This window comes from Mycolicibacterium sichuanense (assembly GCF_033741125.1).
Taxonomy (GTDB): Bacteria; Actinomycetota; Actinomycetes; order Mycobacteriales; family Mycobacteriaceae; genus Mycobacterium.
In genome coordinates this window covers 393803-451065 of record NZ_JAWQPU010000003.1, presented here as the reverse complement: position 1 = coordinate 451065, position 57263 = coordinate 393803, and the positions used below count along the sequence as shown (strand labels likewise).

At 69.1% G+C, this 57263-nt stretch carries 53 protein-coding genes and 1 tRNA gene (2 of these 54 running past the window's edge); 28 read left to right on the top strand and 26 right to left on the bottom strand.

Features of this window, described 5'->3' with window-relative positions; genetic code table 11:
- Together SBI80_RS12590 and SBI80_RS12585 are read right to left on the bottom strand one after the other, a co-directional pair.
- On the bottom strand, positions 1–393 hold the 5' portion of the coding sequence (locus SBI80_RS12590) for a TetR/AcrR family transcriptional regulator (protein ID WP_318974995.1). The gene continues 162 nt to the left of window position 1, outside the view; the window shows 393 of its 555 coding nt (coding positions 1–393); it begins with the start codon at positions 391–393; its stop codon lies beyond the left edge, outside the window.
- Positions 394–623: 230 nt separating this feature from the next.
- Positions 624–1457, bottom strand: a complete 834-nt coding sequence (locus SBI80_RS12585; RefSeq protein WP_318974994.1) for a class I SAM-dependent methyltransferase — start codon at positions 1455–1457, stop codon at positions 624–626.
- 134 nt (positions 1458–1591) lie between these two features.
- Between SBI80_RS12585 and SBI80_RS12580 the strand changes: the two genes are divergently transcribed.
- Complete coding sequence (locus SBI80_RS12580; RefSeq protein ID WP_318974993.1) at positions 1592–4396, top strand: aminotransferase class I/II-fold pyridoxal phosphate-dependent enzyme; 2805 nt, start codon at positions 1592–1594, stop codon at positions 4394–4396.
- A 2-nt stretch (positions 4397–4398) separates the two neighbouring features.
- On the opposite strand, the gene SBI80_RS12575 is transcribed toward SBI80_RS12580, so the two are convergent.
- Together SBI80_RS12575 and SBI80_RS12570 are read right to left on the bottom strand one after the other, a co-directional pair.
- Positions 4399–5772, bottom strand: a complete 1374-nt coding sequence (locus SBI80_RS12575; protein WP_318974992.1) for an HNH endonuclease signature motif containing protein — start codon at positions 5770–5772, stop codon at positions 4399–4401.
- Between the two features lie 92 nt (positions 5773–5864).
- Positions 5865–6737, bottom strand: coding sequence for an alpha/beta fold hydrolase (locus tag SBI80_RS12570; RefSeq protein WP_318974991.1), 873 nt, complete (start codon positions 6735–6737; stop codon positions 5865–5867).
- Positions 6738–6780: 43 nt separating this feature from the next.
- Here SBI80_RS12570 and SBI80_RS12565 point away from each other — a divergent pair, with 43 nt between their 5' ends.
- Entirely contained in the window at positions 6781–8652 is a 1872-nt protein-coding gene (locus tag SBI80_RS12565) for a propionyl-CoA synthetase (RefSeq protein WP_318974990.1), read from the top strand.
- Between the two features lie 199 nt (positions 8653–8851).
- On the opposite strand, the gene SBI80_RS12560 is transcribed toward SBI80_RS12565, so the two are convergent.
- From SBI80_RS12560 to SBI80_RS12535, 6 genes are all read right to left on the bottom strand, one after another.
- The gene (locus tag SBI80_RS12560) at positions 8852–9145 is read right to left on the bottom strand and encodes a hypothetical protein (RefSeq protein WP_318974989.1); all 294 of its coding nucleotides are present in this window, start codon (positions 9143–9145) and stop codon (positions 8852–8854) included.
- Between the two features lie 83 nt (positions 9146–9228).
- On the bottom strand, positions 9229–10197 hold the full coding sequence (locus tag SBI80_RS12555; protein ID WP_318974987.1) for a Ppx/GppA phosphatase family protein: 969 nt from the start codon (positions 10195–10197) through the stop codon (positions 9229–9231).
- On the bottom strand, positions 10194–10688 hold the full coding sequence (locus SBI80_RS12550; protein WP_318974985.1) for a DUF501 domain-containing protein: 495 nt from the start codon (positions 10686–10688) through the stop codon (positions 10194–10196). Before SBI80_RS12550 ends, SBI80_RS12555 begins: the two co-directional genes overlap by 4 nt.
- The gene (locus SBI80_RS12545) at positions 10681–11367 is read right to left on the bottom strand and encodes an FtsB family cell division protein (RefSeq protein WP_318974984.1); all 687 of its coding nucleotides are present in this window, start codon (positions 11365–11367) and stop codon (positions 10681–10683) included. Before SBI80_RS12545 ends, SBI80_RS12550 begins: the two co-directional genes overlap by 8 nt.
- Positions 11368–11386: 19 nt before the next feature.
- Positions 11387–12676 carry a phosphopyruvate hydratase gene (gene eno / locus SBI80_RS12540; protein WP_318974982.1) on the bottom strand — a complete coding sequence of 430 codons (1290 nt, stop codon included), beginning with the start codon at positions 12674–12676 and terminating at the stop codon, positions 11387–11389.
- Between the two features lie 104 nt (positions 12677–12780).
- Positions 12781–13512 (bottom strand): lytic transglycosylase domain-containing protein, encoded by a 732-nt coding sequence (locus SBI80_RS12535; protein ID WP_318974981.1) that lies wholly within the window; start codon positions 13510–13512, stop codon positions 12781–12783.
- A gap of 196 nt (positions 13513–13708) precedes the next feature.
- Between SBI80_RS12535 and efeU the strand changes: the two genes are divergently transcribed.
- From efeU to efeB, 3 genes are read left to right on the top strand one after another with little or no spacing between them, the layout of a single operon-like run.
- Positions 13709–14671 carry an iron uptake transporter permease EfeU gene (efeU, locus tag SBI80_RS12530; RefSeq protein WP_318974979.1) on the top strand — a complete coding sequence of 321 codons (963 nt, stop codon included), beginning with the start codon at positions 13709–13711 and terminating at the stop codon, positions 14669–14671.
- An 8-nt stretch (positions 14672–14679) separates the two neighbouring features.
- On the top strand, positions 14680–15861 hold the full coding sequence (gene efeO, locus SBI80_RS12525) for an iron uptake system protein EfeO (protein WP_413232717.1): 1182 nt from the start codon (positions 14680–14682) through the stop codon (positions 15859–15861).
- Complete coding sequence (gene efeB / locus SBI80_RS12520; protein WP_413232716.1) at positions 15848–17191, top strand: iron uptake transporter deferrochelatase/peroxidase subunit; 1344 nt, start codon at positions 15848–15850, stop codon at positions 17189–17191. The genes efeO and efeB overlap by 14 nt, the downstream gene beginning before the upstream one ends.
- Here the strand turns inward: efeB and SBI80_RS12515 are convergent.
- The 3 genes from SBI80_RS12515 to SBI80_RS12505 all read right to left on the bottom strand — a co-directional run bounded on the left by SBI80_RS12515 (position 17164) and on the right by SBI80_RS12505 (position 22598).
- Complete coding sequence (locus SBI80_RS12515) at positions 17164–18189, bottom strand: nucleoside triphosphate pyrophosphohydrolase (RefSeq protein ID WP_318974976.1); 1026 nt, start codon at positions 18187–18189, stop codon at positions 17164–17166. The two genes, efeB and SBI80_RS12515, sit on opposite strands and share 28 nt — an antisense overlap.
- Before the next feature lie 19 nt (positions 18190–18208).
- Positions 18209–21922 carry a transcription-repair coupling factor gene (gene mfd / locus SBI80_RS12510; protein WP_318974975.1) on the bottom strand — a complete coding sequence of 1238 codons (3714 nt, stop codon included), beginning with the start codon at positions 21920–21922 and terminating at the stop codon, positions 18209–18211.
- A 79-nt stretch (positions 21923–22001) separates the two neighbouring features.
- Complete coding sequence (locus tag SBI80_RS12505; RefSeq protein ID WP_318975254.1) at positions 22002–22598, bottom strand: TetR/AcrR family transcriptional regulator; 597 nt, start codon at positions 22596–22598, stop codon at positions 22002–22004.
- A gap of 84 nt (positions 22599–22682) precedes the next feature.
- Between SBI80_RS12505 and SBI80_RS12500 the strand changes: the two genes are divergently transcribed.
- The 9 genes from SBI80_RS12500 to pth all read left to right on the top strand — a co-directional run bounded on the left by SBI80_RS12500 (position 22683) and on the right by pth (position 29384).
- Positions 22683–22754, top strand: a tRNA-Gln gene (locus SBI80_RS12500).
- Between the two features lie 122 nt (positions 22755–22876).
- Positions 22877–24346: a bifunctional UDP-N-acetylglucosamine diphosphorylase/glucosamine-1-phosphate N-acetyltransferase GlmU gene (glmU, locus tag SBI80_RS12495; RefSeq protein WP_318974973.1), complete on the top strand. Its 1470-nt coding sequence runs from the start codon at positions 22877–22879 to the stop codon at positions 24344–24346.
- A 90-nt stretch (positions 24347–24436) separates the two neighbouring features.
- Entirely contained in the window at positions 24437–25417 is a 981-nt protein-coding gene (locus SBI80_RS12490; protein ID WP_318974972.1) for a ribose-phosphate diphosphokinase, read from the top strand.
- Position 25418: 1 nt separating this feature from the next.
- Entirely contained in the window at positions 25419–25766 is a 348-nt protein-coding gene (gene arsC / locus SBI80_RS12485; RefSeq protein WP_413232704.1) for an arsenate reductase (glutaredoxin), read from the top strand.
- Positions 25767–25768: 2 nt separating this feature from the next.
- On the top strand, positions 25769–26440 hold the full coding sequence (locus SBI80_RS12480) for an LpqN/LpqT family lipoprotein (protein WP_318974969.1): 672 nt from the start codon (positions 25769–25771) through the stop codon (positions 26438–26440).
- Entirely contained in the window at positions 26437–27093 is a 657-nt protein-coding gene (locus tag SBI80_RS12475) for an LpqN/LpqT family lipoprotein (protein WP_318974967.1), read from the top strand. Before SBI80_RS12480 ends, SBI80_RS12475 begins: the two co-directional genes overlap by 4 nt.
- A 21-nt stretch (positions 27094–27114) precedes the next feature.
- On the top strand, positions 27115–27981 hold the full coding sequence (locus SBI80_RS12470; RefSeq protein WP_318974965.1) for an oxidoreductase: 867 nt from the start codon (positions 27115–27117) through the stop codon (positions 27979–27981).
- Between the two features lie 158 nt (positions 27982–28139).
- Positions 28140–28796, top strand: coding sequence for a 50S ribosomal protein L25/general stress protein Ctc (locus SBI80_RS12465; protein ID WP_318974964.1), 657 nt, complete (start codon positions 28140–28142; stop codon positions 28794–28796).
- 12 nt (positions 28797–28808) lie between these two features.
- Complete coding sequence (gene pth, locus SBI80_RS12460) at positions 28809–29384, top strand: aminoacyl-tRNA hydrolase (RefSeq protein WP_318974963.1); 576 nt, start codon at positions 28809–28811, stop codon at positions 29382–29384.
- A 26-nt stretch (positions 29385–29410) separates the two neighbouring features.
- Here the strand turns inward: pth and SBI80_RS12455 are convergent, their stop codons facing one another.
- Positions 29411–30448, bottom strand: coding sequence for an epoxyqueuosine reductase (locus tag SBI80_RS12455; RefSeq protein ID WP_318974962.1), 1038 nt, complete (start codon positions 30446–30448; stop codon positions 29411–29413).
- A 108-nt stretch (positions 30449–30556) separates the two neighbouring features.
- Here SBI80_RS12455 and SBI80_RS12450 point away from each other — a divergent pair, with 108 nt between their 5' ends.
- A complete protein-coding gene (locus tag SBI80_RS12450) occupies positions 30557–31102 on the top strand; it encodes a DUF6611 family protein (protein ID WP_318974961.1) in 546 nt (181 codons plus the stop codon).
- A 42-nt stretch (positions 31103–31144) separates the two neighbouring features.
- Positions 31145–32623, top strand: a complete 1479-nt coding sequence (locus tag SBI80_RS12445) for a sensor domain-containing diguanylate cyclase (RefSeq protein ID WP_318974960.1) — start codon at positions 31145–31147, stop codon at positions 32621–32623.
- A gap of 4 nt (positions 32624–32627) precedes the next feature.
- Here the strand turns inward: SBI80_RS12445 and SBI80_RS12440 are convergent, their stop codons facing one another.
- The 4 genes from SBI80_RS12440 to SBI80_RS12425 all read right to left on the bottom strand — a co-directional run bounded on the left by SBI80_RS12440 (position 32628) and on the right by SBI80_RS12425 (position 37475).
- The gene (locus tag SBI80_RS12440) at positions 32628–33467 is read right to left on the bottom strand and encodes an ABC transporter permease (RefSeq protein WP_413232715.1); all 840 of its coding nucleotides are present in this window, start codon (positions 33465–33467) and stop codon (positions 32628–32630) included.
- An 8-nt stretch (positions 33468–33475) separates the two neighbouring features.
- Positions 33476–34441, bottom strand: a complete 966-nt coding sequence (locus SBI80_RS12435) for an efflux ABC transporter ATPase subunit, DrrA-related (protein ID WP_318974958.1) — start codon at positions 34439–34441, stop codon at positions 33476–33478.
- 132 nt (positions 34442–34573) lie between these two features.
- Entirely contained in the window at positions 34574–36208 is a 1635-nt protein-coding gene (locus SBI80_RS12430) for a fatty acyl-AMP ligase (protein ID WP_318974957.1), read from the bottom strand.
- Between the two features lie 292 nt (positions 36209–36500).
- Positions 36501–37475, bottom strand: a complete 975-nt coding sequence (locus SBI80_RS12425) for a 4-(cytidine 5'-diphospho)-2-C-methyl-D-erythritol kinase (RefSeq protein WP_318974956.1) — start codon at positions 37473–37475, stop codon at positions 36501–36503.
- A 194-nt stretch (positions 37476–37669) separates the two neighbouring features.
- Between SBI80_RS12425 and SBI80_RS12420 the strand changes: the two genes are divergently transcribed.
- Both SBI80_RS12420 and SBI80_RS12415 read left to right on the top strand, forming a co-directional pair.
- Positions 37670–38467: a serine/threonine-protein kinase gene (locus SBI80_RS12420; protein ID WP_318974955.1), complete on the top strand. Its 798-nt coding sequence runs from the start codon at positions 37670–37672 to the stop codon at positions 38465–38467.
- Positions 38468–38546: 79 nt separating this feature from the next.
- Positions 38547–40082 carry an amino acid permease gene (locus SBI80_RS12415; protein ID WP_318974954.1) on the top strand — a complete coding sequence of 512 codons (1536 nt, stop codon included), beginning with the start codon at positions 38547–38549 and terminating at the stop codon, positions 40080–40082.
- Between the two features lie 40 nt (positions 40083–40122).
- On the opposite strand, the gene rsmA is transcribed toward SBI80_RS12415, so the two are convergent.
- The 3 genes from rsmA to SBI80_RS12400 form a co-directional block, all read right to left on the bottom strand.
- The gene (gene rsmA, locus SBI80_RS12410) at positions 40123–41019 is read right to left on the bottom strand and encodes a 16S rRNA (adenine(1518)-N(6)/adenine(1519)-N(6))-dimethyltransferase RsmA (RefSeq protein ID WP_318975252.1); all 897 of its coding nucleotides are present in this window, start codon (positions 41017–41019) and stop codon (positions 40123–40125) included.
- A complete protein-coding gene (locus SBI80_RS12405; protein ID WP_413232703.1) occupies positions 41016–42101 on the bottom strand; it encodes a resuscitation-promoting factor in 1086 nt (361 codons plus the stop codon). Before SBI80_RS12405 ends, rsmA begins: the two co-directional genes overlap by 4 nt.
- 145 nt (positions 42102–42246) lie before the next feature.
- Positions 42247–43089 carry a TatD family hydrolase gene (locus tag SBI80_RS12400; protein WP_318974950.1) on the bottom strand — a complete coding sequence of 281 codons (843 nt, stop codon included), beginning with the start codon at positions 43087–43089 and terminating at the stop codon, positions 42247–42249.
- Positions 43090–43114: 25 nt separating this feature from the next.
- On the opposite strand from SBI80_RS12400, the gene metG reads away from it, so the two are divergent.
- From metG to SBI80_RS12380, 4 genes are all read left to right on the top strand, one after another.
- The gene (gene metG / locus SBI80_RS12395) at positions 43115–44662 is read left to right on the top strand and encodes a methionine--tRNA ligase (RefSeq protein WP_318974948.1); all 1548 of its coding nucleotides are present in this window, start codon (positions 43115–43117) and stop codon (positions 44660–44662) included.
- Between the two features lie 61 nt (positions 44663–44723).
- Positions 44724–45941, top strand: a complete 1218-nt coding sequence (locus tag SBI80_RS12390) for an NAD(P)/FAD-dependent oxidoreductase (protein WP_318974946.1) — start codon at positions 44724–44726, stop codon at positions 45939–45941.
- Positions 45938–46828: an RNA polymerase sigma-70 factor gene (locus SBI80_RS12385; protein ID WP_318974945.1), complete on the top strand. Its 891-nt coding sequence runs from the start codon at positions 45938–45940 to the stop codon at positions 46826–46828. Before SBI80_RS12390 ends, SBI80_RS12385 begins: the two co-directional genes overlap by 4 nt.
- Positions 46829–46853: 25 nt before the next feature.
- A complete protein-coding gene (locus SBI80_RS12380) occupies positions 46854–48104 on the top strand; it encodes an aminodeoxychorismate synthase component I (RefSeq protein ID WP_318974944.1) in 1251 nt (416 codons plus the stop codon).
- Here SBI80_RS12380 and rsmI read toward each other — a convergent pair.
- Positions 48060–48896, bottom strand: a complete 837-nt coding sequence (rsmI, locus tag SBI80_RS12375) for a 16S rRNA (cytidine(1402)-2'-O)-methyltransferase (RefSeq protein WP_318974942.1) — start codon at positions 48894–48896, stop codon at positions 48060–48062. The two genes, SBI80_RS12380 and rsmI, sit on opposite strands and share 45 nt — an antisense overlap.
- Before the next feature lie 129 nt (positions 48897–49025).
- Here rsmI and SBI80_RS12370 point away from each other — a divergent pair, with 129 nt between their 5' ends.
- Complete coding sequence (locus SBI80_RS12370; RefSeq protein WP_318975251.1) at positions 49026–50477, top strand: dolichyl-phosphate-mannose--protein mannosyltransferase; 1452 nt, start codon at positions 49026–49028, stop codon at positions 50475–50477.
- Positions 50478–50872: 395 nt separating this feature from the next.
- On the top strand, positions 50873–51715 hold the full coding sequence (locus SBI80_RS12365; protein ID WP_318974941.1) for a hypothetical protein: 843 nt from the start codon (positions 50873–50875) through the stop codon (positions 51713–51715).
- Here SBI80_RS12365 and arcA read toward each other — a convergent pair.
- Positions 51712–52920 (bottom strand): arginine deiminase, encoded by a 1209-nt coding sequence (gene arcA / locus SBI80_RS12360; protein WP_318974939.1) that lies wholly within the window; start codon positions 52918–52920, stop codon positions 51712–51714. The genes SBI80_RS12365 and arcA overlap by 4 nt on opposite strands.
- Positions 52921–52966: 46 nt before the next feature.
- On the opposite strand from arcA, the gene soxR reads away from it, so the two are divergent.
- Positions 52967–53398 carry a redox-sensitive transcriptional activator SoxR gene (gene soxR, locus SBI80_RS12355; RefSeq protein ID WP_318974937.1) on the top strand — a complete coding sequence of 144 codons (432 nt, stop codon included), beginning with the start codon at positions 52967–52969 and terminating at the stop codon, positions 53396–53398.
- A gap of 30 nt (positions 53399–53428) precedes the next feature.
- Complete coding sequence (locus SBI80_RS12350; protein WP_318974936.1) at positions 53429–54043, top strand: alpha-ketoglutarate-dependent dioxygenase AlkB; 615 nt, start codon at positions 53429–53431, stop codon at positions 54041–54043.
- On the opposite strand, the gene SBI80_RS12345 is transcribed toward SBI80_RS12350, so the two are convergent.
- Together SBI80_RS12345 and SBI80_RS12340 are read right to left on the bottom strand one after the other, a co-directional pair.
- Positions 54040–54714, bottom strand: a complete 675-nt coding sequence (locus SBI80_RS12345; protein WP_318974935.1) for a DUF5642 family protein — start codon at positions 54712–54714, stop codon at positions 54040–54042. The two genes, SBI80_RS12350 and SBI80_RS12345, sit on opposite strands and share 4 nt — an antisense overlap.
- 28 nt (positions 54715–54742) lie before the next feature.
- Positions 54743–55399, bottom strand: coding sequence for a DUF5642 family protein (locus SBI80_RS12340; protein WP_318974933.1), 657 nt, complete (start codon positions 55397–55399; stop codon positions 54743–54745).
- Between the two features lie 98 nt (positions 55400–55497).
- Here SBI80_RS12340 and lpqN point away from each other — a divergent pair, with 98 nt between their 5' ends.
- Entirely contained in the window at positions 55498–56220 is a 723-nt protein-coding gene (lpqN, locus tag SBI80_RS12335; protein WP_318974931.1) for an envelope biogenesis lipoprotein LpqN, read from the top strand.
- 25 nt (positions 56221–56245) lie between these two features.
- Positions 56246–57100 (top strand): hypothetical protein, encoded by an 855-nt coding sequence (locus tag SBI80_RS12330; RefSeq protein WP_318974930.1) that lies wholly within the window; start codon positions 56246–56248, stop codon positions 57098–57100.
- 3 nt (positions 57101–57103) lie between these two features.
- On the opposite strand, the gene SBI80_RS12325 is transcribed toward SBI80_RS12330, so the two are convergent.
- A protein-coding gene (locus tag SBI80_RS12325) for a shikimate 5-dehydrogenase (protein WP_318974928.1) crosses the window boundary here: on the bottom strand, positions 57104–57263 show its final stretch. It continues 659 nt past the right edge of the window; the window shows 160 of its 819 coding nt (coding positions 660–819); the start codon falls outside the window, past its right edge — the gene reads right to left on this strand; the stop codon is at positions 57104–57106.

Genomic DNA, 57263 nt, shown 5'->3' with positions numbered 1-57263 from the left:
CACCGCGACGATGCCATCCACGAACTGCTGCTGCATCTCCAGCCGCTTGGCGAGCGCCTCCTCACCTGCGGTATAGACCCCGATCAAGTACAGCCGCGCCAGCGGCGGGTCGGCGGCCATCACGGCAAGATAGCTCTGCAGCAGCGCAGCGAACCGGTCCATCGCGGTGGTTCCGCCGGGCGGCACCTCGAGGATCGTCTCGACGACGGCACCCTGACGGCGCCCGTAGCTGGCCAGGAAGCAGTCCTGCTTCGAGGTGAACAGCTCGTAGAACGTCTGTCGCGAGACTCCTGCCTCCTTGATCAAGTCGGCGACGCTCGTATCGGCGTAACCCTTTGCCGACATGATGGATTCCAGCGCGAGGAAGATGCGCTCACGCTGGTTGGCCTGCACGGCAGCGCGGCTTAGCTGGTGCCGACCCGGCCTGAGTTGCTTGCTGATCTGGCTACCTCGAATACCATTGGGCTGTCGCTGTTCAAGATCGACAAATTAGCCGTCGTGGCGGCCATGCGCTAGCGATTGCGATCGATGTACGAACGTGTTTATATTTGCTCGCGAGGGCGGGTCCAGATGGGGGGACTGGATCCGCCCCGTCATCTGCCCCATTGTGCCCCGTCGCCGCGTCACGTGCGGTCGAACCTGGCCTGCAGGGTGTACGTCAGCGGAATCCGTTCGGCGCCGTCGGTCAGCACGAACTCACCGCCGAACTCCGGGCTGGGCGACATCGCGTCCTCGAAGAAACTCCACGGCAATTCGCGGTGCTCCTCGAACGCCGTCACCGTGAAGCCTGCGTCGAGCAAGGCCGTCAGGATCTCGCCAAGACCGTGGTTGAAGCACACGGACTCCGGCGAGGCGACGGTGCCGGTGCCGGCGTAGCTCTCGTCCTCGACGAAGTGCGTCCCGGACGTCTCGAAGTACGGGTACTCGATCACCAGCAGACCGTCGGGGCGCGGATCACTCATCGCCCACAGCACCGGATGTCCCTCCCGGATGAACAGCCGGCCACCGGGGCGCAGCAGCCCGCCGACGACGCTCGCCCACCGGCGGATGTCGGGTAGCCAGCACAGCGCGCCGATGCCCGTGTAGACCAGGTCGAACTGGCCCGCGCCAAGCGCCTCGACCGCGTCGTGCACGTCGGCCTCGACGAAGGCGACGTTCGCTCCCGCACGGACCGACAGTGCTCGTGCCGCCGCGATCGCCGACGGCGAGAAGTCCAGACCCGTCACCGAGCGGGCACCCAACCGCGCCAACGACACCGTGTCGGTGCCGATGTGGCATTGCAGGTGCACCACGTCCAGACCGTCGAGGCGCCCCAGCCGAGGCAGGTCGTAGCGCACGACGTCCGAGAGGTGCTCGGGATCGTCGAAGGCGGCGAGGTCGTATCCGTCGGGACCGGTGTGAATGGGCACCCGGGACTCCCAGTTGGCCAGGTTGAGGTCGCGCCAGGTTTCGGTCACCACGCAATTCTCACAGATTGCCGTTGGTTCGTCGTCACGCGATGGACCGCCATCGTTCGTCTGCCGATCGCCTGTCCGTCGGCCACCCGGTGCCACGCTTGTCCGGCACGCACTTCCCCGCGAAAGGGCATACGGTGGCTGACGATTCGCACGCGTACAACAGTGTCTGGCAGCTGCGCGGGGACTCGTGGTGTCGCCTCGAGGAGGCCGCCGACCGGCTTACCAGAACCTCCACCACCAGCGAGCTCAAGGAGCAGTACGCCGCGCTGTGTGGCGATCTGCTCGCCACCCTGGCGCCGCTGGAACCGTATTGGGCCTACCCGGGGTCACCACAGTTCGCCAAGGTGCAGCGGCTGTTCAGCGCGGGCCACTACGACAAGTTCGCGCACGCCGTCACCCGGATCAACCGGGCGCTGACCTCCGAGTCGTACCGCAGCGGCAACGTCGACACCGCGGGCCTCGACGAGACGGACGTGTTCCCCACGGACCCGCGCACGTTGGAGCAGCATCCCGCCAACGCCAAGGAGCAGCTGTACTTCGAGGTGCTCGTCGTCGAGAAGATGACCGAGACCCAGGAACGCGCGCTGCGCAAGGAGGTTCGCAGCTGGCGCCGCCCCGACGACGAGTTCGTCTACGAACTGGTGGTGGTGTCCAGCGGTGACGAAGCGCTGATCGCGGCCCGCCTCAACGTCAACCTGCAAGCGGTCGTCATCCGGCGGCGGTTCAGCCACCAGTCGACCCGCGATCTGTCCACGCTGGCCGAATTCGTCGATACCCGAGTCTCGGAGGAACTCGACGATCACAAGTCGCCGGACGAGCGCGCGCAGATCCTCGCCGCGTCGCTCAGCGAGTTGCGGCCCGAACTCGACCTCTATCTCATGACCGAGATCGAGGTGGAACAGATCGCCGGCCGGCTCGGCCCGTACTTCCGCCGCGTGTTCCACGCCAGGGAGGGGCTGCTCGAGCTTCACCTCTCGATCCTCTACGGGGTGGCGGCGCGTTACCGGACGCCGTTCTTCAGTGCGCTCAAGCAGTACAGCCATCGCCCGACGGGGGTGTTCCACGCGCTGCCGATCAGCCAGGGCAAGTCGATCGTCAACTCGCACTGGATCAAGGACATGGTCGGCTTCTACGGCCTCGACGTCTTCATGGCCGAAACCTCGGCCACCTGCGGCGGATTGGATTCCTTGCTGGAGCCAACCGGACCGCTGCGCGAAGCGCAGCAGCTGGCCGCGGAGGCGTACGGATCGCGGCACACCTACTTCGTCACCAATGGCACGTCGACGGCCAACAAGATCGTCACGCAGTCGCTCGTCGCACCCGGTGACATCGTCCTGCTGGACCGCAACTGCCACCAGAGCCACCACTACGGAATGATGATGGCCGGCGCCAACGTCGTCTATCTCGAGGCCTACCCCCTGCCCGAGTACACCATGTACGGCGCGGTGCCGCTGCGGGAGATCAAGTCGAAGTTGTTGGCGCTCAAGCGTGCCGGCAAACTCGACCGGGTCAAGATGATGTCGCTGACCAACTGCACGTTCGACGGGATCGTCTACGACGTCCAGCGTGTGATGGAGGAGTGCCTGGCGATCAAGCCCGACCTGGTGTTCCTCTGGGACGAGGCCTGGTTCGCCTTTGCCCGGTTCCACCCGGTGTACCGCGGGCGCACCGCGATGGCGGCGGCGCGCACGCTACGAGAACGACTCAAGGACAAGGCATACCGGGCCGAGTACGAGGAAGCCTTGCGGGTCGACGCGGCGAACCCCCCGAGTGACGACGAGCTACTCGATCGACGGTTGATCCCCGATCCGGCCAAGGCCCGCGTCCGGGTGTACGCCACGCAATCCACGCACAAGACGCTGACGTCGCTGCGGCAGGGATCGATGATCCACGTCTTGGACCAGGACTTCGACCAGAAGGTGTCCGAGGCGTTTCACGAGGCCTACATGGCCCACACGTCGACCTCGCCGAACTACCAGATCCTCGCCTCGTTGGACCTGGGCCGGCGCCAGGTCGCCCTCGAGGGCGTCGAACTGGTGCAGCGCCAGATCGAGAACGCGATGCAACTGCGGGACGCGATCGACGGCCATCCCCTGCTCAGCAAGTACATGTCCTGCTTGCGCACCTCGGACCTCATTCCCGACGACTTCCGGCCGTCGGGCATCGCGCAGCCGCTGCGCTCGGGCTTGCGCAACATGATGGCCGCCTGGGACGCAGACGAATTCGTGCTCGACCCGTCGCGCATCACCCTCGCCCTCGGTCGCACCGGGTACGACGGTGACACGTTCAAGCGGGAACAGCTGATGGATCGCCACGGTGTTCAGATCAACAAGACCTCGCGCAACACGGTGCTGTTCATGACGAACATCGGCACGACGCGCAGTTCGGTCGCCTTCTTGGTCGAGGTCCTCGTCAAGATCGCCGGAGAGCTGGACGAGCAGATCGCCGAGATGGGGCTCAGCGAACGGAGCCGTTTCGAGCAGCGGGTGCGGCGGTTGACCACCAACGCGGCCGTGCTTCCGGACTTCAGCGGGTTTCACCCGGTGTTCCGCGATGCGACGGGTGCCGAGGCGACACCCGAGGGCGACGTCCGACGGGCGTTCTACCTGTCCTACGACGACACCAACTGCGAGTACCTCACCGCCGAGGAGATCTTCGAGAAGCTCGACGCCGGCCTGGACGTCGTATCGGCCACCTTCGTGACGCCGTATCCTCCCGGGTTCCCGGTGTTGGTGCCCGGCCAGGTGTTCAGCCGCGAGATCCTGACGTTCATCCGCGATCTGGACACCCCCGAGATCCATGGCTACAAGCCTGAATTCGGCTACCGCGTCTACACTGCGAAGGCCATCGAGATGTGTGCGCCCGCGCCGGCGGTGCACACCAACGGACATCATCCGGCTCCGATGGGGCCCGACGAGCACGCCTCGATCCTGAGCTGAAGTCAGGGGTCGTCGCCGGCGCCGTCGTCCCGAAGGAGGGCGTCGGGTCGGTGGTAGTGGTTGACCCTTGCCTGGCCGCGGTCGAGGTCCGCCGGGGGGATCCATTCGGTGTCGCCGTGCCGAGTGATGACCGTGGCGTAACCACGGTCGTGCACCATCCGGTTGTCGGCTCCGCACGCCAGGGTGAGGTCGTTGACGTTGGTGTTGCCGCCGAGACTCCAGTCCAGGGTGGCGTGATGCACTTGGCAGCCGTACACGCCGACGGTGCAGCAGGGCTTGGTGCAGCCGCCGTACTTGGCGGCCAGCACGATGCGCTGGGCCGGGCTTGCGGTGCGCCTGCCCCGGAACAGGTCCAGGGCGGCACCGGAGGCGCCGTCGAACACGGCCAGGTAATGGTGGGCGTGCCCGGCCATCCGAATGACCTCCGAGATCGGCACCAGGGTGCCGCCGCCGGTGTGGCCGACCCCGGCGCGTGATTCCAGGTCGTGCAGGGTGGTCCGGATGATGACCGTCACGGGCAACCCGTTGAGCTGACCGAGCGTCCCGCTCATCAGAGCCATGCGCCCGATCGCGAGCAGCGCGTCGTGCCGGCGTTGAGCCAGGGTGCGGTGGTCCGCGTCGATCTGCGCTTGACTGGGGGTGCCCGAGGTGCAGGGTTCGGGATCGTCCGGGTTGCACATGCCCGGGGCGGCGAACTTGGCGAAGATCGCCTCCCAGGTCGCCCACGCCTCGGGCGTCAGGTCCCCGCTGACCGGCACGTTGCCGTCGGGCCGCTGCCTGCCTCTGACCAGCCCGCGGCGGCGGTGGCGCTCGGCATCGTCGGGGATGGGCCCGTCCTGGTCGAGGACGAACAGCCTTCGCTCGGCAGCCTCCTTGAGTTCCCTGGGGCCGATGCCGACCGCGAGACGGACCAGATCGACCTCGAAGCGTTCCCGCTCGGTGACGTCGAGACCGCCGGGCAACCGGCCCATCGCGTCGCGTAGCTCTCTGACGTGTTCGGCGGTGAGCAACCCCAGCGCCTGCGCGGCGACCACCGCAGGCAGCACCGGCGCCAGCCGCTCGCCGGTCAGCGCGCGACGGGGGCCGAGGGCCTCGGCGTCGGCCAACCGGCGGCTTGCCGTGCCAGGCGAGAGCCGCCACCGGATCGCCAACACCTCGCGCCACGACTTGGCGCCCAATGCCTTCGGCGTGGTCTCGGCCTGCAGCCGGGAGAGCAGCCGGTGGCCCTGCGTCGGCAACTGACACGACAGGGTTTCCAGCTCGTCGAGCGCCGCCAGGATCTTGTGACGGTCCAACGAATCCACGTCGGCGCGGGCCAAGGCGTCGTGCGCGGCCCGCAGTGCGGCGAGCGCTTCTTGGACGACCGTGCCGGACATGCTTCGAACACTAGTGCGACCCACCGACAGGACGGACTCGCTCGTGACTCCTGAAACCCGTGGGGCGCAGGAGATTCGAGTGACGCCCCGAGCTAGCCGGTCTCCTCGGCGAACGCGATCAGCTTGGCGCGCACCAGATCCGGGCGCTCGTCGATGACGAAGTGCCCGGACTCGACGGGCTCGAAGGTGTAGTCGTCGGCGTTGGCCGTCTCGGCGGCGGCCAGCGAATGGTGCACGGCGAAGTCGGCCATGCCGAACAGCGCGCGGATGGGCACCGTGGCGCGCCGCAACTCGGGCTCCCTTGCGCCAGCGGGCAACTCGCGCAGCAGGAACGTCCGATAGGTGTCGGTCGCCGTCCGCGCGACCATCGGGTCACGGAAGCGCTCGGCGTAGATGCGCGCGGCCGCGGGGTCGACGCGGTGCGCCTTCGGGCCGAACGCGAAGATGACGCGTTCGAGGTACGGCGTGCGCTGCTGCAGGAACTTCCCGATCGATGCGACGAACGGCTGATAGGCCAGGAACCGCCAGAAGTGCGGCAGGATGGTCCGCGGCGTCTGCCATGGGTGCGCCATGTTCATCACCAGGTAGCCGTCGAAGCGCTCGGGCGCGGCCAGCACCATCCGGTATCCGACGAAGCCGCCCCAGTCGTGCCCGACCAGCAGCAACCGGTCGAGCGCAAGAGCGTCCATCAGCGCGAGCACGTCGGCGGCGACGTCGTCCTTGGCCCACCGGTGCGGCGCGGGTCCCGACCAGCCGTAACCGGGCAGGTCCGGCGCGATGATGCGCAGCCCGGGCGGTGGGTCGGCGAGCAGATCCCGGTACACCCAGTGGTGCTGCGGCCACCCGTGCAGTGCGAGCACCGGCCTTCCGTCGGCCGGGCCCGACTCGGTCACGTGGAACCGCACCCCGCGCGCCTCGACATAGCTGCGGCGGACGCCTTCGATCGGAGGAGCAAGACTAGTCATAAGTCCAGGTTATGGGACCGCCCAAACCAGTACGCTCCCCGGTATGTCCGGGTACCGCGAGTTGTTCGACGCCAGCATCGACGATGCCGGCGCCTTCTGGGCGCAGGCGGCCAAGGCGGTGACCTGGACCAGGGAACCGCAGACCGTGCTCGACGACTCCAATCCCCCGTTCTACCGCTGGTTTCCCGACGGGGAGCTCAACACCTGCGCCAACGCCCTCGACCGGCACGTGCAGGGCGGCCGCGGCGACCAGGCCGCGCTGATCTACGACTCCCCCGTCACCGGCGCCAAGCGCACCTACACCTACCGCGAACTGCTCGACGAGACCGCCAAGTTCGCGGGTGTCCTGCGCGGGCTGGGCGTCGAGAAGGGCGACCGCGTCGTCATCTACATGCCGATGGTGCCCGAGGCGGTCATCGCGATGCTGGCCACCGCCCGCCTCGGCGCCGTCCACTCGGTGGTGTTCGGCGGGTTCGCCGCCCACGAACTGGCGGCGCGCATCGACGACGCCCGCCCCGCCGCGATCGTCTCGGCGTCCTGTGGCATCGAACCGACCCGCATCGTCGACTACAAGATGATCGTCGACGCCGCTCTGCATCTCGCCGAGCACCCCACCCCGGCGTGCGTGATCCTGCAGCGCGAGCAGCACCCCGGCCATCTGGTTCCCGGCCGCGACGTGTCGTGGGCCGAGGCGATGGCCGACGCCCAACCCGTCGACCCCGTTCCCGTCGCCGCCACCGACCCGCTGTACGTGCTGTACACCTCGGGCACCACCGGCAAGCCCAAGGGCATCGTCCGCGACAGCGGCGGCCACGCCGTCGCGTTGCTGTGGACCATGACCCACATCTACGACGTCGCGCCCGGCGACGTGTTCTGGGCCGCCTCCGACGTCGGCTGGGTCGTCGGCCACTCCTACATCGTCTACGGGCCGCTGCTGCTGGGCGCGACGACCGTGCTGTACGAGGGCAAGCCCGTCGGCACCCCCGACGCCGGCGCGTTCTGGCGGGTGGTCTCCGAGCACGGCGTCAAGGCGCTGTTCTCCGCTCCGACGGCGATCCGCGCGATCAAGAAGGACGATCCCGACGCCACCCACCTGGGACGCTACGACCTGTCCGGGCTGCGCTACCTGTTCCAGGCCGGCGAAAGGCTCGATCCCAGCACCTACCACTGGGCCGCCGAGAAGCTGGGCATTCCCGTCGTCGACCACTGGTGGCAGACCGAGACCGGCTGGTCGATCGCGGCCGCGCCGATGGGCGTGGAGGCGATGCCGATCAAGCCCGGTTCGGCGACGGTGCCGATGCCCGGTTACGACGTCCGCGTCCTGCGGCCCGACGGTACGGAATGCGATGCGGGAGAGGAGGGTTCGATCTGCATCAAGCTCCCGCTCCCGCCCGGCACGCTGCCGACGCTGTGGGGTGACGACGAGCGCTACGTCAAGTCCTACCTCTCGGCGTTTCCCGGCTACTACCTGTCCGGTGACGGCGGCTACGTCGACGAGGACGGCTATCTGTTCGTCATGGGTCGTACCGACGACGTCATCAACGTCGCGGGCCACCGGTTGTCGACGGGTTCCATCGAGGCCGTCCTCGCCACCCATCCGGCGGTCGCGGAGTGCGCGGTGATCGGCGCGGCCGACGAGCTCAAGGGTCAGGTGCCCCGCGGCTTCGTCGTCCTCAAGTCGGGTGCGTCAGCCGACGGGCTGGTCGAGGAGCTGGTCCTGGCGGTGCGCGAGAACATCGGTGCCGTCGCCGCGCTCAAGAGGGTCGACGTCGTTGCGGCCCTACCGAAGACCCGCTCGGGAAAGATCCTGCGCAAGACCATGCGCGGCATCGCCGACGGCCGGGACGAACCGGTGCCGTCGACTATCGAGGATGCCGGGGTGCTCGAGACTCTGACGCCGATCCTGCGATCCTGACGGGTTCGTCCAGATCCCCACCACCGCAGGGTGTCCGGCGTTATCGTCGGATCGTCGGAAGGAACCCTCTACCGGACACCGGAGGTGGATTGCCATGAGAGTCTCCAAGGCCAGCGGCTGTACCTGTCACTGCAATGCCTGCGACAACGGACATCACTGCGGGAACGCCCCCAACTGCCACGTCAAGCGCTGAGCTGCGTTAGCTAAGCGCCGGCTCCGCGGCGGGAGTCTCGGGCTCGGTACGCAACCAGCTCGGGAAGGGCAGCGGCGTGCCGTCGGAGCGGTTGCTGTCGGCGGCGAAGCACAGCAGGCTGGCCAGGAACCCGAGCAGCGCGACCACGCCGAGGATGCCCCCGGTGGTCACGTTGCCGTTGCCCAGTTCGACGACGGCGATCACGGCAGCGACGACGGAGCCCAGCATCGCGACCAGTCCGATGGTCGCCAGGAACTCTGCGGTCGGATCATCGGTGCGTCGGCTCGTCTGCTCAGCCATGGTGTCTCCCCTTCTCGCGCCCGTGCCACGTCACCTCGGGCAACCGGTTCTTACCCCTGGCCAACGGGCTCGAAACCCGACTGTCAGGCAATCGACAGGGCAATTCCGTCGAGGATGTCGTGCTCGCTGACCACCAGCTGGTCGATGCCGGCGCGGGCGCGCAGCTCGCGGGCCAGCTCCTCGACGACGATGGCGCCACCGCCGATCACGTCGACCCGGCCCTCGTGCATCGGCCCCAGCGCCGCCCGCTGCCTGCGGGTCATGACGAGCAGGCCGTCGCATACCTTCAACAGGTCGTCGAAGGCCACCCGCGACAGGTGGATCACCGCGGAGTCGTAGGCGGGGAGGTTCATCGCCAGCGCCGCCAGCGTGGTCATGGTGCCCGCGACCCCGACCCAGGTCTTCGCGCGCTCGACGGGCATCGCGGCCAACGCCGCCGCCAGCCCCTCGCGGACGACGGCGCGGGCGTCGGCGATCTCGGTCGCCGTCGGCGGGTCGGACTTCAGGCACCGCTCGGTCAGACGCACGCAGCCGATGTTGGCGGAGTAGCTCGCCTCGACCCCGGCGGGCGTGCCGAGCACCACCTCGGTGGACCCGCCGCCGAGGTCGACCACCACGAATGGTCCTGCGGCAGAATCGAGTTCGCCGACGGCACCGTTGAACGACAGCTCGGCCTCCTCGGTTCCCGTGATCACCTCCGCGACGGCACCGGGGACCACCGCCCCGAGCACCTCGGCGGTCATCGCGAAGAACTCGTCGCGGTTGGCCGCGTCGCGGGTCGCCGACGTCGCCACCATCCGCACGGTGTGCACCCCGTGCTCGGCCAGCAGCGCGGCGTAGTCGACGAGCGCGCCGCGGGTACGGGCCAGCGCGCCCTCGGTGAAGCTGCCCGTCGCGTCGACGCCCTCCCCGAGCCGCACGATGCGCATCTCGCGGTGCACGTCGTGCAGCCGCCCATCGGCCACGTCGGCGATCAGCAGCCGGATGGAGTTGGTCCCGCAGTCGATGGCTCCAACCCTGCGCACGCGAGGATCGAGATCCGCCTCACTCATGGCGTCCACACCTCTCGATCGAGAATGCCCGCCATCGCGGGCTCGGCCGCCAGCACGGCGAGCGCCTCGTCACCGAACGGGTTCAACCCCGGCCCCTTTGCCAGTGAGTGCGCGATCACGACGTGCAGGCACTTGACCCGGTCGGGCATGCCGCCGCCGGAGAACGTGGTGCCCAGCGACTCCACCGCGTCACGCTCGGCGAGGAACGACTCGTGGGCGCGGCGGTAGGCCTGGGCCAGTTCCTCGTCGTGTGCCAGGCGCTCGGTCATCTCGCGCATCATGCCCGAGGACTCCAGCCGGCTGGCCGCCGCGGTGAGGGCCGGGTGGGTCAGGTAGTACAGCGTCGGGAAGGGCGTGCCGTCGGGCAGCCGCGGCGCCGTCTTCACCACGGCGGGTTCGCCATTGGGGCATCGGTAGGCGATCTCCAGGACACCGCGCGGCTCCCTGCCCAACTGGGCGGCGACGGCGTCGAGATCCGCTTGCTCAACCACCGGGCGGCGGGGCTGGAGGCGGTGGGGGCGGCGGCAGGTCCGGCACCGTCGGGATGGTCGAAACACCGTGCGGCGCATCGGCAATGGTATGCCACAGCGTCGTGTACCAGGGCTGACCGCTTGGCGGCTTGGCCGGATCCACGCCCCCCGGCTGCACCGCGGGCGCCGCAGTGGGCGGCAACTGCACCTGGTACGGAATGTCGCCCGGCATGACGAAGCCCAGTCGCTCGCGGGCCTGGGCCGCGATGTACACCGGGTCACCGAGCTTGATCTTCTGCTGCTGGAGATCGGCGATCTGCGAACGCAATTGGGCCTGGGCCTCGGTCAGCTGCTTCATCTCGGTGCGCTGCGCGAAGTAGGTCCGCACCGGACCGGCGATGGTCAGCGTCAGCACGCACACCACCGCGGCCAGGATCGCCGCCCGCCGGGCCGCCGACCCGAGCCGTTGCTCGGACTGCTGTTCGGCGGCCTCGGCGATCGCCGACCTGATCGGTTCGAGGACGCTGGTCGGCTCCTCGTCGGGATCGCCCTCGGCAGCTGCGGCCTCGGGAGCGGGCCGCGGCTCGATGGCCCGCGGTTCGCGCCGGATCGGAGAAGCCCCGCGCGGACGCCCGCCGCCCTTGCCGGGGCGAGACGCAGGGGCGCGTCGCCTCGGGTCGGGCCGCTTCGCGTCGGGCATGGGCTGGGCCTGGGCCCGACTACCTGGTCTCGACGGCGAAACGCGGGAACGCCAAGTCGCCCGCGTACCTCGCGGCATCGCCCAACTCCTCCTCGATGCGCAGCAGCTGGTTGTACTTGGCGACGCGCTCGCTGCGAGCGGGCGCGCCGGTCTTGATCTGGCCGCTGCCCACGGCGACGGCGAGGTCGGCGATGGTGGTGTCCTCGGTCTCGCCCGAGCGGTGGCTCATCATCGTGCGGTAGCCGCTGTTGTGCGCCAGCGCGACGGCATCCAGGGTCTCGGTCAGCGTGCCGATCTGGTTGACCTTGACCAGCAGCGCGTTCGCCGCCCCCTTGTCGATGCCCTCCTCGAGCCGCTCCGGGTTGGTGACGAACAGGTCGTCACCGACGATCTGGATGCGGTCGCCGATGGCCGACGTCAGCGCCACCCAGCCGTCCCAGTCGTCCTCGGACAGCGGGTCCTCGATCGACACCAGCGGGTAGGCGCCGAGCAGACCGGTGTAGAACTCGGTCATCTGCTCGGCGGTGCGGGTCTGCTTCTCGAACGCGTATCCGGTTCCGGCGGTGTAGAACTCGGTGGCCGCGACGTCGAGCGCCAACGCCACGTCGGAGCCGAGCTTCAGGCCGGTCGCCTCGATGGCGGAGCTGATCAGGTCCAGCGCCGCGGTGGTGCCGGCGATGTCGGGGGCGAAGCCGCCCTCGTCACCGAGACCGGTGGCCAGACCCTGCTTCTTGAGCACCGACTTCAGCGAGTGGTAGACCTCGGCACCCCAGCGCAGCGCCTCCTTGAACGACGGTGCGCCGATCGGGGCGACCATGAACTCCTGGACGTCGACACCGGTGTCGGCGTGCGCGCCGCCGTTGACGATGTTCATCATCGGGACGGGCAGGATGTGGGCATTGGGACCGCCGAGGTAGCGGAACAGCGGCAGGCCCGCCGCGTCGGCGGCGGCCTTGGCCACGGCCAGCGAGACGCCGAGGATGGCATTGGCGCCCAGCCGCGACTTGTCGGCCGTGCCGTCGCAATCGAGCAGCGCCTGGTCGACCAGTCGCTGGTCGTCGGCGTTGAGTCCGATCACGGCCGGGGCGAGCTCCTCGAGAACGCCCTTGACCGCGTTCTCGACGCCCTTGCCCAGGTAGCGGCTGCCACCGTCGCGCAGTTCGACGGCCTCGTGCTCACCGGTCGACGCGCCGGACGGAACGGCGGCGCGGGCGGCGGACCCGTCGTCGAGAGCCACCTCGACCTCGACGGTCGGGTTGCCCCGGGAGTCGAGAATCTCTCGCGCTGCGATCTGCTCGATGACGGGCACTGACGTCTCCCTCGCTTCGGGGGGTGATACGGACATGTCTTGCTGAGACTGCAGTGAGACAGCCTAGAGGCTCGGCATCGGCACCGCCGAAACAACCACCGCGCTCACAGCGAGTGTCCGGCGGCGTAGGCGGTCGCCCAGTCCCGCACCGTGCGGGCGTACTGGTCGGAGAGGTTGTAGGCGCGCAGTGCGTCCATCCAGCCCCGGGGCTTGGCCAGGTCCTTGCCGCGGAAGCAGAGATACCCGGCCGCCGACAGCGCGGCGTCGTCGATGTTGTCGGGGCTGACGACGCCGTCGTTGTTGGCGTCGACGCCGTAGAGCTTCCAGGTCTGCGGGATGAACTGCATCGGCCCCATCGCCCGGTCCATCAGCGGGTCGCCGTCCAGCTTGCCGCCGTCGGTGTCGGGGATGGCCATGTTGCCCAGCGAGCCGTCGAGCCGGACGCCGCGGATCGGTGGCCTGACGTCGCCGTTGGGCGCGATCGTCGCACCGCGGTAGGTGCCGTGGTGGCTCTCCACCATCCCGATGCCGGCCAGCGTCGTCCACGCCAGGTGGCACTTCGGGTTCTCCACCTCGGCCACCCGGGCGGCGTAGGCGTAGGCCTCCAGCGCGGTGGCCGGGATGCCGAGGGCGGGCGCCCGCTCGGCAGCCCACGCACGGAGCTGGTCGGCCGGGCGGCCCTTGGCGTGGGTGTCCACTGGCGGTACGGGATCGCCGGGCGGCGGCGGCACGCCCTCGGGGATCGGCACGCCCATCTGCCACGAGCAGGAGGAGGCCATCAGCAGAACCGTGGCGACGACGACCGCGACGGCCCTCAGCCAACGCACTGCCGACACCGGACTCCTCAACACCTGGATCCTGCGTACGCATCGAGCAAGACCGCTTTGCAGCCATCGTCCCATGCGCCCGAACCACTCCCGGGTAGCCGGCGGTTGGACATACCGTTCCCCGGGTTGCCTTGCTAAGGTGAGCCACACCTAGCCTTGGATAGGCAATGCTTGGTTATGGTCTACTCGTAGCAAGGACGAAAGCATGATCGCGGTCGAGGACCTCGCGAACGCCTCGGTAGCCCTGGTCGCAGCGGGCCCCAGCGTCTCGTCGCAGCTCTTCGGCAGCGCCCTGATCGGCGTCAGGGAGGGCCTCGAGGCCGCGATCGTGGTCACCATCCTGGTGGCGTTCCTGGTCAAGTCCGAGCGGCGCGACGCCCTCAAGTGGGTCTGGCTGGGCGTCGGCGCGGCGGTCGCGATGACCATCGGCGTGTTCCTGGCAATCCAGTTGGGCCGCAACACCATCTCCGGCCTCGGCGCCGAGGCCATCGCCGGCGTCGCCTCCCTGATCGCCGTCGCCATCGTCACCACGATGGTGCTGTGGATGCGCCGCGCCGCGGCCAGCTTGTCCGGTCAGCTGCGCGGCGACATGGCCCGCGCCCTGGAGGCCGGCGGGGTCGCCGTGGCAGCGCTGTCGTTCCTGGCCGTCGGCCGCGAAGGCGTCGAGACCGCCCTGTTCATGGTCGGCTTCGCCGAGGCCAAGACCCTCTGGCCACTGACCGGCCTCATCGTCGGCGTCGTCATCGCCATCGCACTGGCCTACGCGATGTATCGGGGTGCGCTGCGGATCGACCTGGCCAAGTTCTTCACCTACACCGGCGCCTTCCTGGTCGTCGTCGCCGCCGGGATCCTGTCCTACGGCATCGGCGCACTGCAGACCGTGGGCTGGCTGCCCGGGCTGTCCAGCCACGCATTCGACGTCAGCGGCTGGTTCGACTGGTCGTCGTGGTACGGCCAGGTCATCCAGGGTGTCTTCAACGTCACCCCGACGCCCACGTGGCTGCAGTTCCTGGCCTGGGTGCTCTACCTCGTCATCGTCCTCACCATCTTCCTGCGCCCGAGCAAGGCGCCCGCGAAGCCGACGGACACCCCTCCGCCGGGCACTCCCCCCGCAACCTCCGATCCCACGCCGGTGCCGGAGCCCGCATCCGAAAGGTCCACCACGTGAAGTTCTCGGTGAAAGTTCCCCCTCGCGCCGCGAGTGTCGGCGTCGCCGCCACCGCCGCGGTGCTGACGGGCGTCTCCCTGGCGGGCTGCCAGGCCAAGGAGTCGCAGACCCCGGCCGCCGCTGAGTCGAGCGGCAGCGCCGCGCCGGCACAGGTCACCGTGAACGCCTCCGACACCGCGTGCGAGTTGTCCAGCACCTCGGGGGCCACCGGACCGAGCACGTTCGTGATCACCAACAACGGCACCAAGGTCACCGAGTTCTACGTCTACGGCGAAGGCGACCGGGTGATGGGCGAGGTCGAGAACATCTCCCCCGGACTCGAGCGCAAGCTCGTCGTCCAGCTGAGCGACCCCGGCAAGTACCAGACCGCCTGCAAGCCCGGCATGATCGGCGACGGCCTGCGCGGCGACTTCACCGTGACCGGTGACGCCGTCCAGATCGACACCGAGGGCAAGTTCAAGGAAGCGGCGGACAGCTACAAGCGCTACGTGAACAGCCAGACCGAGGCGCTGGTGCCCGCGGTCGACGCGTTCGTCGCCGCGATCAAGGCCAAGGACGTCGCCAAGGCCAAGGCGCTCTACCCGACCACGCGCACCTACTACGAGCGCATCGAGCCCGTCGCCGAGTCGTTCCCCAACGACCTCGACCCGCGCATCGACCTCCGCGAGGCCGATCTCGAACCGGGTCAGAAGTGGACCGGCTTCCACCGCCTCGAGAAGGACCTGTGGGTCACCGGTCTGCAGCCCGACACCGACGCCATCGCCGACCAGCTGGTGGCCGACGTCAAGGAACTCGACTCCCGTGTCAAGGCGCCCGACTTCACCGTCGACTCCACCCGGATCGCCGGTGGCGCACAGGGTCTGCTCGACGAGATCGCCTCGAGCAAGATCAGCGGCGAAGAGGACATCTTCAGCCACACCGACCTGTGGGACTTCAATGCCAACCTGGAGGGCTCGCAGACCGCGGTGGCCTCGGTGCGGCCGATCCTCGACGAGCGCAACCCCGACCTCGCCAAGAAGGTCGACCAGCGGTTCGCCGAGTCCGAGGCCCTGCTGCAGAAGTACCGCCAGGGTGACGGCTTCGTCCTCTACGACACCGTGACCGAGCCGCAGCGCCAAGAGCTTTCGCGGTCGATCGACGCGCTGTCCAAGGAAGTCAGCCAGGTGCAGGGTGTCATTGCCCCCCAGTAGTCCTGGGCCCCCCAGTAGTCCCAGCCAGGACGGCCCGCCCACCGCCGAACCCGAACCCACCCGCGGAGCGCTCTCGCGCCGCAGGCTGTTCGGGGCGGCGGGGGTCACCGCGGCCGTCGTCGGCGCGGCCGGCGCCGGCGCGCTGGCCGGCCGTGCCTCGGCCGCCAACCCCGCAGGCACCGAACTACAGGGCGCGGTGCCCTTCCGCGGCGAGCGGCAGGCGGGCATCGTCACCGCGGCTCAGGACCGCATGCACTTCTGCTCGTTCGACGTCACCACCGACGACCGCGACGACGTCATCGCGATGCTCAAGCAGTGGACCGAGATGGCCGAGCGGATGACGCAGGGCCACGAGGCCGTCACCGACGGCGCCGTCGGCCTCAACCCCTACGCGCCGCCCGCGGATACCGGTGAGGCCCTTGGCCTTCCGCCCTCCCAGCTGACCCTGACGATCGGCTTCGGCCCGTCGTTCTTCACCAAGGACGGCAAGGACCGGTTCGGCATCGCCGACAAGCGACCGGCGGCGCTGATCGACATGCCCAAGTTCCCCAACGAGACCATGGATCCGGCCCGCAGCCATGGGGACATCTGCGTGCAGGCCTGCGCCAACGACCCGCAGGTCGCCGTGCACGCGATCCGCAACCTGGCCCGCGTCGCCTTCGGCACGGCGGCGGTGCGGTACTCCCAGCTGGGCTTCGGCCGGACGTCGTCGACCACCCGCGACCAGTCGACACCACGAAACCTGTTCGGCTTCAAGGACGGGACGGCCAACCTCAAGGCGGAGGACCGGGCTGCGCTCGATGAGCACGTCTGGGCCGCCGACGGTGACGGCCCGGCCTGGATGACGGGCGGCACCTACCTGGTGACCCGCCGCATCCGGATGCGCATCGAGAACTGGGACCGCACCACCCTGCTGGAGCAGGAGCGGGTGATCGGCCGTCTGAAGGGCACCGGCGCTCCGATCGGCTACGCGAACGAGTTCGACGCCCTCGACCTGAAGACGACGAGCTCCAAGGGCACCCCGCTGATCGACGAGCACGCCCACGTGCGCCTGGCGTCGGCGGACAACCTCGGCGGCATCCAAATCCTGCGCCGCGGATACAACTTCACCGACGGCACGGACGGCTTCGGCCACCTCGACGCAGGCCTGTTCTTCATCGCGTTCGTGCGCGACCCGCGGACGTCGTTCGTGCCCATGCAGACGGCACTGTCGCGCAGCGACGCCCTCAACGAGTACATCACCCACACCGGGACGGCGCTGTTCGCCTGCCCACCGGGACTGCGCGACGGCGATACGTCGGCCTACTGGGGTTCGACGCTGCTGTCCTGATGGTCGGCGTCGGGCTCGGAATCCCGTTCCGCGTCGGCCGAACTCGCCCCGCCGGCGGGCCAGTGCGCCCGCCACTCCTGCTCGGAGACCACGCCGAGCTGCACCTCGGTGAGATCCTCGAGGGCGTCCGAACCGTCCGCACCGCGGCGGCTGGCGAGCACGCCCCGCTCGACCTTGCGGACGGTGTCCATGAACTCCAGGACGCGCGTGCGCAAGGCATTCTCGGCGTCCCCGCCGAGTCCCACCTCGATCGAGGTCAACCCCGGCGGAATCAGATCGCTCGGCAGACCCGCGGCGGCCAGCCGTTCGAGCACCTTCTGGGTCAACGCCAGCGCGGGCTGACCGGTGGGCACGTCGTCCACCGACGATCGGCGCGCCTTCACCGAGCTCTCGCTGGCCTTGCGCTCCTCCCACTGAGCCAACTGATCCTCGAGTGAGATCGCTTCTCCGGCAAGCACTGCCGGCACCCGATTACCGAGCTTGCGCACCAGCGCGTCGGCGACGTCGTCGATGCCGAACGGCGTCTCGAGGGCATCCTCGGCGATGCGGGCGTGAAAGAGCACCTGCAGCAGCACGTCGCCGAGTTCCTCGCGGAGTTCGTCGGCGTTGCCACCGCGGACCGCGTCGAACAGCTCGTAGGTCTCCTCGAGCAGGTAGCGGCGCAGCGAGTCGTGGGTCTGCTCGCTCTCCCACGGCCCGGCGGTGCGCAGCTTGTCCATGATCGCCACCGCGTCGAGCAGGCGTTCCCCAGACTGCGGCGCCGGCACCGAGATCAGCTTCGCCCCAGCGGCCAAGCGCGCCTTGACCATCGGGTGGTTCGGATCCGAGGACAGCAGCACCGGAGCGTCCTCCCCGGTGTAGGCGGGTCGCGACGCCGGCAGCGACCACGGCACCCTGATCGGCATCTCCTCGGTGTACTGCACGTCACCGGCGAGCAGGGTGATGGCCTCCACGGGCACCAGCGACGGCCGGCGCGGATCCACCAGAACGACGGTCATGGCGCCTGCCGCTGCCGATTCACGAGCTACCTCCGAGGTCGGTCACATCGACTTCAGTCTGCGGTCTGCCATCCAACGCGAGCAACAGACCCGCCACGACGCGCAACAATTCGGCATCCCGGACCCGCGGCGCGCCGATCCCGTCGCCGGCCCGCGGAATCGGCACGGTGATGGTCGAGGTGGTCGCGCGGTAGGTCGCCGACGGATACATCCTCTTGAGCCGCAGCTGCTGGGAGTCCATCAGCGTCAGCGGCGTCAGCCGGATGGTAGAGGCCGACGGGGCACCGACCTCGGTCACGCCGTACTGCTTGCAGAGCAATCGCAGGCGTGCCACGGCCACCAGCAGCTCGGCGGGCTCGGGCAGCGGGCCGTACCGGTCGACGAGCTCATCGACGACTCCGGCGATGGCCGAATCATCCTGTGCGGCAGCCAATCTGCGGTAGGCTTCCAGGCGCAGGCGGTCGCTGCCGATGTACTCCGGTGGCAGGTGTGCGTCGACGGGAAGGTCGATGCGAACGTCCTTGGGCTCCTCGACCGCGGCGACGGTATTGCCGTCCACCACCGCCCGGTAGGCCTCGACCGCCTCACCGACCAGCCGCACGTACAGGTCGAAGCCCACCCCTGCCACGTGCCCGGATTGCTCTGCACCCAAGACGTTTCCGGCACCTCGGATCTCCAGGTCCTTCATCGCCACGGCCATGCCAGCGCCGAGTTCGTTGTTCTGCGCGATGGTGGCCAGCCGGTCGTAGGCCGTCTCGGTCAGCGGCACCTCTGGTGGGTAGAGGAAGTAGGCGTAACCGCGTTCCCGGCTGCGGCCGACGCGCCCGCGCAGCTGGTGTAGCTGGGACAGGCCGAACGTGTCGGCCCGCTCGACGATCAGCGTGTTGGCGTTCGAGATGTCCAGCCCCGTCTCGACGATCGTGGTGCACACCAGGATGTCGAACTCGCGGTTCCAGAAACCCTCGACGGTGCGCTCGAGCTGCTCCTCGGCCATCTGGCCGTGTGCCACGACGACCCTGGCCTCGGGCACCAGCTCCCGCACCCTGGCCGCGGTGGCGTCGATCGTGCGCACGCGGTTGTGGATGTAGAACGCCTGGCCGTCGCGGAGCAGCTCGCGCCGCAGCGCCGCGGCGACCTGCTTGTCGTCGTGCGGCCCGACGTAGGTCAGCACCGGGAACCGCTCCTCCGGCGGGGTGAGGATGGTCGACATCTCGCGGATGCCCGCCAGGCTCATCTCCAAGGTTCGCGGGATCGGCGTCGCGCTCATGGTCAGCACGTCGACGTGGGTGCGCATCGACTTGATGTGCTCCTTGTGCTCGACGCCGAAGCGCTGCTCCTCGTCGACGATGACCAGTCCGAGATCCTTCCACGTGACACCGGTCTGCAGCAGGCGGTGGGTGCCGATGACGATGTCGACCGAACCGTCCTTCATGCCCTCGAGTGCCGCGCGGGACTCCAGGGTGTCGGTGAACCGCGACAGCCCCTTCACGGTCACCGGGAAACCAGCCATCCGCTGGGTGAACGTCTGCAGGTGCTGGTCGGCCAGCAGCGTGGTGGGCACCAGCACGGCGACCTGCTTGCCGGCCTGTACCGCCTTGAACGCCGCCCGCACCGCGATCTCGGTCTTGCCGTAGCCGACGTCACCGCAGATGACGCGGTCCATCGGCACCGGCTTCTCCATGTCGGCCTTGACCTCGGTGATGGCGGTCAGCTGGTCGACGGTCTCGGTGAACCCGAACGCGTCCTCCATCTCGGCCTGCCACGGGGTGTCCGGGCCGAACGCGAAGCCCGGCGCCGCCTGCCGCTTGGCGTACAGCGCCACCAGTTCGCCGGCGATCTCACGAACCGCCTTGCGCGCCTTGGTCTTCGTGTTGGTCCAGTCGCTGCCGCCGAGCTTGCTCAGCGTCGGTTCCGTGCCACCGACGTAGCGGGACAGCTGATCCAGGGAGTCCATCGGCACGAAGAGCTTGTCCGACCCGCCACCCCGCTTGGCCGAGGCGTACTCCAGCACCAGGTACTCGCGGCGGGCGCCGCCGATGGTGCGCTCCACCATCTCCACGAACCGGCCGATGCCGTGCTGGTCGTGCACGACGAGGTCACCGGCGGTCAGCGCCAACGGGTCGACGACGTTGCGGCGCTTGGCCGCCAGCCGCTTGCCCTCGGTGGCGGCGGCGCGGTTGCCGGTCAGATCGGTCTCGGTGATGACGACGAGGTTCGCCCCCGGCAGCACCGCACCGTCGCGCAGCGGCCCCTTGAGCACGCCGACGACACCGGGCTTGGGCACGTCACCGGGCTCCAGAAGCGAAGCGGCGGTGTCGTGTTCGCCGAGCTGCTCGACGACCCGGTGCGCCGTGCCGGTGCCGGGGGTGACCACGGCGGCCAACCCGCCGGTGGTGACGTGGGCCCGCAGCATCGCGAACATCTCGTCGAGGTTGTTCTGCTGACCCCGCGCCGATGGGGCCGCCTTGATGTCGAGCTCGAGGGCGCCGGGGTCGCCCAACTGGCTCAGCGTCCACCACGGATGCCCGCCCACCTCGGCACCCGCGTGCACGTCGGCGAGGTCGCGGAACCCGGACCCGCCGAGCTGCTCGACGTCGATGGGGGCATCGGCGCCCATCGCCGCGACCGACCATGACGCCTCGAGGAATTCCTGTCCCGTCTTGATCAGGTCCGCCGCGCGGGTTCGCACCTTCTCCGGATCGCACACCAGCACCGGCGCCCCCGCCGACAGGTGATCGGTCAGCAGCACGAGGTCGGTGGGCCGCAACACCGGCAGCAGCGCCTCCATCCCGTCGACCGGAATGCCCTGGGCGAGCTTGGCGAGCATGTCGCCGACGGTTCCGGTGACGCGGTCGACGTCGCGCGGCTGGTCGGCGGAGAACGCAGCCGCCCGCTGGCGGACCTCGTCGGTGAGCATCAGTTCCCGGCACGGCACCGCGACGAGGTGCTCGACGGTGAGCTCGGGCAACGAACGCTGATCGGCCACGGAGAACATCCGCATCTCCGAGACCTCGTCGCCCCAGAACTCGATGCGGACCGGATGCTCGGCCGTCGGCGCGAAGACGTCGAGAATGCCGCCGCGCACCGCGAACTCACCGCGCTTGCCGACCATGTCCACCCGGGTGTAGGCCAGCTCGACGAGCCGCTGCAGCACGCCGTCGAACTCGGCCTCCATGCCGACCGCGAGCGTGACCGGCTCGACGTCGGCCAAATCGGGGGCCATCGGCTGCAGCAGGGAACGGGCGGTGGTGACCACGACGCGCAGCGGCGGGCCGAGGTGCTCCTCGTCCGGGTGGGCCAGCCGGCGCAGCACCATCATCCTGGCGCCGACGGTCTCGACACCCGGCGACAACCGCTCGTGCGGCAGCGTCTCCCACGACGGGAACAGGGCGACGGCGTCGCCGTACACGGCGCGCAGCTCGGCGGTCAGGTCGTCGGCCTCCCTGCCGGTGGCGGTGACGACCAGCAGCGGACCCGTCCACGTCGAATCAACGGCACTACCGGCGTCGGTCGAATCAACGGCACCGCCGGCGTCGTTCGAATCAACGGCACCGCCGGCGTCGGCGAGGGCCGCCGCGACGAACAGCCGCGCACAGGCGGGGCCGACGAGAGCGGTCTGCGTGGTGGGCGCGCCGGCGCGCCGGGTGAGGTCCGCCAGCTGCGGATCGGACAGCGCGAGACCGACCAGGCCCGCCATCGGGGTCTGGACATGAGGGTGCCCCGATTTCGTCATCGTGGGTCCATCCTAACCACCGACCGAAGGCGTTGCGGCAGTGGCCAAATCACCGAAGGGCCCCTCGGGGAGACGCCGGTCACTGCTGGTCGTGCAGCTCCGGGTCTGCCTCCAAGTGGGTCAACCCGTTCCACATCAGGTTCACCAGATGCGCCGCGACCACTTCCTTCTTCGGTTCCCTGGTGTCGAGCCACCACTGCGCGGTCATCGAAACCGACCCGACCAGCGCCTGGGCGTACAACGGCGCGAGATCGGGATCCAGGCCGCGGCGCGCGAAGTCACCGGCCAGGATCGACGCCACCTGGCTCACGGCGTCGTTGAGCAGGCTGGAGTACGTCCCCGAGGCGATGCTGGCCGGCGAATCCCTGATCAGGATGCGAAAGCCGTCGGTGCGCTCCTCGACGTAGGTGAGCAGCGCCAGCGCCACCCGCTCGACCCGCACCCGGGAGCGGTTGTTGGTCAGCGACGAGGTGATGCCGTCGAGCAGCGCCGACATCTCCCGGTCGACCACGACGGCGTAGAGGCCCTCCTTGCCGCCGAAGTGCTCGTAGACCACCGGCTTGGACACCCCGGCCCGCTGCGCGATCTCCTCGATGGAGGTGGCGTCGTAACCGCGCTCGGCGAACAGCGACTTGGCGATCTCGACGAGCTGCTGGCGGCGCTCGGTACCCGTCATGCGCGCACGGGGTACACGCACCTCCTTGTCCTGCGAAGCCACGGCCCTCAGGGTAATCGCCGTCGACTAAAGTTCTAGCCGCAGTCCGTCGTGGTGTAATCGGCAGCACCTCTGATTTTGGTTCAGATAGTTCAGGTTCGAGTCCTGGCGACGGAGCGAGGCTTGCCCGAGCGACCTCCTGCACGGAGCATTCCGTTCGCCGCGAGCGTGCGTGTCGGCACTGCGACACGCCGCTCGAACCGGCACGACGCGCACGCTCGCGCGGGAGTGAGGTATCGATGACGACACGAGGCGAGACTGCGGTCATCGTCCTGGCGGCCGGGGCAGGCACCAGGATGCAGTCCGACATCCCCAAGATGCTGCACACGCTGGCCGGCCGCAGCATGCTGTCGCACACCCTGCACGCCATCGCCAAGGTGGCGCCACGGCACCTGGTGGTGGTGGTCGGCATGGCCCGCGACCACGTCATCCCCGCGGTCAACGGGCTCGCCGACGACCTCGACCGCCCCATCGACATCGCCGTCCAGGAACAGCAGCTGGGCACCGGTCATGCCGTCGCCTGCGGGCTCGCGGCCATCCCGGCCGAGTTCACCGGCACGGTGGTGGTGACGGCGAGCGACGTGCCGCTCCTGGACTCCGACACCCTCGCCGGCCTGATCGACGAGCACGTCGCCCAGTCGACCGCCGCGACGCTGCTGACCACCACGCTGCCCGACCCCACCGGCTACGGCCGCATCCTGCGGACCCAGGACGGCGAGGTGACGAGCATCGTCGAGCAGGCCGACGCGACCGAGTCCCAGCGGGCGATCCGCGAGGTCAACGCCGCCGTCTACGCCTTCGACGCCGCCGCACTGCGCTGGGCGCTGACCCAGCTGCGCTCGGACAACGCCCAAAGCGAGCTCTACCTCACCGACGCCATCGAGATCCTGCGCCGCAACCACCAGAGCGTCCGCGGGCGCCACGTCGACGACAGCGCCCTGGTCGCCGGGGTCAACGACCGCGTCCAGCTGGCCGAACTGCACGCCGAGCTCAACCGGCGCCTCGTCGCCGCCATCCAGCGCTCCGGCGTCTCCGTGGTCGATCCGGCCACGACGTGGATCGACGTCGACGTCACCGTGGGCCGCGACACCGTCATCCACCCCGGCACCCAACTGCTCGGCACCACCCGGATCGGGGCGCGCTGTCAGATCGGGCCGGACACCACCCTGACCGGTGTCGTCGTCGGCGACGGCGCCACCGTCATCCGGACCCACGGCTCCTCCTCGGTGATCGGCGACGCCGCCGTCGTCGGCCCGTTCGCCTACCTGCGCCCCGGCACCGAACTCGGCGCCGAGGGCAAGATCGGCACGTTCGTCGAGACCAAGAACGCCACCATCGGCGCGGGCACCAAGGTGCCCCACCTGACTTACGTCGGGGACGCCGACATCGGCGAGCACAGCAACATCGGCGCCTCAAGCGTCTTCGTCAACTACGACGGAGAAACCAAGCGGCGCACCACGATTGGCTCGCACGTCCGCACCGGATCGGACACCATGTTCGTCGCTCCGGTCACCGTCGGCGACGGCGCGTACACCGGTGCGGGCACCGTCGTCCGGGAGGACGTGCCGCCCGGCGCGCTCGCGGTGTCGGCCGGCCCGCAGCGCAACATCGAGGGCTGGGTGACCCGCAAACGGCCCGGTAGCGCCGCGGCGGAGGCCGCCCGCAATGCCACCCGCGCCGACGTGCCGGAAGACCATTCGGACACCTGACGTTGGGATTCCGGCAACCCGGCCGACGGGTGCCACAATCGCTACGTACGATCAACCCGTATCGATCCCCGACGGCAAAGGCAGTCCCACGTGGCCACGGAATGGACCGACAATCGCAAGAACCTGATGCTGTTCTCGGGGCGCGCACACCCCGAGCTGGCAGAGCAGGTCGCCAAGGAGCTGGACGTCAGCGTCACCGCGCAGACGGCCCGCGACTTCGCCAACGGCGAGATCTTCGTCCGCTTCGACGAATCCGTCCGTGGCTGCGATGCCTTCGTCCTGCAGTCCCATCCAGCTCCGCTGAACAAGTGGCTGATGGAACAGCTGCTGATGATCGACGCCCTCAAGCGGGGTAGCGCCAAGCGCATCACCGCGATCCTGCCGTTCTATCCCTACGCCCGGCAGGACAAGAAGCACCGCGGTCGCGAGCCCATCTCGGCGCGCCTGGTCGCCGACCTGCTCAAGACCGCGGGCGCCGACCGCATCGTCTCGGTCGACCTGCACACCGACCAGATCCAGGGCTTCTTCGACGGCCCCGTCGACCACATGCGCGGCCAGGCCCTGCTGTGCGGTTACATCGGCGAGAACTACGCCAGCCACGACATGGTCGTCGTCTCCCCCGACTCCGGCCGCGTGCGCGTCGCCGAGAAGTGGGCCGACTCACTCGGCGGCGTACCGCTGGCGTTCATCCACAAGACCCGTGACCCGCTGGTGCCCAACCAGGTCAAGTCCAACCGCGTCGTCGGCGACGTCCGCGGCAAGACGTGCATCCTCACCGACGACATGATCGACACCGGCGGCACCATCGCCGGCGCGGTCAAGCTCCTCAAGGAGGACGGCGCCGCGGACGTCATCATCGCCGCCACCCACGGCGTGCTGTCGGATCCCGCCCGCGAACGCCTGGCCGCCAGCGGCGCGCGCGAGGTCGTGGTCACCAACACGCTGCCGATCGGCGAGGACAAGTCGTTCCCCCAGCTGACGGTGCTGTCGATCGCGCCCCTGCTGGCCAGCACGATCCGGGCGGTGTTCGAGAACGGCTCGGTGACGGGACTGTTCGACGGGGATGCCTGACGTGGGTGGCAGCAGCGTCATCTACCACAACCCGAAGTGTTCGACGTCGCGCAAGACCCTCGAACTGTTGCGCGAGCACGGTGACGAGCCCACGATCATCCAGTATCTGAAGACGCCGCCGACGCGCGCGGAGCTGGCCGACCTCATCGCCAACGCCGGCATCGAGGTACGGGCCGCGGTGCGCAAGCGCGAAGCCCTCTACACCGAGCTCGGCCTCGCCGATGCCTCCGACGACGAGCTGCTCGACGCCTTGGCTCAGCACCCGATCCTGATCGAGCGCCCGTTCGTCGTCACTGCCAAGGGCACCCGCCTGGCCAGGCCGATCGACGGCGTCCGCGAGATTCTGTGACGATGGCCCGCGGCGTGTGCGCCCTGGCGCTCGCGCTCACCCTGGCCGGCTGCAACTCCGGGACGGGCAGTGACGGCGCATCCACGACGTCGGCCACGCCAGTCCCGTCGACCCCGACCGTCGCCCCGATGACCCCGGTGCCGCCGCCCGCGACGCAGCAGCCGGGCCGGCCCGTCGCGTTCCGGGACTACCTGGCCTCGATCGACGTCACCGGCGAGCCCGCCCGCTTCGACAAGGCCCCCGGCCTTTCGGTCACGGTGCCCGTTCCCGACGGCTGGGCCCGCACCCCCGACCCGCTGTTCGCCACCGGCATCGAGTTCGTCCAGCCCGTCGGCAGCGACGGCTCGTTCCCGTCGGTGACGCTGATGGCGATCAAACTGATCGGCGCCTTCGACCCGAAGGACGCGATCCGCCACGCCAACACCGATGCGCTGCCGCCCAACGCCACCGACGTCACGGAGTCCTACGACGACTACGACGGCTTCCCCTCCGCAGCCGCCCAGGGCGTGGCCGGCGGTGTCGAGCACTACAGCCGGATCGTGCTTGCCGACGTGCCGTCGACGTCCCAGCGTTACCTGGTGCAGATGACGGTGACGACTAGGGCCGACCAGGCGATCGCGCAGTCACCGCAGCTGAGCGCCATCGTCGCCGGGTTCAAGGTGGAGGTGTCGTGAGGCGCACCGCGATCGCGGCCGTCGCGCTCGCCGCGCTGGCCTTGGCGGGCTGCGCACCGACCGAGCCGGACTACAAGTCGATCTGGACCACGACCACGTCCGCCACCGCGACCAGCAGCGCCGAGAAGCCGATCTCCCTGTCGACCTGGTTCGAGAACGCCGGCGTCACCGGCGCACCCGTCGCCCCCGACAAGCTGACCGACTTGGCCGTCACCGTGCCGCAGCCGCCGGGCTGGAAGCCCTACTTCAACCCGAACCTGTCGCCGGGCACCCGCACCATCGCCAAGGGCGACACCTACCCGACGGCCATGCTGCTGGTGTTCCAGCTCGACGGCCCGTTCGACGTCGGCGAAGCGCTCAAGCACGCCGACGGTGACGCCCTGCTCTCGCAGAACTTCACCAAGCTCAACGACTCCAAGAAGGACTTCATGGGCTTCCCGTCGTCGATGATCGAGGGCACCTACGACCTCAACGGCCAGCGGATGCAGAGCTACAACCGCATCGTCATCGCCTCGGGCACCCCGGCCAGGGCGAACCTGCCTGGCCAGAAGTACCTCGTCCAGCTGACCGTGACGGCATTCGCCGACAAGGCACAGGCCGACGGGGCCGACATCGAGGCGATCATCAAGGGTTTCACCGTCACCGCCAAGTAGCCCTTCTCTACTGTGGTCGCCATGACTGACTGGACCGCCGCAGACCTGCCCTCCTTCGCCGGACGCACCGTCGTCGTCACCGGCGCCAACAGCGGACTCGGCGAGGTCACCGCGCGCGAACTGGCTCGGGTCGGTGCCAAGGTCGTCGTCGCGGTCCGCAACCTCGACAAGGGCAATGCCGCGGCGGCCGGCATGCCCGGTGACGTCGAGGTGCGCAAACTCGACCTGCAGGACCTCTCCTCGGTGCGCGCGTTCGCCGACACCGTCGACGCGGTGGACGTGCTGATCAACAACGCCGGCATCATGGCCGTGCCGTATGCGCAGACGGTCGACGGCTTCGAGAGCCAGATCGGCACCAACCATCTCGGCCACTTCGCGCTGACCAATCTGCTGCTGCCCCGCATCACCGATCGGGTGGTCACGGTCTCGTCGATGCTGCATCTGCTCGGCAGGATCAGCCTCAAGGACCTGAACTGGAAGGCGCGGCCGTACTCGGCGTGGCTGGCCTACGGGCAGTCGAAGCTGGCCAACCTGCTGTTCACCAAGGAGTTGCAGCGCCGCCTCGACGCCGCGGGGTCGGAGATCACGTCACTGGCCGCCCATCCCGGATACTCCGCGACCAACCTGCAGGGGCACACCGCGGGCAAGCTCAGCGCCACGCTGATGTCGCTGGGCAACAAGCTGGCCACCGACGCCGACTTCGGAGCCAGGCAGACGTTGTTCGCCGCCTCGCAGCACCTGCCGGGCAACTCGTTCGTCGGCCCCAGGTTCGGGATGACCGGCCCGACGGGGTTGTCCGCCCGCAGCCCGCTGGCCAACGACGCGACGACCGCGGCCGCGCTGTGGGAGCTGTCCGAGCAGCTCACGGGCACCGCCTTCGAGCTGTAGATTTCGTCGGCACGGCAGGCACGAGGTAGCCTTGCCGACGATCACGGCGAGGGTGGATTTCACGGTCCACCGTTATCGACGGGAAACCATTCGCAGCTCCGCTGCTTCTAGTCGCCCTCACCGTGCCACCAGACGACACGGCACAGGAGCACCATCACATGGCCAAGACAGCGGCCCACGCAGAGAACAACCTCACCGCCGAGGTCCGTACCAAGACCGGCAAGGGCGCCTCGCGTCAGGCCCGTCGCGACGGCAAGGTGCCCGCGGTGCTCTACGGCCACGGCGCCGATCCGCAGCACCTGACGCTGCCGGCCCGCGAGTTCGCCGCCGTGCTGCGCAACTTCGGCACCAACGCCGTGCTCACCCTCGACATCGACGGCAAGGAAGCGCTCGCGCTGCCCAAGGCCATCGAGGTCCACCCGATCCGGCGCAACATCCAGCACGTCGACCTCATCATCGTCCGTCGCGGCGAGAAGGTGACCGTCGAGGTCAACGTCGTCGTCGAGGGCGACGCCGGTCCCGACACCCTGGTCAACGTCGAGTCCAACACCATCGAGATCGAGTCCGACGCGATGTCGATCCCCGAGAACCTGACGCTGTCGGTGGAGGGCGCCCCCGCCAACACCCAGTACTTGGCCTCGCAGGTGCCGCTACCCGACGGCGTCACCCTGGTCTCCGATCCGGAGCTGTTGGTGGTCAACGTGATTCCGGCGCCGACCGCCGACGATCTCGAGTCCGAGGGTGCCGGCGAGGAGTCCGCGCCCGCCGAGGAGTCCGGGGAGTCCGAAGGCGCTGCCGGCTCCGAGTCCGAGTAACCGGATCAGGGCATGGCCGAGCCACTGCTGGTGGTCGGCCTGGGCAATCCCGGTCCTCGTTACGAGACGACGCGGCACAACCTGGGCTTCCTCGTCGCCGACATCCTGGCCGATCGCATCGGCTCGGGTTTCAAGGTGCACAAGCGGTCCGGCGCCGAGGTGACCACTGGTCGCCTCGGCGGCCGGCCGGTCATCCTGGCCAAGCCGCGCGTGTACATGAACGAGTCGGGGCGCCAGGTCGGCCCGTTGGCCAACTTCTACTCGGTCGCCCCGGCCGACGTCATCACCATTCACGACGAGCTGGACATCGACTTCGGCAGGATCCGGCTCAAGCTCGGCGGCGGCGAGGGCGGCCACAACGGGTTGCGGTCGGTGGCAGCAGCCCTGGGCACCAAGGACTTTCAACGAGTGCGCATCGGCATCGGCCGGCCGCCTGGCCGCAAGGACCCGGCGACGTTCGTGCTGGAGAACTTCACCGCCGCCGAACGCCCGGAGGTCGGGCTGATCTGCGAGCAGGCCGCCGACGCCACGGAGCTGTTGATCGAACTCGGCCTGGAGACCGCGCAGAACACCGTCCACGCCTGGTAGGCCCGCCCCTCCTTGGGGGATTCGCGTCAGGTGCGCCCGGCGATGCCGCTGTCGACGACCTTGGTCGGCTTGTGCGGGTAGCGCTTCTCGGCGTGCGCCTTGGCGGCAGAGTTGGGCAGCACGTATAGCGTTTCGCGCTTGGCCTGCAACGGTTTGAGGACCAGATCCATGAAGCCCTTGCGGTCCTGGAGGTATGGCTCGATGACGTCCTCGCCGGCTGGGCACACCGCCAGACAGTAGGCCGCCTTGTAGTTCGCCTTGAACGACAAGCTCTGCCACATCGACGCGTTCTCCGAATCGGTTACGCGCGACCGGAAGTCCGCCGCATCGTCACTGTCGGCGATGGTCTGCACGTAGTCGGTGAAGCCGCCCATGAATTCGCGGTAGTTGTGCACCGAGCAGGCGACGAAGTCGAACTCGCCGTCCTTGCCGATGGCGCCGACGGGACAGGCCGCCACGCACAGCTTGCACTCCAGGCATGGCGAGTAGTCCAGCGGCACACCGTAACTGGAGACCGGAGCGTCGACAAGGATGGTCGCCAGCAGGATGAAGTTGCCGAACTTCGGGTGGATCACGTTGCGGTGGATGCCCATCACCCCGAGCCCGGAGGCCACCGCGACCGGTTTGTGGGCGACCACCCAGATGCGGCCAGGGAACCGGTCCATCTCCATCGGGAACGTCGCCGACGGGTTGAGCACGCGGTGGCCGGCGTCCTGCAGGGCGCGGGTGATGCGGTGCGCGGCCTCGTTGATGATCTCCCCGGTGCGGTGGAACTCCTGGTTGGCGACACTGCGGGCGGGCGAGCGCACGTTGTCGCGGTTCATCCGCACGACGAGCGACACGTAACTCCTGGCGCCCGGCAGCGCGGACTCGACGTGCTCGCGCTCCGACGCCAGCGCCGGATCCGCCACGCTGGCGAACGCGACGTCGTCGGCGCCCGCGGCCAGGCACGTCTCGCGCAGCCAGTCGGCGTCGATCACCCCCGGCGGTGCACTGGGCTTGCGGGCAAGCACCTTTCGCACGGTGGGGTGGTCGGCGATGCGTCCCGAGATGCGATCCGTCATTCTAGGTATAGTACACAATACCCAGCACCCGTAAAGATGTGGCTCGGCAGCGTAAGGATTGTGTCCGGATCATGGCCACGGCGCGTATCGGGGCGTAGACCTGAAGACATGACCGACTCCACGCACCCACCCCGCTGGCGTCGACTGCTCGACGGCGGTACCACCTGGGGATCGCTGGCCGTCTCGCCGACGCGATACGGCGTCACCCGCTTCCGGCTCGTCGTCTACCCACCCGGCATCTCGGCCGACGACCGGATCCTGCTGCGCGCCTGGCGAGGCTGGCCGGTCTGGGGCATCACCGTGTTCCTCGTCCTGGAGGTGATGCTGGTCCCCGTCCTCGGCCCCACCTCGGCGCTGACCGTCGCCGCCGTCGCCTTCCTGGGCTCGGGCGCGGCGCTGGCCGCCATGACCGGGGCCACCCGTGGCGGTGTGCGAACCCTGTCGGCGATCCGGATGGCTGGGGCGGAGGGCACCGCCATGGCCGATGGGTTCGCCGAACTGCGCCTCCTGACCAACGAGCTCGCCAAAGCCGACGCGGCGCTGGCCGCCGGTGAGATCGATGCCGTGGCGCACGAACTGCTGGTCTGGCGGGTCTACGACCGGATGGGCGCCGATCCACTCGCCCACGCCCGGTCCCACGTACGGCCCGACTAGCCAAGAAGGGCACCGTCGGCCGCGGCGGTGCGACAATGAGCCGTGGACGACTTCGTCACGCTGCATCGCAATGTACTGACCCGCTTCATGGCCATCGTCGATTCGCTGGGCGGCCGACGCGACCTCGACGAGGTCCTAGAACTGATCGCCAACGCGGTGGTCGACGTGATCGGCTTCGACGCCGTCGCCGTCAACATCCGCACCCATGCCGACGAGTTGCAGGTGCGGACGGTGGTCGGGCCGCCAGAGCTCGGAGAGCTGCGCGGCGGCACGATGTCCCACGACGGCTGGCTCGAGATCCTCGGCTCCGGCGAGCACTGGGGTGACCTGCGGTTCGTCCGCACGCTCGAACTCGACGACTCCGTACCCCACGTCGATCCGTGGCCCGAACGCTTCGTCGCGAGCACCGCCGATCGGGCCGACGACACCGAGCCGTGGCGTCCCGAGTTCGCGCTTCTCGCGCCGATGTGGCGCGCACCCGATCAGCTCCTCGGCGTCATCAGCGTCGACCTGCCGCGCTCGGGACGCACACCCGACGCCGACCAGCGCGCCCTGCTGGAACTGTTCGCCGGCCATGCGGGCGCCGCGGTGGAACGCGCCCACGCCTTCGAGGTGGCCAACGACCGCACCAGCCTGTACCGGACGGCATTCGCCGCCTCGCCTGCGCCGACGGCGATCCTGGACCGGGCGCTACGGGTCATCGACGTGAACGGGTCGCTGCTGGACCTGACGGACGCGCTCGAACACGACCTCCTGGGCCTCACGCTCGCCGACCTCGTCGTGCTCGACGAGCCCCAACGCGTGGCGGATGTGCTGGCGGCCCTGGCGTCCGAACAGGGCGTCGTCGTCGGCGAGGAGTGCGCGCTGCGCCATCCCCGCGGACACCGCTGGGAACGCTGGGTGCAGGTCGCGGTGCGCCGCGTCGACGGGATCAGCTTCGGCGCCAGGTACGTATGCATCATCGTCGACCGGACCGACGAGCTGGCGTCACTGAACGAGATGCGCCGCCGGGCCGAGCACGACGAGCTGACCGGGCTCAAGGTGCGGGCCGTGGGTCTGCAGGAGCTGCAACGACGGTGCGCCGCGCTGGGCATCGAACCGGACGGCACGCGGGGCCTGGTGGCTCTGCTCTTCTGCGACCTGGATGAGTTCAAGGCCATCAACGACACCGACGGACACTTCGCAGGCGACCGGGCACTCGTGGCCGTCGCGGGCCGGCTGGTACAGGAGGCCGCCACCGATGACGTCGTATGCCGTTGGGGCGGAGACGAATTCGGGGTGGTCGCGACGCGACGCTCGGTGGACGACGTCCTCGCGTTGGCCGACGGGATGGTCGACGCCGTGCGCTCGCTGGCCGCCGCGTCGGACGCCGACGGCCCCATGCGGCGGCTGGGACTCTCGGTGGGCGTGGCCGTCACCGACCGCGCGACCAACCCGCACGACGTCGTGGAGGCCGCGGACGCGGCGCTCTACCGCTCCAAGGCCCACGCCACCGACGCGGTGCACCTGCAGGTGCTCTAGCCGCTCAATCCGAGGTGCGACGCGAGTAGGCCCGCAGTGCGAACGGCGCCAGCACGGCCGTCATCGCCAGCGACCACAGGATGGTGGCGAGCACCGGGTGATGCAGCGGCAGCTGCGCCTCTGGTGGCGCCGCCGGTCCGTTGCCCCACAACTCCCGCATGGCCTGCGCCAGCGACGAAACCGGATTCCACTCGGCGATCACCCGCAACCACCGGGGCATCGGCTCGGTGGGCGCGAAGGTGTTGGCCAGGAACGTGATCGGGAACAGCACGGTGAACATCACCCCGTTGACCGCCTCGACCGACCTCATCAGCGACCCGATCAGGATGCCGAACCAGATGATGCCGAAGCCGAACACCAGGATCAGCGCGAACGCGAGTATCGCATCGGCGACACCGCCGCGGATGCGCCAACCGATGCACAGCCCGGTGACCGCCATGACCACCACGCCGATCGACGAGTGCAGCAGGCTCGCGACGCTGCGCCCGATCAGTACCGACGACCGCCGGATGGGCAGCGACCGGAAGCGGTCGATCACGCCCTTCTCCACGTCGGCGGTGATGCCGGAGGCGACGACGAAGGCGGTGAACACGATGGTCTGCGCCTGGATGCCGGGCAACAGGAACTCGCGGTAGGACGCTCCGCCGGTGTTGGCGATCGATGCCCCGAACACGAACGCGAACAGCAGCACGAACATGATCGGCTGCACCGTGACGTCGCTGAGCATCTCCGGCATGCGCTTGGTGTGGATCATGTTGCGCTTGACCATGATCCAGGACTGGGCCACGATGCCGGTCTGACGCGTCACCGGTCGTGACGCGTCGACCTCGGCTCGATCCTCCACCGTCGTCACTAGCGCTCCTCCTCGGCATGGTCGTCGTCATCGGCGCGGTGCCCGGTCAGCGAGAGGAACACGTCGTCCAGGCTGGGCCGGGAAAGCCCGATGTCGTCGACCTCGATGCGGCCCTCCTGCAGCCAGCTCGCCACCCGGGTCATGTCGGCGATGCCCTCGGCTGCCGCGGTGAGCTGCCGTGCGCCCGGGTCGACGTGCACCTCGGCACCAGCCCTGGCCATCAGCTCCCGGGCGGTCGGCAGGTCCTCGGCGTGCGACACCGTCACCACCAGGCTGGCATTGCCGGCTTGGCGCTTGAGCTCCAGCGGCGTGCCCTTGGCGATGACGCGACCGCGGTCCATGACGACGATGTCGTCGGCCAGTTGATCGGCCTCCTCGAGATACTGGGTGGTGAGCAGCAGCGTGGTCCCGCGGGCGACCAGATCGCGCAGCACGTCCCAGAGGTCGATGCGGCTACGTGGGTCCAGTCCCGTCGTTGGCTCGTCGAGGAACAGCACCGGCGGCGAGGCGATGAGGCTGACGGCGAGGTCGATGCGCCGTCGCATGCCGCCCGAATAGGACCGCACCGGCCGGTCGGCGGCCTCGGCGATCGAAAAGCATTCCAGCAGTTGATCACCCAGTCGCTTCACGTCACGACGGCCGATGCCGTAGAGCGCGCCGATCATCCGGATGTTCTCCCGGCCGGTGAGCAACTCGTCGACCGTGGCCGCCTGCCCGGTCAACCCCATGTTGGCGCGGACCTTTGCGGGCTCGGTCCTGACGTCGTAACCCGCCACGCGGGCGGTGCCGCCGGTGGGCTGCGAGAGTGTCGTCATCATCCGCACGGTGGTGGTCTTGCCCGCACCGTTGGGGCCAAGCAACCCCAGCACGGTGCCCTGCGGCGCGGCGAAGCTGACGCCGTCGACCGCGACGTGGTCATCGAAGCGCTTGACGAGCTCGATCGCCTCGATGGCCGGGGTGCTCATCGGTCAACCGTAGCGAGCGGCCCCGACACACGGCCAACCGCTTTCCGGCCGAGCAGACGCAAAGGGCCCTGAATCGCGGCGATCGAGGGCCGTTTGCGTCTGCTCGCGGAGAAGGGGGAAACTTCGCGGGGACTAGGTGACGAGCGAGACCGAGTTGGCCCGGCGCAGCTTGCCCGACGGCGTCTTCGGGATGGTGCCGGGGCCGAGTACGACGACGTTGCGGGGCCGGACGTCGACCTCGGTGACGACCTCGTGGGCGACCTGGTGCTCGATGCGACGCACCTCGACCGGATCCTCCCAGGCGTTGGACTCCACCGCGACGGCGAACGTCTCACGCGAGTGGCCCGCGTCGAGCCGGACGGCGACCGCGCAACCGGGCCGGACGCCCTTGACGCGGCCCGCGGCCCGCTCGATGTCGGTCGGGTAGATGTTGCGGCCGGCCATGATGATGACGTCCTTCACCCGACCGCAGACGACGATGTGGCCGTTCTCCATCTGGTAGCCCAGGTCGCCGGTGTCGTACCAGCCGTGCTGATCCTGGGCAGGCAGGAAGCCACCCATGGTGATGTAGCCGGGGGTCAGGGACTCACCGCGGAGCTCGATGACGCCGACGCCGCGAGCGGGCATGACCTCGCCGTGCTCGTCGACGACGCGGGCCTCGAGGTCGCGCAGCAGCGGGCCCAGTGAGGCCAACCGCTTGGTGTTGCCCTTCGTCGAGGGCACCGCACGCCGCAGCGCCGCGAGCAGATCGGCGTCGACCTCGTCGACCACCAGACCGGCGCCGCACTCGGAGAACGACACCGCCAGCGTGGTCTCGGCCATGCCGTAGGCGGGCAGGATGGCCTTGGGGCTCAGACCGAAGGGCTTGCCCGCGTCGAGCAGGTCCTCGACGTCGGCAGGCTCCACCGGCTCGGCACCCGACAGGGCGAAGCGCAGCGTCGAGAGGTCGAACTGGCCGGGCTCGGCCTGATTGCGAAGGCGCTTGGCGAACAGCGCGTAGGCGAAGTTGGGCGCCGCGGTCATGGTGCCCTTGTACTTGTCGATCAGCTTGGCCCACAGCAGCGTGTCGCGCAGGAAGTCCATCGGCGTGACCTTGACCAGCTCGGCGCCGAAGTACATCGGGATGGTCAGGAAGCCGACCATGCCCATGTCGTGGAAGCAGGGCAGCCAGCTGACCATGACGTCCTTCTCGACGTCGTACTGCGCACCGATGAACATCGCCTCGGCGTTGGAGTAGATGTTGCGGTGGGTGATCTGCACGGCCTTCGGAGATCCCGTCGAACCGGAGGTCAGCTGCATCAGGGCCAGGTCGTCCTCACCGGTCTCGACCGGGTCGATCGGCTCGGCCTCCAGCAGGTCGCCGACCTTGAGAACCTTGATCCCCTTCTCCTCCAGCACCGGGATGGCGACCAGGAACGGCTCGGAGACGATGACGGCGGTGGCCTCGATCATGCCGATGACGTTCATGGTGTCCTCGGCCCAGACGACGAGGTCGGTGCGGGGCGTGGGCTGGTGCAGCATCGTGAGGCTGGCGCCGCGCATCCACAGGCCTTGGGCGGTCGGGGCGATCTCGACGGGGTAGCCAGCGAGGACGCCGACGGCGTCGCCGTGTCCGACCCCTGCGGCGGCGAGTCCACCGGCGATGCGTCGCGCGCGCTCGTGAACCTCACCCCAGGTGTGCCGGACCGGCTCGTGGGGTTCGCCGGTCACCATGCCCGTGGTGACCGTCCGAGCGTTGCGATACATCTTCTCGGTAAACCTGCTCACGACAACCTCCTGGGTCTGAGGAGCCCGGCATCGGCCACTGTGGCGACGCGCGCTTTTCCATGTTCCACCTGTTGACGCGTGCTTTCCATCAAGGACCCGCACACGATTGGGGTGCATTCTCGTCTCGAAACGGAAGCGGCGGGACGATCGGCGTCGACGCTGAATGGCCGCCCACCGGCGGGGCCGGTGGGGGAAGTCGGCACGTCATACTCTGAACCGCTAGTCTTCACCGTCGATCATCTTAAGAGACCCTTAAGTAACTGCCAAACTCATCGAGGAATTGTCGCGTGGGTCACACCGTACGCGACGGCGCCGGGACGACCCGGGCACCGGGCACCGGGCCACTGGCCGCGCGGACCGTGCGGCACACGCCCGCCCCCGACAGCTGAACACCGACGTCGACGGCCGCCGACGCCGACGGGCACAGGAACGCACACGTCGGCCCCGACCCCGACACGATGCCCGCCAGCGCGCCGGCGTCGACACCTGCCCGTAGCGTGCGCCGCAATCCCGCATCCAGGCTCAGCGCGGCGGGCTGCAGGTCGTTGCCGAGCAGCGGGGCCAGCTGATACGGATCCCCCGAGGCCAGCGCGGTCAGCAGCGGTTCGGGATCCGCCAGCCGCGAGGGCTGCTCCCTGGCGGGGTCCGCCCGCAACCGGTCGATCTCCCCGAACACCGCAGGGGTGGAGAGGCCACCGTCGGCGAAGGCCAGCACCCAGTGGAAGGTGTTGCGCGAGAGCACCGTGGCGAGCTGCTCGCCGCGGCCGGTGCCGAGGGCGGTGCCACCGTGCAGCGCGAAGGGGACGTCACTGCCGAGCTCGGCTCCCAGGGCGTGCAGATCCCGCCGGGGCACGCCGAGTTCCCACAGTGCGTTCATTGCCACCAGTACGGCCGCGGCGTCGGCGCTGCCACCCGCCATGCCGCCGGCCACGGGAATCGACTTCTCCAACGAGATGGCCACGTCGGGTGCGCGACCGACGTGCTCGGCCATCAGTTCCGCGGCGCGCCAGGCCAGGTTGCGCCCATCCAGCGGAAGGGAGCACCCGCGGTCGTCGAAGCCCTCGCCCGACACCTCGAGCGACAGCACGTCGGCGTTGCGAACGGTGATCTCGTCGAACAGCGAGACGGCGTGGAAGACCGTGGTGAGCTCGTGATAGCCGTCGTCGCGCAGATCGCCGACGGCCAAGTAGAGGTTGACCTTGCCGGGGACGCGGACCGTGACCGACCCAGTCGACACCCATTCGGCGGCAGTGTCGGACCGGGGCACGCCACGACAGTACTGTCGCCGCCCTCGCACCGGGTACGGAAGTGGTGAGATACCCCTCGTCGATCCCGCCGCTCGGCAACCGTCGTACGGATACCGTGGTGGCCTCACGCTAAGGCTTGCCCAAAAGGTGTGTCAAGGATCACGCCTGCGCCATTCGCCGTCCGGCGGGACCGAGGCCCGAACCCAATCCGAGGATGCTGGCACCGATGGACTCGTTCGAGGACTACGTCATCGACGGCGTCGTGGGACACGGCGGTTCCGCAACGGTGTACCGGGCCCATCATGCCTCCGACCCGGCTCTGCCGGTCGCACTGAAGGTGCTCGATCCCGCGCACCACGACCCGTCGCACATGGCCAGGCTGCTGCGCGAATTCGAGTTCGCCAAGCGCACGGCGGGGCCGCACGTGGTGGTCATGTACGAATGCGGCCCGGGCTGGCTGTCGATGCAGTTCGTCGCCGGAGGCACCGTGCTGGCGCTGAACTCGCGCGCGGACAAGCTAACCGCGCTGGCCCAGATCGCCGGTGCACTGGACCGCATCCACAGCCTCGGCATCGTGCACTGCGACGTCAAGCCCGCCAACATCCTTGTCTGCGAATCGTTTTCCGACGGCGGTGCCGTACTGACCGATTTCGGCATCGCCAGGGCTCTCACCGACGACGGCGGGCGACGACCGACGCACGTCGAGGCGTCGCTACCCTACGTCGCACCGGAGGTGTTGCGCGGACATGCGCCGACCGCGGCCTCCGACGAGTACTCACTGGCCTGCACGGCGGTCGAATTGCTCACGGGCGCTCCACCATTCACCGCACTGACGTCGATGGCGCTGGTCGACGCCCATCTCAACAGTCCGCTGCCGAAGTACTCCAGACGGTTCGACTGGGTGCCGCGTGCCTTCGATTCGATACTGGCCAAGGCGATGGCCAAGACACCCGAGCTGCGATATCAGTCCTGCGCTGAGTTCGTCTCGCTCATCGCCCGGGTCCTGCGCTGACGCTGCCGTAAATGGTTACTTAACGCAACGTTTACCACCCGAGCCGACGTCTTCGGCCATCGGCAGCTAGCTTCGCAAAATGACGACGGATTCTCCGACCGCATACGATAATTCAGCACTCGCCCACGAGGAGGAGGGCTACGACAAGGGCCTGAAACCGCGGCAACTGCAGATGATCGCCATCGGGGGCGCCATCGGCACGGGACTCTTCATGGGTGCCGGCGGCCGCCTGGCCTCCGCAGGCCCCGGCTTGTTCATCGTGTACGCCATCTGTGGCGTCTTCGTGTTCTTCATCCTCCGCGCCCTCGGCGAACTGGTGCTGCACCGCCCGTCGTCGGGCTCGTTCGTCTCCTACGCGCGCGAATTCCTCGGCGAGAAGGCGGCTTACGTCGCCGGCTGGATGTACTTCTTCAACTGGGCGTGCACGTCGATCGTCGACGTCACCGCGATCGCGCTCTACATGCACTACTGGGGCACGTTCGACGCGGTACCCCAGTGGCTCATCGCGCTCATCGCACTGGTGATCGTCTTGAGCATCAACATGATCTCGGTCAAGTGGTTCGGCGAGATGGAATTCTGGGCCGCGCTGATCAAGGTCATCGCGCTGGTGACCTTCTTGGTGGTCGGCATCGTCTTCCTCGCGGGCCGGTTCACGGTCAAGGGCGAGACGACGGGTCCCTCGGTCATCACCGACAACGGCGGCATCCTGCCCAACGGCCTGCTGGCGCTAGTCGTCATCACCTCGGGCGTCATCTTCGCCTACGCCGCAGTCGAATTGGTGGGTACCGCGGCCGGCGAGACCGCGGACCCGCCCAAGGTCATGCCCCGCGCGATCAACTCGGTCATCTTCCGGATCGCGATCTTCTACGTCGGCTCGCTGATCCTGCTGGCCCTGCTTCTGCCCTACACCGCCTACAAGGCGGGCACCAGTCCGTTCGTGACGTTCTTCTCCAGCATCGGGGTGCCCGCGGCCGGCGACATCATGAACTTCGTGGTGCTCACGGCCGCCCTGTCGAGCCTGAACGCCGGGCTGTACTCGACCGGTCGCATCCTGCGGTCGATGTCGATGAACGGCAGCGCGCCCAAGTTCACCGCGAAGATGTCCAGCCGCGGTGTCCCGTGGGCGGGTATCGCGCTCACGGCGTGCTTCACGGTGATCGGCGTATTCCTGAACCTGGTGGTGCCCGCCGAGGCGTTCAACATCGCGCTGGACCTCTCGGCCCTCGGCATCATCGCGTCGTGGGGCACCATCGTGATCTGCCAGATCCAGCTGTACCGCTGGTCACGGAAGGGCATCCTCGAACGTCCCAGCTTCCGGCTGTTCGGCACCCCGTACACGAGCTACGCCACGCTGGCGTTCCTGCTCGCCGTCACGGTGCTGATGTGCATCGAGAACTACTGGAACGCAATCGCCATCGTCGTGCTGGTGCCGGTGCTGATCGGCGGCTGGTACGCCGTGCGCGGCAGGGTGCTGCAGATGGCGAAAGAGCGCGTCGGCATCACCGGCAACTACCCGGTGTACGCGGAGACGCCGCTCATGGACGAGCTACTGGGCAAGGACAACGTCGAAGCAGCCAAGAGGGAAGCCCAGAAGTCGAAGGACGAGGGCAGCTAGCCGGCCGCAGCCGAGGTCCGGGCGTATCGAGCGGCAGCGCTCAGTACACCCGGACGTTCGGCTGCTGGGGAGCCTGGATGCGCCCCGAACGCTGAAGCAGACGGACGAAGTCGGCGATGCCGAGCGTCTCACCGCGGCGGGCGGGGTCGATGCTGGCCGACAACAGCCGCTCGGCGGACTCGTTGCCCGAACCCGCCCACTCCGCGAAGGCATTGCGCGAGGTCTTGCGGCGCTGCGCGAAGGCGATGTCGATGAGCTCGAACACCTGCTTGCGGAAGTCGTCGTCCGTCGGCCACGGGGACGTCTCGTAACGGTCGATGCGGACCAGCCCGGAGTAGACACGCGGAATGGGCCAGAACACCGTCGGCGAAACCATGCCGTGGCGGCGGACGGTGCCGTAGAAGCGCACCTTGGCGCTCGGCACGCCGTAGTCCTTGCCACCGGGCTCGGCGGCAAGCCGCTCCGCGACCTCGGCCTGCACCATCACCATGACGGTGCGGATGGTCGGGAACTGCGCCAGCAGGTGCAGCAGCGCGGGCACGGCGACGTTGTAGGGCAGGTTCGCCACCAGGGCGGTGGGCTGCTCCTCGAGGTCGGCGGGCATCAGGTCGAGCACGTCACTGTTGAGGACCGTGAGCCGGTTGACTTCGCTGTGCGAATGTTCACCGATGGTCTGGGGAAGTTGACGTGCGAGCAGCGGGTCGATCTCGACGGCGGTCACCTTGGCGCCGCGGTCGAGCAGCGCGAGGGTGAGCGAGCCGAGGCCCGGCCCCACCTCGAGCACGATGTCGTTGCGATTCACCCCAGACGCCGACACGATGCGGCGCACGGTGTTGGCGTCGTGGACGAAATTCTGTCCAAACGCCTTCCGCGGCCGGAACTCGAGTTCCTTTGCCAAATGCCTTATCTCGGTCCGCCCGAGTAGCCGAATCGTCAGCGCACTCCCAACCTTCCACTACACACGGGCCAGGCGCCCCAACCTTGGCGAGCCCGAGTGACCTCAGCAATCGCGATCTGCTCTTCCCTCGTAGCCAGATCAGCCCGCTGAGCATACCGCAAACCGCCGTTTCGCTCCCATGTGTTTTGGTCGAATTGGACACCACCGTAAAAACCGTTACCGGTGTTTATCGCCCAATTACCTCCTGCTTCGCACCGCGAAAGGGCATCCCACGTGTCTCCCTGCGATACCGGAGGTACTTCCGTGCCGGGTTTCGAGCCAACTCGAAGCCGTCCGTCACGGGCTGGAACGACTACGACATTGGCTACTGGCAGCCTGCCGGTCTCCACACCGTTGACCGTCGCCACGGCAAAAGTCACGGTCTGCGTGCCCGGCATTCCGGGGTCCTCGACCACCTGCCGGCTCATGTTCATCGTCGGATCGGGAATGACCTCGTTGGCCGGCGGCAGCGGCATCACCTGCGTCACCTTGGCGACTCGAACCCTGGTCACCTGGATCGACATTCCGTCGACCACCGGGGAATTCGCGGGCGGTACGACGCTGTCGCTTTGCTGCAGTGGCACGCCCGCGGCCTCCAGGAAACCTGCCACGTTTGCCGCCGCCAACCGCACTGTCCGGATGACCCCGGCGTCGTCGAGTTGGACGGTGCGCGCGCCCACGACCGGCAGAGACATGCCCGCTAGCGGCACGCGGCTGCCGCGCGACGCCGCCGCCGGAGCGGTGTCGGTCATCGACAGCTGGGCCAGCGCCTCCTGTACCGTGCCCGCCGTCGTCCAGACCTGACGGCTGTTCTGACCGTCGACCGAGATCTGCACGGGGCGGCTGCGCCGCAACACGATGTTCTCCGACTGCTGCACAGCGTCGTCGGCCGCCGGACGCAGATCATCGCGCTCACCGACGTCGAAACCGTTCTCCCTGACCACGTCGATGACGCGCGTCTTCATGGTCGACACCGTGACCGAAGAACCGTCGACCGTCAGCGTCACCGTCTTGTGCGCGGCGACCGCATACCCGCCAGCAAACGTCAAAGCCACCAGCATCGTGGCGACGACCAGCCGCATGTGAGGCGAACGTGCTTCGTGAAGCTCATGCAAGAAATTCAAAGAAACATTCCCGACTATTGGGCCAGCAACGAACTAATGTCCGCGGGCCGACCACCCTGATTACAGGACGGTAACGAAATCCCCAGGTCGCGGCAACTTGCCCTCACCTGCCGATTCCGTAGGTACGTGCGGCGTTGTCGCGGGTGTCGCGAGCCACTTCGGTCGCGGGCCGGTCCACGACCTCGGCCAATGCCCGCACGGTGTAGGGCAGACAGTACGACTCATTCGGTGCCCCACGAAACGGGTGCGGGGTGAGGAACGGCGCGTCGGTCTCCACCAGGAGCTGGTTGGCGGGGATCAGGGCGGCGGCCTCCCTGAGCTGGTGGGCGTTGCGAAAGCTGACGGTTCCCGACAGGCTCAGCAGCCAGCCCGCGTCGACACAGGTGCGCGCCATCTCCGGACCCGACGAGAAGCAGTGGAAGATGACTTGCTCGGGCGCGCCCTCGGCGGCCAGCACGTCCAGCACCGTTGCATCGGCGTCCCGGTTGTGGATCATCAGCGGCTTGCCGGTGCGCTTGGCCAGGTCGACGTGCCAGGCGAAGGCCTCCCGCTGCGCCGCCGGCTGCGCGCAGCCGTCCAGCTTGCCCGGCCAGTACAGATCCATGCCGGTCTCCCCGATCGCGACCACCCGCGGGTGCGCGGCGAGCACCTCCAACTCGGCCCGGGCGGCGTTGGTCAACGCGTCGGCCCGCGTGGGGTGCAGAGCCACCGCCGCGTACACGCGCGGATCCCAGTCCGCGGCGCGGACCGCCCAGCGGGCCGAATCCAGGTCGTCGGCGATCGTCACGACGGCCTCGACGCCGACCGCACCCGCCCGATCGAGGATGGCGTGGACGTCGTCGGGGCCGGACGCGCCGCAGGCGTCGAGATGGGTGTGGGCGTCGATCAAGGGAGCCAACGGCTCCGGTGCGGGCGGCGGCTCACTCCTCCGTCCATGGGAACTCACCACGACACAATAAGGTGAAGGCCAAATGAGCGAGCCGTACTACATCACCACCGCCATCGCCTACCCCAACGGCGTGCCGCACATCGGGCACGCCTACGAATACGTCGCCACCGACGCCATCGCGCGCTTCAAACGCCTCGACGGATTCGACGTCCGGTTCCTGACCGGCACCGACGAACACGGTCTGAAGATGGCGCAGACGGCCGCCGCGGAGGGCATCCCGACCGCCGAGCTGGCCCGGCGCAACTCCGATGCGTTCCAGGCCATGCAGTCCAAGCTCGGCATCTCCTTCGACCGGTTCATCCGCACCACCGACGCCGACCACGTCGAAGCCTCGATCGCGATCTGGAACGCGATGAACGCCTCCGGCGACATCTATCTGGACTCCTACTCCGGCTGGTACTCGGTGCGCGACGAGCGCTTCTTCGCCGAGGACGAGCTGGAGGTGCTGGCCGACGGCACCAGAGTCTCCACCGAGACCGGCACCCCGGTCACGTGGACCGAGGAGCAGACCTACTTCTTCCGCCTGTCCGCCTACACCGACCGGCTGCTGGCGCACTACGAGGCGCACCCGGAGTTCATCGGCCCTGACGTCCGGCGCAACGAGATCGTCAGCTTCGTCTCCGGCGGCCTGCGCGACCTGTCGATCTCGCGCACCACCTTCGACTGGGGCGTGCCCGTCCCCGACCATCCGGACCACGTGATGTACGTCTGGGTGGATGCACTGACCAACTACCTGACCGGCGCGGGATACCCCGACACCGGCTCCGAGGCGTTCCGCAAGTATTGGCCCGCCGACCTGCACATGATCGGCAAGGACATCATCCGCTTCCACACGGTGTACTGGCCGGCGTTCCTGATGTCGGCCGGACTCGAGCTGCCGCGACGGGTATTCGCCCACGGCTTCCTGTTCAACAGCGGCGAGAAGATGAGCAAGTCGGTCGGCAACGTGGTCGACCCGTCACAGCTAGTCGACGCCTTCGGGCTGGACCAGGTGCGCTACTTCCTGCTGCGCGAGGTGCCATTCGGTCAGGACGGCAGCTACAGCGAGGACGGCATCATCAGCCGGATCAACACCGACCTGGCCAACGAGCTGGGCAATCTGGCGCAGCGATCGCTGTCGATGGTCGCCAAGAACCTGGACGCCACGGTGCCCCAGCCCGGCCCGTTCACCGACGACGACACCGCGCTGCTGACGCTCGCCGACGGGCTGCTCGAGAAGGTGCGCGCCCACTACGAGGTGCCGGCCATGCATCAGGCGCTGGAGGCCATCTGGCTGATGCTCGGCGCGGCCAACCGGTACTTCTCGGCCCAAGAGCCCTGGGTGCTGCGCAAGTCCGAGGCTGCGGCCGACCAGGAGCGCTTCGGCACGGTGCTCTACACGACGCTGGAGGCGGTGCGCATCGCCGCGCTGTTGATCCAGCCGGTGATGCCCACCTCGGCCGCCAAGCTCCTCGACCTGCTGGGCCAGCCCGCCGAGGCGCGCCAGTTCGCGGCGCTTGGCACCCGCCTGGCCCCCGGCACGGCCCTGCCGACGCCGGAGGGCGTGTTCCCCCGCCATCAGGTGGAGTGATCTGCGTCACGTCGGCGGCCCAAGGTGTCACACTTCGACGGTCGGAGGTGTCTTGGGGGGCATGACCAACATCGAAGCGAAGCACGAAGAACCCACCACGGGTGAACCCGTCCGAGTCGTCGTCGTCGGCGGCGGGTACGCCGGCGTACTGGCCGCCAACCATCTGCGGCTGAATCCCGACGTCGCGATCACGGTGGTCAACCCCCGGCCCACGTTCGTGGAGCGGATCCGGCTGCATCAGCTGATCACCGGGTCCGACGACGCGGTGGTGGACTTCGGCGACGTGCTGGCCGACGACGTCCGCCTGGTGGTCGACACCGCCGAGTCGATCGACGCGCCGGCCCGCACCGTCACACTCGGCTCCGGCGACGGCATCGGATACGACTACCTGATCTACGCCGTCGGCAGCACGGGTGCCGCACCGACCGTCCCCGGTGCCGCCGAATTCGCCAACGCCGTCTCGGAACTGGAGCATGCCGAGCAGCTGCGGACGGCACTGATCGAGGTGCATCCCAGCGCACCCGTCGTGGTCGTCGGCGCGGGCCCGACGGGCCTGGAGGTCGCCGCCGAACTCGCCGAGGAGGGCCAGACCGTCACCCTGGTGTGCGGTGAGGTCCTCGGCCCGTACTTTCACGCGTCCGTCCGCAGGTCGGTGGCCAAGCGGCTGCGCGCCCTCGGCGTGACGGTGCTCGAGGGGGCCGGGGCGAAGGTCACCGAGGTGCGCCGGGACTCGGTCCTGCTCACCGACGGCCGCGAGCTGCCCGCCGTCGTGACCATCTGGACGGCCGGGTTCGGAGTGCCCGACCTGGCGGCCCGCAGCGGTCTGACCACCGACGCGATCGGCCGGCTGCTCACCGACGAGACGCTCACCAGCGTCGACGATCCGCGCATCGTTGGTGCCGGCGACGCCTGCGCGCCGTCGGGCCACCCGCTGCGGATGAGCTGCCAGGCGGCGATCCCGCTCGGCGCGCAGGCCGCCAACACCGTGCTCAGCCGCATCGCCGGCACCGCACCCGCAGCGGTGAACCAGGCCTTCACCGGCCAGTGCGTCAGCCTGGGCCGCAAGGCCGGCGTCGTCCAGCTGGCCCACCTGGACGACCGGCCGACGCGGTTCCGCATCGGCGGGCGCGCGGCAGCGGTGGTCAAGGAGGCCGTCTGCAAGAGCACGGTCTCGTTCCTGACCAGGGAGGCGCGCAAGCCCGGCTCGTACTTCTGGCTCAAGGGCGGCAAGCGGGCCGAGCAGCTGGCGGCACGCACCCCGGCCGCAGCCGTGCGATGAACACCAGCGAGCACGCCGACCGGTTCACCGACCTGCGGCCGCTGCTGTTCACCATCGCCTACGAGATCCTGGGCTCGGCAATCGATTCCGACGACGTGCTGCAGGAGAGCTATCTACGTTGGGCCGAGGTGGATCTGGCCGAGGTGCACGACGCGAGGGCCTACCTGGCGCGGCTGGTCACGCGGCAGGCGTTGAATGCCCTTCGGTCGCAGGCCCGCCGGCGCGAGGAGTACGTCGGGCCGTGGCTGCCGGAACCGCTCTTGATCGACGCCACCGACCCGTCGGCCGACGTCGTGCTCGCCGAATCGGTGTCGATGGCGATGATGGTGGTGCTCGAGACGCTCACCCCCGACGAGCGTGCGGTGTTCGTGCTCCGCGAGGTGTTCGGCTTCGGCCACGACGAGATCGCCGCGACGGTGGGCAGGTCCACCGCGGCGGTGCGGCAGATGGCACACCGCGCGCGAGAGCACGTGCAATCCCGGCGCAAGCGGTTCGACCCCGTCGACCCGAAGCGCTCGCTGGAGCTCACCGTGCAGTTCTTCGCGACGGCCTCCACGGGTGACGTCGACGCCCTGCTGGCGATGCTGGCGCCCGACGTGGTGTGGACCGCCGACAGCGACGGCAAGGCCAGCGCGGCCCGGCGGCCGATCGTGGGCGCGGACAAGGTCGCGCGACTCGTCATGGGCCTGCTACGGCTCGCCGGTGACGGAACGCGGGTGGAGCCCGCGTGCTACAACGGCGCCCCCGCCCTGGTCCTATTCGTCGACGACGCGCTGGTCGGCGTCATCACCGTGGAGATCACCGACGGTGTGATCACGCACTTCTACGCCATGCGCAATCCCGAGAAGCTCGTCGGCGTGACGGTCGCCAGGGAGATCGCTCGCTAGCGAGCGTGCGTGACAAGCTAGGCCGGTGCGGATCGACCGGATCGCCTCGACGCTCAGCGCCCCGGAGGTGCTACGGAGTCTGGCCGCCGCCACCAGCCGGCTGGGGTTGCCGCCGCCCGCAGCGCTCACCGGACGCTGGTTCGGCTCCCTGGCGGTCATCGCTCCGAGCGTGACGATCGAGCCCGTCGACCCGGCGCACGTGTTCGACGTCTCCCCCGGAGCGCCCGGCGATGCGGTCGGTGGCGGCTGGCTCGGCTACCTGTCCTATCCCGACGCCGGAAGCGACGGCGCGGGCGGTCGCATTCCCGCCGCGGCAGGCGGCTGGACCGACGACGTGCTGCGGCAGGACGCCGACGGCACCTGGTGGTACGAGAATCTCTCCGGAACGGGCGCTGCGAGCTGGCTCGCCCCGGCGCTGACCAGCGCACCCGCCGCGGCGTCATGTGAGATCGCATGGGTCCACGCCGATCGTGACATGCACCGGGCGGGCGTGCTGGCCTGTCTGGACGCCATCGCCGCGGGAGAGGTCTACCAGGCGTGCGTATGCACGCAGTTGCGCGGGCAGGTCAGCGGTGCGCCGGTCGACTTCTTCGCCGACGCGGTGGCGCGGACCGCTCCGGCCAGGGCGGCGTTCCTCACCGGGCCGTGGGGCGCGGTGGCGTCGTTGTCGCCCGAGCTGTTCCTCGCCAGGGTTGGCGACGGCGTGCTCTCCAGCCCCATCAAGGGCACCCTGCCGCTGAGCGAGCCGCCGTCGGCGCTGCGCGCCTCGGTCAAGGACGTCGCCGAGAACGTGATGATCGTCGACCTGGTCCGCAACGACCTGGGCCGCGTCGCCGTCACCGGGTCGGTCTCGGTGCCCGAACTGCTGGTGGTGCGACGCGCGCCGGGAGTGTGGCATCTGGTGTCGACGGTCGCGGCCCGCGTGCCGGCCGACGTGCCGATGTCGGAGATCCTGGCGGCCACGTTCCCGCCGGCGTCGGTGACCGGCACGCCGAAGGGGCGCGCCCGCGGACTGCTCTCGACATGGGAGCCGGACCGCCGCGGAATCTATTGCGGGACGCTCGGTTTGGCCTCTCCAGTCGCCGGCACCGAGCTCAACGTCGCGATCCGCACCGTCGAGTTCGACGCAGCGGGGGGCGCGGTGCTCGGCGTCGGCGGGGGCATCACGGCCGACTCCGATCCCGACGCCGAATGGCGCGAGTGCCTGCACAAGGCGGCCCCGGTCGGGTACTCAGGCGCGGGCCCGCAGGACCGCGTCGTAGAGCTCGCGCCGTGACGGCGCGCCGGGATTCTCGGCGATCACCTCGGCACAGGCGTCCTTGACTCCGGCGCCCGCGTCGACCCGGGCGATGACCTCGGCGACCAGCGTGCCCACGTCCACGTGGGGCACCGCGCCCGCCAGCACCACGGTGATCTCCCCGAGCACGCCGTCGGCGGCCCACTCGGCGAGTTCGGCCAGCGTGCCGCGCTTGACCTCCTCGTGGGTCTTGGTCAGCTCACGGCAGACCACCGCCTGCCGGTCGGGTCCCAGCTGGCCGGCCGCGTCGCGCAGGCATTCGGCGAGCCGTCGCGGCGACTCGAAGAACACGCACGTGCGCCGCTCGGCCGCGAGCGTCGCCAACCAGCTGACCCTGGCGGCCTGCTTGCGCGGCGCGAAGCCCTCGAAGCAGAACCGGTCCGAAGCCAGCCCCGACACGGCGAGCGCGGTCGTGACGGCCGACGGGCCAGGCAGACAGCTGACCGTCAGCCCCGCCTCGGCGCACGCCGCGACGAGCCGATAGCCCGGATCGCTGATCAGCGGCATCCCCGCGTCGCTGACCACCAGCACGGTCGCACCACCCGCGATCTCCTCGACCAGCCATGGCACCCGGGCGGCCTCGTTCTGGTCGAAGAAGCTCACGACCTTGCCCGTCGGCGTGACGTCGAGGGCCTGGGCCAGCGTCCGGATGCGCCGGGTGTCCTCGGCGGCGACGACGTCGGCGCTGCCCAGCGCCTCGATCAGCCGCGCGGACGCGTCGCCTGCCTGGCCCAACGGCGTCGCGGCCAGTAGCAGTCGACCGGTCGTCACGGTGAACAGAATACGATCGCTCTCGTGACCGCCCCGCCCATCGACCCCGACGTGGCCGCCGCCGAGCGCACCCGCTCGGTCCCGGTGATCAGTCCCGGGCCGCTGGTGCCCGTCGGCGACTTCGGACCGATGGACCGTCTGCAGGGCTGGGCGATGACGTCGGTGATCATGGCGCTGGCGTCGCTGACGCGGTTCCTGAACCTCGGTTCGCCCACCGACGACGGCACCCCGATCTTCGACGAGAAGCACTACGCGCCGCAGGCCTGGCAGATGCTCGGCAATCACGGCGTCGAGGACAACCCCGGTTACGGCCTGGTGGTTCACCCGCCGGTCGGCAAGGATCTGCTGGCCGTCGGCGAGGCGTTGTTCGGCTACGACGGGCTGGGCTGGCGGTTCTCCGGCGCGGTCTGCGGCGTCATCCTGGTGGTGCTCGTCGCCAGGATCGTCCGGCGCATCACCCGGTCGACGATGATCGGCGGCATCGCAGGTCTGCTGATCATCGCCGACGGCGTCAGCTTCGTCACCGCACGGACGGCACTGCTGGACATCTTCCTGACGGTGTTCGTGGTCGCGGCCTTCGGCGCGCTGATCGTCGACCGGGATCAGATGCGCGAGCGGATGAACCGCGCCCTGCTCGAGGGCCGCATCGCCCAGACGCCGTGGGGCCCCCGCCTCGGGGTGCGGTGGTGGCGGTTCGGCGCGGGCGTGCTGCTGGGCCTCGCGGTGGCCACCAAGTGGTCCGGGCTGTACTTCGTGCTGTTCTTCGGGCTGATGACGCTCGCATTCGACGTCACCGCCCGCCGTCAGTACCGGGTGCCGCGGCCGTGGCTGGGCACGCTGCGCCGGGACTTCGGGCCCACGGTCTACGTCTTCGGCCTCATCCCGCTCGGGGTGTACCTGGCGTCGTATGCGCCGTGGTTCGCCTCCGAGACCGGCATCGACCGACACCAGGAGGGTCAGTCCTTCGCCGAGGGCGGTCTGCTGCCCGATGCCATCCGGTCGCTCTGGCACTTCACCTACGGTGCGTTCAAGTTCCACTCCGGGTTGACCAACGCGGCGGGCAACCACCATCCGTGGGAGAGCAAGCCGTGGACGTGGCCGATGTCGTTGCGGCCCGTGCTGTACGCGATCGACCAGGACCACGTCGGGGGCTGCGGCGCCCAGTCCTGCGTCAAGGCGGTGATGCTGGTTGGCACGCCGGCGATGTGGTTCATCGCGGTGCCGGTCCTGGCGTGGGCGGTGTGGCGGTCGTTCGTCAAGCGTGACTGGCGCTACGCCGTGGCGCTGACCGGATATGCCGCGGGCTTCCTGCCGTGGTTCGCCGACATCGACCGGCAGATGTACTTCTTCTATGCCGCGCCGATGGCGCCCTTCCTGGTGATGATGATCGCGCTGATCCTCGGTGACGTGCTCTACGCACCGAGGCAGAACGCCGAACGCCGAACGCTCGGTCTGCTGGTGGTGTGCATCTACGTGGCGGTGGTGATCACCAACTTCGCGTGGATGTATCCGATCCTGACGGGGCTGCCGATCTCGCAGGCGACCTGGAACATGCAAATCTGGCTACCCAGCTGGCGGTAGCTCGGGGCGCCTCTCTCCTGGCGCCCACTCGAATCACGCACTACGCGCAGTTCTGCACCATGGCTGCGGTGGCACCGACTTTCGTCCCACCCCACGACCCTGGTGCAGAAACGGCCGTAGCGCGGTCCAGGACACCCCGTCCGGACGTCCCGGACTCGCCCGGCCTGGCACCCAAGCGGACGACGCGCTACCCGCAGTTCTGCACCATGGCTGCGGCGGTACCGACTTTCGTCCCCCACCACGACCCTGGTGCAGAAACGGCCGTAGCGTCCGGAACGGACGGGTCTCGGAGACCGGCGGCGCGCCATCCCCAGACGCCGATTCATCCACAGGGTCCTCCGCGCGTCGGTCCTCGGCTCGGTCGGACGTCGGCACCGCGGCCGAGCATCACCTGCGTGGAACCCTTCATCGGAAGTGAGGCCATCGCCAACGGCACCCTCACCCGCGGGCAACTCAGGTGGAACTACCGCGCCATTCACCCGAATGTGTACGTCGCCAAGGATCAGCGGACGACGTTCCCCGACCGGACCGTCGCTGCCTGGCTGTGGACGGGGCGAATGGCCGTCGTCGCAGGCCGGGCCGCGGCCTACGTGCACGGCGTGCATCGCGTCACCGACGCGACACCCATCGAACTCATCGGGCGCCACACGCGCCGACGCGCCGGCATCGTGATGCGCGAGGAGCGCCTCGACGACGACGAGATTCTCGGCAGGGACGCGATGCGCGTGACGACGCCCGAACGCACCGCGGTCGATCTGGGCAGACACCTGCCGCGCGACGTCGCCGTGGAATTGCTCGACGTGCTCGCGCGTACCGCGTGTCTGACCGGAGTCGACTTGGACCCGCTGCTGGAGCGGCACCGGGGCGCCCGAGGCATCTCCGCGGCACGGGTGGCCCTTGGGCTGATGGACGCTGGCAGCCAGTGCCCGGAGGAGACGCGAATGCGGCTGCTGCTCAACGACTTCGGGCTACCTCGGCCGCGGACCGACATCATCGTGAGCGACGGCCGCCAGTTCGCCCGGATCGGCATGGGCTGGGACGACGTCGAACTGGGCGTCAGCTTCCTTCCGCCGGACTCAACCGGCGTGGCCGCGGCCATCCAGGCGCTGTCGCGTCACGAGATGGTGCAGCGCATCGGCTGGACCGAGGTGGGATTCGCCAGTCTGAGTCAAGGCCGGAGGATTGCCTGCCGCGTGCGCGACGAACTGCGACGTCGCAGACGACGGCGACCGGTCTAGAGCGGGTCGCGCGCCACCGGGCAGGACATGCACCGGGGTCCGCCGCGACCGGTGCCCAGCTCGGACGCCGAGATCGGCAGCACCTCGATGCCCGAATCCGCCAGGCGCATGTTGGTCTCGGTGTTGCGCTCGTAGGCCACCACGACGCCCGGCGCCAGTGCCAGGGTGTTGTTCCCGTCGTCCCACTGTTCGCGCTCGGCGGTGACGGGATCCAGGCCGGTGTCGATGACGCGCAGCTTGTCGATGCCCATCGCATCGGCCGCGGCGTCGACGAAGGGGGCGGCGCTGGTGATCGACACGCCCTCGGACTTCTGGCGGATCGTGAACGCCGACAGCGAGTCGTGGATGTTCGGGTACATCACTACGGCGTCGACGTCGACCATCGTGCAGACGGTGTCGAGGTGCATCTGGGCGCGCTCCTGGGCGATCGGCACCGCCAGCACGGTGTGCGCCAGACCGTCGTCGAACAGGCTGCGCGCCAAGGCTTCCGCTCCCGCGGGCGTGGTGCGCTCCCCCACGCCGACGGCGACCACACCGGGCGCCAGCAGTAGCACGTCGCCGCCCTCGACCGGTGCCGAGCGCGACTCGTAGGCGCGGCGCACCCCGAGGAAGCGCGGGTGATGCGCGTAGATCAGATCGGTCAGCGACGTCTCGCGGATGCGGGCGGGCAGCGCCAGCGACGTGATGGCCACCCGCGGCCCGATCCAGAACGACGAGTCCCTGGTGAACAGCAGATTGGGCAGCGGATCGATGACGAAGTCGGCGTCGTGGTGCATCCGCTGCACCAGCGACAGCTCGCCGCCGAAGAAGGGCAGCTCGTTGAAGGTCATGCCCGCCATCAGAATCCGGGCCAGATCGGCGACCGCGAGCGTCCGCAGATACGCCGAGAGTTCCTGCGCCAGCGGCAGCCCCAGTCGGCGACTGTCGACGGCCGCGGCGATGCCCTGCATCCTGGCGGCGCCACTGGCAAGCGCCTCGGTCAGCAGATCCGCCAGAAGGAGCACCTCGACGCCCCGCGACCGCAACAGCGCGGCGAACGCGTCGTGCTCCTCCTGCGCGCGCGCCACCCATGGCATCCCGTCGAAGAGCAGTCGGTCGTTGTTGCGGGGAGTGAGGCGCTGGAGTTCGGGTCCGGGACGGTGCAGGATGACGACCCGCAGGGTTCCCACCTCGGAATTTGCGCCTAGCGTCGTCGTTCCCGTCATGCCTAGCACCGTAACGCCTATCGTCACCTCAACTATGGTTGAGGTCATGGACGTGCTGGAACTCACTCCCGGTGAACTGAGCCACCGCAGCGGGGTCGCCGTCTCGGCGCTGCACTTCTACGAACGCGAGGGGTTGATCGCGAGCCGGCGCACGTCGGGCAACCAACGCCGCTACGCCCGCGAGACGTTGCGCCGGGTGGCGTTCATCCGGATGTCACAGCGCCTCGGCATCCCGCTGGCGCGCATCCGCGAAGCGCTCGCCACCCTGCCCCCGAATCGGGTCCCCACCAGCAAGGATTGGGCGCGCCTGTCGGCCGGGTGGCGCAGCGATCTCGACGAACGGATCCTGCACCTGCAGCGACTGCGGGACAACCTCGCGGGCTGCATCGGCTGCGGGTGCCTGAGCCTGAAGACCTGCGTGCTGACCAATCCCGACGACGTCCTGGCAGAACAGGGACCCGGCGCGGTCAAGCTGTAGCTTCGAACGTCTGTGCGATAAACTCGGGCCGTGGCAGCGACCGGTCTGGCGGTTCAAGGGGCGCTCTTCGACCACGACGAGCGCCGCAACCTCGGCGATGGGGCATGGATCGACGTCCGCGCCGGCTGGCTGAGCGGCGGCCAGGACGCCGACGAGCTGTTCGATGCGCTAGTCCAGGCAGTCCCGTGGCGCGCCGAACGGCGACAGATGTACGACCGGGTGCTGGACGTGCCGCGGCTGGTCAGCTTCCACGACCTGCTCGCCAAGCCCGCCCCGCACCCGGCGATCGCCCGGTTGCGCGTCCGGCTCAACGACATCTACGCCGGCGAGATGGGCGAACCGTTCACCACCGCAGGACTGTGCCTGTACCGGGACGGCAGCGACAGCGTCGCCTGGCACGGTGACACCGTGGGCCGCAGCAGCACCGAGGACACCATGGTGGCGATCCTCAGCCTCGGCGCGACGCGGGTGTTCGCGCTGCGCCCACGCAACGGCGGTCGCTCGCTGCGGCTGCCGCAGAGCCATGGCGACATGCTGGTGATGGGCGGGTCGTGCCAGCGCACCTGGGAGCACTCCATCCCCAAGACGACCAAGCCCACGGGGCCCAGGATCAGCATCCAGTTCCGCCCACGCGACGTGCGCTAGTCGCCGCGTACCGCCTTGACTGCGGCGGCAAGCAGGTCGCGGGCCCGAGCGGTGTCGACCGGTGCCACCGGCTGATTGGGCAGGACCAGCGGATTGGCGGTGACGATCACCATGAACGTCGAGAAGCTCGCGACGTAGTTGTAGAGCTCGCCGGTTGCGGGCTTGTCGCCGACCTTGGTCTGCACCACGCGATGGGTGCCGAGGGTGCGGACGCCGTCGATCGCCGGCGACTCGACGACCTCGACCAACCCGCGGACACCGCCGCCGGCGAAGGCGACCTTCTTGCAGGCGTCCCCGGGATCGGGGAACTGCAGCGCCTCCGACGTCTCGACCGCGATCGCGATGAAGCGATTGCCCTTGCCCTCGGCCGTCGTGGCCGCCATGTTGCCCTTCAGCCCGGGCGGCACCACCAGGCCCGTCGCCACCTTCGCGCAGTCGGGCGGATCGAAGACCGTCCCCGGCGGAAGCGCCTGCGGCGCAAGCAGACGCGGGTCGATGCCCGTCGGCGCCAAGGTGCTCACCTTGAACTCTGGTCCGAAGCTCGACTTCACTTGCAGCACGTTGGCGATGTCGGACTTCGAGTCGTCCGGCTTGGCGTGGTCGACCGCCTCGTTGGCGGAACACGCGGTCAGCGCGATCGCGCAGACGAGGGCGAACAGCGTCCTGAGCATCGCCGACAATCTACCCGGGCGCCGGCCATCAGCCGCGGATCGCCGCCACCGTCTCGACCAACAGCTCGGCCGCAAAGCCGGGTTCGAGCCCCGGTGCGGAAGACCCCGGGTCGGTCACCACCGTCACGTGGGCGACGTGATCAGCCAGGTAGGCGACGAACGTGTCGGCGTGCGAATGGGTCTCGGTGCCGCCCTCGACGACGGTGGTGGCATCGGCGGCCATGCCCAGTGTCGCGGCGCCGTCGATCACCGGAGCATCGATTAGCCGCACCACGCCATCGGTGTGCCCGGCGGCCAGGGTCCAGGTCGCGCACGCGTCGCGCACCGCCGGGTCCAGGCCGACGGCCGCGTCCGCGACGACGGCGTAGACGATGCCACCGGGACCCGACGCCGACCAGCCCCGCACGTCCGCGTCCCCCGCCGGATTCGCCAGCACACCGCACGGCGCCGGATCCGCCACCGGATCCTGACCGAGACCCCAAGAGGTCGCGGGCGCAGCGCGACCCGATAGGCGTGCGAACTCGTAACCGGTAGGTACGCGGGACCGTACGCGATCCACCCTGGCGGGATCGACCGAGGGCGGCATCGACTGCGGCACCGGCGACTGCGACGGCGGTGGTTCGGCGGTGCTCGGCCCACACGCCGCACACACCGCGACGGCGATGCATGACGCGAGGACGCGCATGAAGCCTTGCTACCACGACTACGCTGACGCGCACCGACAACGCGAGGGGACACGCCAGCCGGCATGTGTGGCCGCGTGACCGACCGACAGGAGACGCCATGTTGATTCACGGCCGCACCGCTGGAGCCGCCATCGCGCTCGTCGTCGCGGGACTAGCCCTCTCCGGCTGCGGTTCGGACTCCAAGACCGAATCGTCGTCATCGTCGGCCAGCAGCAGCTCGTCGTCGAGTAGCTCCGCGGTGAGCAGCGCGCCGGCGAGCAGCAGCGCGGCGCCGACGACCGAGGCCGCCGGCACGAACCCCACCATCGCCGACTACATCAAGCAGAACGGCATCATCGAGACCCCGGTCAAGCGCGGTGATCCCGGCACGCCGACGATCAACATGCCCACGCCAAGGGGCTGGGTCGACGCCGGACCGAAGACGCCGGAGGGCGCCTTCTCGGAGATCGTCTACGCCGACCCGTCGGCGGCCACCAACCCGCCCTCGATCGTGGCGATCATGTCGAAGCTCACCGGCAACGTCGATCCGGCGATGATCTTCAAGTTCGCGCCCGGTGAGCTGAAGAACCTGCCCGGGTACGAGAGCGCGGGCGAGGGCGGCAATTCCAAGCTCGGCGGTTTCGACGCCTATCAGATCGGCGCCACCTACACCAAGGATGGCGAGAAGCGCCTGATCGCCCAGAAGACCGTCGTCATCCCGGCCGCCGACAAGAGCGGGTTCTTCGTCCTGCAGCTGAACGCCAGCGGCACCGAGGATCAGATCAACCCCCTGATGGACGCAACTGCAGCCATCGACGATCAGACGACCATCACGCCCTGACGACTCCGACGAGGAAGGGCGCCTAGTGGGACCCCTCAGCCGGCCCGGCGGCGTGCACGTGGCGGTCACGCCCGAGGTGGTACGTCCCCGCCAGACGGTCACGGCCACGGTGACGACCGAACGGCCCGTCGACCGGGTGGCCACGGCCACGCTGGAATGGGGTTACGACAACTTCTACCGCTTTCACTGGGCCGGTCAGCCCGGCGTGGAGTTCGGCAGCGATCGCGACGGCGACGACTGGGTCTGCGTCACCCGGGTGGAACTGCCCGTCGCAATGAGTGAATTCACCGGTGCGACGGCCACGTTCAAGATTCCGTCCTGGGCGCCCGGCTCGTCCCCGCAGATCGCGCGGTGGTCGTGCCGGCTCAGGATCGAACGCGCCGGCCGTCCCATCGACGTGCGCGGCGAATTCGTGGTCGTCGTCGGTGCGGACGACGTGGAGGCCGTCGTCGAACCGCTCGAGCTCGTCTCCGGTGACGGCGTGACCGCGATCGACGTCGTCCTCGGCTCCCCGCTGTACCGATCCGGCGAGACCGTCCGCGGAGAGGTCGTGCTGCGGCCCACGATCGATCTCCCGGACGGGAACGTCGCCGTGTTCTGGCAGCGCCAGCGCGAATCGCACCCGCTGGCCCGCCCGCCCGCCGACGACGTCTTGCTCGACGGCCGCATCCTCGAGCTGGGCAAGAGGACGACGCTGCGGCAGGGCATCGAGGTGACGCTGCCGTTCGCGTTGGCGCTGCCCGGCGACGCTGCTCCGACCGCGTCGGCGGTGCACTCGTCGCTGTCGTGGTTCGTCGCGGCCAGGATGATCTACGCCGGCTTCACCGGCCACGGAATCGAGCTGGTGCGCCGGCCGATCACCGTGGTCGACGCATCCTGAGCGTCACGCCCGGGAGATCGCGGAGGCCTCCGCGACCTGCTCGGCCGTCGGCCGGACTCCGGTGTAGCGCTCGAATTGCTCGGCGGCCTGCAGGGCGATCACCTCGGCGCCGGTGATGACGTGGACCCCCGCCGCGCGGGCCGCCATGATCAACGGTGTCTCG

Coding starts and splice junctions, on each gene's coding strand:
- SBI80_RS12570 (WP_318974991.1), bottom strand. CDS start 6,737: ATGACTAGTCTTGCTCCTCCGATCGAAGGCGTCCGCCGCAGCTATGTC.
- soxR (WP_318974937.1), top strand. CDS start 52,967: ATGGACGTGCTGGAACTCACTCCCGGTGAACTGAGCCACCGCAGCGGG.
- SBI80_RS12575 (WP_318974992.1), bottom strand. CDS start 5,772: ATGTCCGGCACGGTCGTCCAAGAAGCGCTCGCCGCACTGCGGGCCGCG.
- SBI80_RS12515 (WP_318974976.1), bottom strand. CDS start 18,189: ATGACCGTCGTTCTGGTGGATCCGCGCCGGCCGTCGCTGGTGCCCGTG.
- SBI80_RS12345 (WP_318974935.1), bottom strand. CDS start 54,714: ATGCTCAGGACGCTGTTCGCCCTCGTCTGCGCGATCGCGCTGACCGCG.
- SBI80_RS12370 (WP_318975251.1), top strand. CDS start 49,026: ATGGACCGTCTGCAGGGCTGGGCGATGACGTCGGTGATCATGGCGCTG.
- arcA (WP_318974939.1), bottom strand. CDS start 52,920: ATGACGGGAACGACGACGCTAGGCGCAAATTCCGAGGTGGGAACCCTG.
- mfd (WP_318974975.1), bottom strand. CDS start 21,922: ATGACGAAATCGGGGCACCCTCATGTCCAGACCCCGATGGCGGGCCTG.
- SBI80_RS12480 (WP_318974969.1), top strand. CDS start 25,769: ATGGCCCGCGGCGTGTGCGCCCTGGCGCTCGCGCTCACCCTGGCCGGC.
- SBI80_RS12555 (WP_318974987.1), bottom strand. CDS start 10,197: ATGAGTGAGGCGGATCTCGATCCTCGCGTGCGCAGGGTTGGAGCCATC.
- SBI80_RS12340 (WP_318974933.1), bottom strand. CDS start 55,399: ATGCGCGTCCTCGCGTCATGCATCGCCGTCGCGGTGTGTGCGGCGTGT.
- SBI80_RS12565 (WP_318974990.1), top strand. CDS start 6,781: ATGTCCGGGTACCGCGAGTTGTTCGACGCCAGCATCGACGATGCCGGC.
- SBI80_RS12560 (WP_318974989.1), bottom strand. CDS start 9,145: ATGGCTGAGCAGACGAGCCGACGCACCGATGATCCGACCGCAGAGTTC.
- metG (WP_318974948.1), top strand. CDS start 43,115: ATGAGCGAGCCGTACTACATCACCACCGCCATCGCCTACCCCAACGGC.
- SBI80_RS12420 (WP_318974955.1), top strand. CDS start 37,670: ATGCTGGCACCGATGGACTCGTTCGAGGACTACGTCATCGACGGCGTC.
- SBI80_RS12415 (WP_318974954.1), top strand. CDS start 38,547: ATGACGACGGATTCTCCGACCGCATACGATAATTCAGCACTCGCCCAC.
- SBI80_RS12450 (WP_318974961.1), top strand. CDS start 30,557: ATGACCGACTCCACGCACCCACCCCGCTGGCGTCGACTGCTCGACGGC.
- efeU (WP_318974979.1), top strand. CDS start 13,709: ATGATCGCGGTCGAGGACCTCGCGAACGCCTCGGTAGCCCTGGTCGCA.
- SBI80_RS12465 (WP_318974964.1), top strand. CDS start 28,140: ATGGCCAAGACAGCGGCCCACGCAGAGAACAACCTCACCGCCGAGGTC.
- SBI80_RS12545 (WP_318974984.1), bottom strand. CDS start 11,367: ATGCCCGACGCGAAGCGGCCCGACCCGAGGCGACGCGCCCCTGCGTCT.
- SBI80_RS12405 (WP_413232703.1), bottom strand. CDS start 42,101: ATGCGGCTGGTCGTCGCCACGATGCTGGTGGCTTTGACGTTTGCTGGC.
- SBI80_RS12470 (WP_318974965.1), top strand. CDS start 27,115: ATGACTGACTGGACCGCCGCAGACCTGCCCTCCTTCGCCGGACGCACC.
- lpqN (WP_318974931.1), top strand. CDS start 55,498: ATGTTGATTCACGGCCGCACCGCTGGAGCCGCCATCGCGCTCGTCGTC.
- SBI80_RS12385 (WP_318974945.1), top strand. CDS start 45,938: ATGAACACCAGCGAGCACGCCGACCGGTTCACCGACCTGCGGCCGCTG.
- SBI80_RS12435 (WP_318974958.1), bottom strand. CDS start 34,441: ATGAGCACCCCGGCCATCGAGGCGATCGAGCTCGTCAAGCGCTTCGAT.
- pth (WP_318974963.1), top strand. CDS start 28,809: ATGGCCGAGCCACTGCTGGTGGTCGGCCTGGGCAATCCCGGTCCTCGT.
- SBI80_RS12505 (WP_318975254.1), bottom strand. CDS start 22,598: ATGACGGGTACCGAGCGCCGCCAGCAGCTCGTCGAGATCGCCAAGTCG.
- glmU (WP_318974973.1), top strand. CDS start 22,877: ATGACGACACGAGGCGAGACTGCGGTCATCGTCCTGGCGGCCGGGGCA.
- SBI80_RS12390 (WP_318974946.1), top strand. CDS start 44,724: ATGACCAACATCGAAGCGAAGCACGAAGAACCCACCACGGGTGAACCC.
- SBI80_RS12455 (WP_318974962.1), bottom strand. CDS start 30,448: ATGACGGATCGCATCTCGGGACGCATCGCCGACCACCCCACCGTGCGA.